The organism is Streptomyces sp. NRRL WC-3742, assembly GCF_000720635.1.
Classification (GTDB): Bacteria; Actinomycetota; Actinomycetes; order Streptomycetales; family Streptomycetaceae; genus Kitasatospora.
The window spans coordinates 1-50,400 of the sequence record NZ_JOCF01000092.1 but is presented as its reverse complement, the minus strand read 5'-3'; the positions used below and the strand labels follow the sequence as shown (position 1 = coordinate 50,400).

Below are 50,400 nucleotides of genomic sequence, written 5' to 3'. Positions count from 1 at the left end.
CGAAACAGCCTTCTCCCCAGCTCAGAGCACACCTTCACACGGGCTCTGTTCGATTCCAGGGCCAGGAAGACGATTCGCATGCCATCGGAAACAGGTACTGAGGCGGGCCGTCACCCGGACCGGTCGAAAGCCGCCAACTCCCGGACCGGGCGCCGTGTCACTGCCGAGAATCACCCGCACCAACTCACGAAGGGACCCCGATGCACCACCTCGTCACCCTGTCCGGCCTGGCCGCCGTCGTCCTGGCCCTGTGGGCCGTCCAGCTGACCATGCTGGCCCTCCACGTCCGCTACGCCATCCACAACGGCGTCAGCGACCCCACCACCGAGAACGCCGAGTTCGCCCTGCTGGTCGCCTGCGTCATCGCCACGCTGCTCAACGCCGCCTGCGCAGGAGGCGCCATCGGCGCGAGCCTCAACGCCACCCAATGGGGATGGGCCCACGCGATCCTCGCCATCGGCACCACGGCGTCCTACCTGCTCCTGACCTACGCCACCGACTGGGACGCGCGGACCTGGTGGGACAAGCGGAAGACACACGAGACCGACAGCACCGCTGAAGCCGTCGAAACCGCGGCCTGACAGCCCACCACAGGACCCCTGCTCCACCCGGAGCAGGGGCTCTTCCCCCGCCCCGTACGACCGGCCTCGCCCCGGCCCGCACCGCCCGCCCGGCACCCAGCCCGGCGGGCGGTGCGCGTCCGGGGACAGGGACTGGCCGACCGGCCGACAGCACCCCACCGAAGGGACAGAGATGGGCTACGCCTACTACACCGTCACCCGCGCCGACGGCATCGAGATCGAAGCCGGCTACGGCGTCGAAGCCACCTGCGAACAGGGCGGCTGCACCACCAGGATCGACCGGGGCCAGGCCCACCTGTGCGGGTCGACGCCCGGCACCCCCCGAGGACGGCTGCGGCCGCTACTTCTGTGAGGCGCACCTCTACATGGAGGCAGACCCGGCCGCCTCCGCCGACGAATCGGACCCCTGGCGGTGCCTCGCCTGCTGCGAACAGAGGGCCTCCTCCTGACCCGCCGTCCGGCCTCGCCCCTGGTACGTGCCGCCCGCCAGGCATCCAGCCCGGCGGGTGGTACGCCCCGGGGACGGGACCGGCCGACCGGCCGAACCCGCCCCGCAGGAAGGACCGCCCGTGACCACCACCTTCGACCCCGGCTCCCTCATCGTCCTCGTCGGCGGGAGCGGCGCCGGGAAGACGACGCTCGCCACCCGCTGCTGGCCCGCTACCTGGTGCCTGTGCCTGGACGACTACCGCGCGATGGCCACCGACGACGCCTCCGACCAGAGCGCCACCCCCGTCGCCGCCGAGATCCAGAACCTGCTGCTGGACGCCCGCCTCGCCCGCGGCCTCACCACCGTCATCGACTCCACCGCGCTCCTGCCCCACGTCCGCGCCGGCCTGCTCGCCCGCAGCCGCTACTGGCAGCGCCCCTGCGAAGCGGTCCTCTTCGACACATCCCTCGAGGCCCGTCGGCGGCAGAACACCGGCCGTGCGCGCGTGGTCCCCGACCAGGTCCTCATCAGCCAGGAACACCTGATCCCCAGCGCGAGGCAACTGCTCGACGAGGGCTTCGCCCGCGTCACCTACGCCGACGGCCTCGGCCGCAAGGCCATCCTCGCGCCGGCCCGCATCGGCAACTGAGCCGACCAGGAGCCAGCGCATGCGCGCACTCGACCTCGACCCCGCCGGAGAACACCACGGCGGCCTGCCGACCTGGCCCTGGCGCTACGCCGACACCGGCGTGCTCACCCGCCGCCAGCTCCGCGCCGCCGGCCTGCGCCCCGGCGGCCAGGAACCCGCCGCGCAGGTCGTGTGCCGAAACGGCGGGCGGATCGCCTACCTCTACCGGATCGACCAGGCCCTGCCCGTCCGGCCGATGACCCCGGGCCGGGCCGTCGCCCTCGACCGGGCGATGGCCGCCCGCCAGACCTGCCCGGTCTGCTCCACCCGCTACGACTACTGCCTTCCGCTCAAAACCCTCGGCTCCTGCCCACCCTGCGCGGAACTCTCCGACGACGAACGCGACCAGCTCGCCGCCCTCGCCCGGACCTGACCGGGCCACCACGGCGCCCACCGGCCCGTCCCCGCCAGACCCACCGGCCTAGACGGGCCGCTGCACGCAGCGGTGGCCGTCCGGCCGGCACCACCCAACCCGATTGGAAGGACCCTGTGAACTTCTTTCGCCACTCCCCCGCCATCCCGCAGCAGCCCGAACCGACCCGTTGGACCCCCGAGGGGCTGCTCGTCCCGGTCCGCTACGCCAACCTCGTCGGCGCCCACGTGCTCCTGTACGCCCGCGCCCTGTCCGACGGGCAGGCATCCAGCGACCACGGCGTCCACTGCCTCGGCTGCACCCGCTCCTGGGCCATGACCGACAGCACCTACCCGCGCCACCTCGACTTCCAGCAGGGAAACGAGCGGGCCGCCGAACACGCCTCCGCATGCCGCGCGCTGCCGGGCCCGATCCCCGCCCGCCCCGACGACGCGACCGCCGTCGGCATGCTCACCAACCGCATCGCCCGCAGCCGGACCGGCTTCGAGTTCAGCCTGCACATCGCCGAATTCGCCGCGGACCGCGTACTCCTCCAGCGCACCGACACCTGGATCTACCAGCAGTTCACCGGCATCGCCGACCGCAACCCCGACCTGCTGGCCGTCACCACCGACACCACCTCCACCGGCACCACCCACACCTACCACCAGGTCAGGCCGCGCCAGCCCGCCACGACCTGACCCGACCCGACCCCCGGTCCGGCCACCCACCCGTACACCTCACCCGAAAGGCACCCGTGGACATCACCGACACCCGCACCTACGCCGCCCGCGAAGCCCTCACGAAGCTGCTCACCGGCCACGCCCCCGAACTGCACGACGGCCTGCTGCGCAGGGACGACGCCTACACCGTCCTCCTCGGGCTCCTCTCCCACATCGAGACCTCCGGCCGCCGCCGCACCAGCGTCGGCGAGCTGTACACCTGGTCGCGCGTCACCCCGGGCGGCCAGGTCCTCGGCGGCCACGACCACCTGATGACGCTCCTGGAGAGGGCCGCCGACCACGGCCTGGTCCGCCTCGACCGCGGTGAGGTCCACATCGGCGACGCGCCGACCGGCGGCGGCCCCGGGCACGTCTGGATGCGCCAGCTCACCCAGGGCGGCGCCCAGGTCGAGCTGATCGGCGCCGAGCCGTGGCCGCTCGGCACCTACGTTCACGACGAGACCAGGGCGTGGTGGCACTGCACCGGCTGCCGCGAGGGACTCGCCGAGAGCACCGCCATGTACGTCCACGCCGTCCGTCAGCAGGTCACCGACCACGCCGCCGAGTGCCCGTACCTGCCCCCGCTGCCGGACGCGAGCTGACCCGCCGTGACCTTCCCACCCTCCTACCCGCGCCGCGGCCTGCTCGCCGCCCTGCGCGACCTGCTCACTCGGCGGTCCGGCCGACCGGAGCCGACCACCCCGACGGCCCCGGATCCGGACGACTGGGGTGACGACCCCACCGGCGCATGGTCCCCCGAACCGCCCACCGACCGGAGCGGCCCGTGACCCACGACCCGGCCCCCGCGATCGACCGCGAGTTTCAGGGCCACGCCCTGGACGCGCAACAGCTCGCCGACGCCGCCCGGTACTACGCCGACGCCCTGAACCGAGGCGCGCGTACCGAGGACGCCGACCGCCTGGCCTCCCTCGCCACCAGGCTGGCCCGGCAGGCCCACCGCATCGACGGCATGCGCGAAATCGCCCGCTGCACACCCACCCACGACACCGCCACGGAGAACTGGAGGACCACATGACCACCGCCCAGCCCGTCCGCACACTCCCGACCCCCGCCCCGGCGCCGTCCCACTCGGCCATCGCCGCCCTGCTGGCCTCGGGTCGGACCTCAGGCGAGGTCCGGCTGACCGGCACCATCACCCTGGTCCGCCGACACACCACCCGGGCCGGTGCCGGCTGGGCCATCGTGACGCTCGCCGACGCCACCGGGGCGCAGCTCGACGTCCATGTCCACCCCCGCGTCTGGGCGGCGCTGGACCAGACCGTCGTGGAGGCCGGGCGGCCGGTGGCCGTCACCGGCCGGATCAACGCCGTCGCCTGCCAGGTGGAGGTCTACTGCACCGGCCTCGCACCGGACCCCACCGCACACGCCGTCGCGACGGCCACCGTCCCGCACGAGATCCGCTACGCCGAGGGCCGCCGAATCGTCCAGGCCGAACTCCTGAAGAACGCCCCCGGCCTCTACATGTACGAGCTGCCGGCCGACGTCGACCGCGGTGGCCCGTGCCGCTGGCGTCTCGGCCACCACTCCGGCAATCTCCTCGCCGCGTTCCGTACCCCCGCCGCCGCCCACCAGGCCGCCGCCGCCATCGGAACCTGGACCGACTGGACCCTCCACGCCGGCACCCTCCGCGAGCGCCACCTCGGCAACAACCGCGACCAGGCCGCCCTCGACCACCTCCACCACGCCATCACGACCGCCGGCGGACACCTGGAGAACTGCGCCGCGTACGGCCCGTACGGCTGCTGACAACCACCCCGTCCGGCCGCGCCGCTCCCGGCGCGGCCGGACCACCCCTGCCCTGAACAGGCCACGACCCCAGCGAGGAGACCTAACCCGCGTGACCGTCATTGCCCTCAACCCCGACTCCCCCGCCTCCCACGCCGTCGGCGTCGACTACGACCAGACCCTCGCTGACCACCCCGAGTGGCGCGGCGGCCAGGTCTACGGACAGCCCCTGCCTGGCGCCATCGCCGCACTGCGCACCCTGCTGGACAAGCGCGCGGTCTTCGTCTTTACGGCCCGCCACCCGCGCACGCACCACGACGTCGCCCGCTGGCTGGAGCACCACGTCGGCTGCCGCACCAGCGTCGACACCGACCCGGACCGGGCGTACTGGCTGGAGCGCCACCACCTGCTCGTGACGAACAAGAAGCTGGGTGCCGCACTCTACGTCGACGACCGCAGCCTCACCTTCACCGGCGACTGGGATACTGCCCTCGCCGAGGCGCTGCGCCGCATCGGCGAACCGCCCGACCCGTCGGCCCTCGGCACCGCCGCTCCCGCCCTGACGATCCGCCAGCCCTGGCTGGCCGCGATCCTCGCCGGAGACAAGCGCGTCGAGAACCGGTCCTGGCCGACGAAGCACCGCGGCCTGGTCGTGCTCCACGCCGCCCGCGCCCTCGCCCGCGACGGCCAGGCCGACCCGCTCGTCCGCGCCGCCCTCGCCCGCCCCGGCGCCCCGGCACTGACGACCGGCGCCATCGTCGCCACCGCCAGCATCACCGACTGCCACCGCGACACCGGCTGCTGCCGACCCTGGGGCCTGCCCGGCCTGTGGCACTGGACCATCGAGGAGGTCCATGCCCTCGCCGACCCGATTCCCGCCGCCGGCCGCCTCGGTCTCTGGCGACTCGACCCCGGCCAGCATGCCCTGCTCCACCGCCACCGGGCCACCGCCCGGACCGCCCTCGCCGACCTCTGACCCGCCAACGAGCGGTCCCTGCTGTCCGGGCTCCACCTCGGACAGCAGGGAGCGCTTTCTATGTTTCAAGGGCAGCTAACTCCGTGGCAGTTTTACGGCCGTAAAACCGCCACGCTTCGCATGCCTCGCCGGGACCCCTCTGATCATCTGAGAGGATGCTTTCTATCCATCCGAAGTACCGGGTTCCCGGGAAGTAGTCGGAGAGCAGTACATGCCCTACATCACCGTGCTCTTGAACCGTAAGGGCGGGGTCGGCAAGTCCCTCTTGTCCGTCAACCTCGCGGCGGTCTACGCCGAATTCCTCGGCTGCGATGCCGTCGAAGCCGAGACCGCAGGTGGCGGTCCGTCCGTCGCGGTCGTCTCAATAGATCCGCAGGGCACCAGCATCGAACACACCGAGAAGGTCAGGAAGGCCGGCAGGCCCGTCCCCTTCCGAGTGGTTGACGCGAGCCAGAGCGTCGACAAGCTGCGCCGTCTGCGGAGTGCCAAGGCCGACATCATCATCGTCGACACTCCCGGCTTCATGCCGTTGAAGGCCGAAGACGACGAAGACGAGTCCATCGACCCTCTTGGTGACGGAACCACGGGGGACGCGCTGCGAGCCGTTCTCGACGTCGCCGACGACGTGATCGTCCCCCTCGAAGCAGAAGGCTCCGCCTTCACCCCGACCAGGGTCACCGTCGAGCGGGTCCTCATCCCCCGCCAGATTCCCTACGGCGTCGTCGTCAACAACTGGGACCCGCGAGACGGGACCGCAGACCGCGACCGCACCATCAGCCTCGTCCAACGCAGAGGCTGGGAGCTCTACAACGCCACCGTGCGTCACTACAAGCCGCACACCCGCGGTATCACCAACGGACGGTTCTGTACCCAGTACGAGTCCAACCACATCGCCACCAAGGCCAAGCAGGACTTCGTGTCCCTGGCCTTGGAGCACCAGCTCCGCCGCCAGAAGTACGCGGGGGGCCGATAGATGTCCGCGCACGACGAGTTCGATGACTTCTTCGGCGATGACAATGACGCCCCAGTCACCGACACCCGAGCCGATGGCCGCCTGCTCCGCGTTCCCCTCAGCCGACTCGCTCCCAATGAGGTCAATCCACGTATCGACTTTGGCACAGAAGCCGAGCTGGTCGACCTTGGTAAGAGCCTGCGACGCCGGCAGATCCAGGCATGCCCTGCCGTCAGTCGCGGTGCTTACCTGAAACTGTGGCCCGACCACGCGAAGGAGATCGGCGACGTCGACTACGTTCTCGTCGCTGGCGAGCGGCGGTACTGGGGCGCCACGGCCACCGGCAACCCCACCCTGAACTGCGTGGTTGACGACGGCCTGGCTCAGGACCGCAGGACGTTCATGGAGGTCGTGGTCTCCGAGAACGTCGACCGGCAAAGCTTCAACCCCGTCGAAGAGGCATACGCCGTACAAGCCCTCGTCGCGGAGTTCGGCTCGAACCGCGCCGTCGCCCAGCACTTTGAGCGGGTCGATGGGTGGGTCACCCAGCGCATCCTCCTCACCTACCTGACGCCGGACGTGCAGGACCTGGTACGGAAGAAGACCATGCCGCTCGAGGCGGCCCGGTTGCTGGGCAAGCTGGCCCGGGACAACGAGTGGGACTCCACGAAGCAACTGGCGTGGTGGCAGGACGAGCAGAAGCAGAGGGTCGCCGCATCTGCTGAACGGTCGGCTGCCAAGAAGGCTGCCCGGAAGGCCGCCAAGAAGGTCGATGCTCCCGCGGCGCCGACAGGCGAGCCAGGTTCCGGTCCTGAGCAGCCCACGGCAGACCCGTTTTACGGCCGTAAAACAGACCGGGCCAACTCGGCGCTGACAGAACCCACTCCGGCGGAGTCCGGCCCCCCCGCCAACGCAGAGGTGGAGGGCATGCCCGTTGTTCCCGGACAGGCCGGCCCGCCTGAAACGACGGGAGAACAGCAGCCCAAGCCGTTTCCTCACAGCGACGGTGTTGCCGCGGCGCGCTACCTGATCGACACAATGCCGACCGACGAATTCGACAAGATGCCGCCGATTTGTGCATATCGCGCTGCGAGGTGCCCCTGCCGCGGCCGGGCCCGTGTCCCAGTGTGACAGGTTGTCGGCATGAGTGACGATCTTGACCGTCTCGTCCGACGCTCGTTGGCTCTGCCTGCCACACACCAGGGCGTCCCTGGCGCCGGGGCGACCGCCGAGCGGCTGCTTCCGGTTCGGCGACTCCTTGCTCCGCTGCCCGCAGCTGAGCCTGTCGCTCCCGCCGCGATCCCTGAAACCGGAACCCGTCGCCGCCTCGGTTCCGGAGGTTTCTCCTACGCCACCGGTGTTGTCGTCGGCGAGTAATCCTGCAGGTCCGCCCCGGTGTCAGCCGGCGCCCCCATTTCCCCTCGGGGTGAAACCTCGCACTGGCGTGCGGATAGCATCCCGGCATGAGTTTCTCCCCGGGGATAAACGTTCCGGTCGAGCCGATGCTGTTCGGTGTGCCGACCTGCACCGTGTGCGGCGCGGAGCTCGGACAGGGCGGCAGCGGCAGGGGCGGGCGCCCGCGGAAGTACTGCTCGAAGGCGTGCTCCTCCCGGGCAGACCGCCAGCGGGACAAGGAACGGCAGGTACAGACGCTCGCCGCCTCCGCTCAATCCCCCCGGGGCGAAACCCCGCTTCCCGCCGGGCTGGCGACCAGCCCCGAAGCGGTCGAGCTACTGGCCCTCAGCGAAAACCTGCGCCGCCAGGACACCGCGTTCCTGCTCCGGCTCGACCGCGCCGCCCGCCAAGGCGACCCTGCTCTGGCCAGCCAGGCCCTGGCCGATATCCTCCACGCCGCCCGCGCCCTGACCGCCCGCCACCGTGAGCTCGCGGAGCAGTTGCTGGCCACACACCCCACTCGGCGGCCCGAGCCTGACCAAACCCTCCCGATACCCGGAGTTTCACCCCGAGGCGAAACGCGGCCCCGCGAGGTGGTCGTCCCGAACGCTGCCGGGGGAGATCGCGAAGCCCCGCCCGCAGGTTTGGCGGGAGCGGCCGATCCCGAGCCGCTCGCCCCCGCGCCCCGGGGAGAAGCCCCGGTACCCGAGGCTCCGACCGCGACGACCTCCACGACGGGCCCAGAACACGTCGAAGCCCCCCGGGGAGAAACCCCGTCGGCCGTCACAGACGCCGCCCCGGAGCCCGTTGCACCCCGAGGGGAAACCTCATCGGCCGCGCAGCCCGGCCGCGGCGGGCTGCGAGAGCTGGTGGACCGCCGCCTGGCGCAACAGGCATCCTCGCTCCCGGCCGCAGCGGCACCCGCGCTGCCGGCCGTGGTCGCCGTTCCGGCGGACCCGATGCTGCGCCGGCTGCCGGACACGGATGTCACCACGGCACTGGACAACCGGATCTTCGGCGACTTCTGGGCGCTTGCCGGATGGACCGTCAACCCGGACGTGCTCCTCGTGGGTCGCGGTGTACGAGCAGTGCTTCCTCGGCGACCCGGTCACCCAGGAGGCGATGCTGCACGACACCGCAGAACAGGCCGCCCGCACCATCCAGCTCGCCTACCTGCACAACATCTGACGGCCTGCCCCACGGCTCCGCCGAACCCCAGCACGGCCTACGAATCCCCCGGATGAGCCGGCCTCTGGCAGGGCATAGTTCAACTCGGACCCACCCAGGGCGAGGGGAGAGCAGCGCGGTGTCGTGGAGGGATGCGGTTCCGGCGGCCCTGAGGATGCTGCTGCAGCGGGATGAGCATGTGGACCCGCATCTGGAGCTGTTGCGTCTTGGAGCGGAGCACCCGGACGTCGCGGCGGAGGACATCACCGTCACCCTGGTTCTGGACGGCGCGCTCGTGACGGGGACCGTGATCTCCACCGAGGCATGGGAGCGGCTTCACCTCGCCCGGCTCGGCGAGCAGGACTACGACCTGCGCCGGGTCGCGAAGGAAGCGCTCGCCCACCTGGACGACGCCGTCGAACAGGGCCGGCGTCGGCGCGGGCCGGACCGCCGTTTCCTGCACCTGCGGGACGTCACCGTCAGGTCCGGACAGAGTGCCTACGCCCTGCCGACCTGGCGCGGCCCGGTTGCGGCGGTCGGCGGGTGGACGCTCGGCGGGCCGGGCAGGGGCTGACCGGCGGCCTTCGCGCCCGGGGCCTGCCGGGGTCCGGCCCCGGGTACCGGACGGTGTCCCGGAGAGGGGACACTGGTATCGGTCCCGCCCGTACGAGACTCCCGGAGGACATGGTGAGCGCAGCGCCCCTGCACGGCCACCACGACGGCCACCAGCCCATTCCACGAACCCAGGACGCCGTCGCCGCGGCGCTGCCGCCCGCGCAGCGGATGGAGTTCTACCGGGAGATGGGCGAGGCCGACATCGAGACGATCGGCGGGGTGCTGAAGCGGTGGTGGCTGCGTGCCGAGCTGTACCGCGATCCGGAGGGTGACCGCATCCACGCCGCCGTCCAGACCGGCACCGCCCCGGGCACCTCGGCCTCTGCGGTCCTGCGCCGTCTCGGGGCCCTGTGAGCGACGACTTCGCCGAGTACCCGGACGACGAGGACGACCCGATCACGCTCTCCCCGGCCGTCGAGGAGTTCCTCGCCGACCCGGCCACACCGGCCGACGTGTTCTCCGCCTTCGTGGCCTTCCTCGTTGACCTGCGCGAGAACCCGCTACCCCACCTGAGCATGCCGGTCCCCGGTCGGCCGGGCATGTACTCCGCGCCGCTGCGCAGGGACCTGGGCCTGGTGGAGTACGCGGTGGCCGAGGACACGGACCCGCCGCAGGTCTACGTCTCCCGCGTCCTGCGGGTGGACTGATCACGTGATCTGCCCGCCGGGCAGGCGGCGATCCTGGAGGAGCTGCGCCGCCTCGGGGGAGGGCAGAAGCAGCGGGCGTTTCGTACGGAGGCCGGCCCCGGATGGGGCCGGCCTCTCGGGTTTCAGCGCCTGGCGTTCAGGCGGTCTTGGCGCGTGGTGACCAGGGTGCGCCAGCGGGCGCGCACCTCGTTCTCGTCGTCGAGCCACCGTGTGGTCGAGGGGTGCGGGAGTGGGAGGCCGGCCATGTAGTGGGCGATGTCCGCATAGTAGGAGAAGTCGCCGCTGGCGGTGGCCTCGCGCAGCCGGTCGAGGGTGGCGGCCAGGTCGTCCTGGTCGTCGCGGACGGTGTGGTGGAAGGCGAGGGCGGTCTCGAGTAGCGGGATGAGCCAGGGCAGGCCGGCGACGTCGATCTGGGCGCGCAGGACGGTGGCGCGGTCGGTGATGTCGCGGTCGTCGGTGCCGGCGTCGCGGACGAGGCTGGCGACCTGGAGGTGCAGGACGGTGGCGCGCTGGTCGAGCGGCTCGAGGTACTGGCGGGCGAGGTCGATCTCCTCCCCGGCCCGGTCGGGGTCGGTGAAGGCGGTGACGAGCGCGAGGCGGGTCTGGGCGATGGCGCGCTCGCCGGGGGCGTCGTGCTGCTCGGCTTCGGCGCGGCCGTCGCGCAGGGCCTGGGCGGCAGCGGTGAAGGTGCCCTGCGGCCACAGGATGTCTCCGCGCACGCGGTGGCGGCGGCTCTTCCAGGTCAGGGTGGAGGAGGCGGCGAGTGCGGCGGGGAAGTCGCCGTGGATGCGGGCCAGGTTGGCGATGCCGCGCTGGGCCTGCCCGGCGAGGCGGCCGCCGCCGCCGGCGACGCGGCGCATCCCTTCGAGGGACGCGGCGGTGCGGCCGAGGTCCTTGTCGGCCTTGGCTCGGTAGTAGAGGGCGAGCTCGGTGAGTTCCTCGGTGAGCAGGCCGCCGTCGAGGACGGCGGTCAGGCGGCGGGCGGTGCGGTCGCGGTGTTCGTGCTGGCGTCGGCTGATCGCGGTCAGGAGTTCGGCCAGGGCGTCGGCGGGTGTGTCTGGGGCCGGCCGGTCATCGGGTGCGGGGGCGGGCGGGGCGATGGGTTCCCACACGGAGTCGTCGTCCCCACTGCGTATTCCGCGGTGGTCAATCCGGTTCGCCAGGGGTGAGACGGCGCCGGCCGAGGTCGTTGGCAAGGTCGACCGCGCGGCGGGTGAGTGCCTGGCCCAGTTCCTGGGCGGTCGTCGGCTCGATGACGATCTCGCCTTCGAGGATCTCCTCGATTTCGGCCTGTCACGGTACCTGTGCAGGTGCCGGCCGCCGCGGCGGCGGGGATCGTGATCACCGCGGCGGGATTCCGGCTTGTGGAGCTGTTCCCGCTGCCAGTGGAGGTGAAGGCCGGTCCCGGGCTGTCGAGGGCCTGTTCGGCCGAGGCGTCGCGCTCGCCCGGAGAGGCCGTCAGGGTGCCGTTGCGCGACCAGCGCCGGCTTGCCCCGGTTGGGGAGGCCCGGCCGGCGTGCGGCATGGGATGGCGTCAGTCGGAGGACATCTCGAAGTCGCGGCAGGCTCTTGGTGAGTCCGGCCCCGTCACCGAACGCGTGGGCGGGGCCGGCTCGCCGCCGGGTGGGTCGACAACCGCTAGAGCAGCCAGCCGAGGAAGGCCACGATGTTACCGAGCAGAGTGAGGAGCATGAGTCTCGTTCCTTTCAATTCCGTCGGAGCATGGTTACCGGCCATATGAGTTCAGCGCCGGGGTGCGGCTACGGTCTGCAGCCCTCGCACGCACTCCGTAGCTACCCGCGCCAAACGTGAGGTCACCCGAAAGATGGATGATTCACCCTATTGGGCCAACCTGATGTGACCCGCCTCGCCATGGGCGCTGCTCAGTTCGGCCCGCCCGATCCGTTGCCCACGGGCAGCAACGTGGGCGGGGGAGGAAGGAGGGCGCAGCGATCGTGGGGTCCCGCGTGGGCAGCGGATCGGCGGCAGGTTGATGTGAGAGCGTGCTCGGTGGACCTGGCATGTGAACCATGGTCGCTGCCGGACCGACATCGGGAACGGTTCAGCCGGGACAGTGCTCGATCCGAAGCAACGGCCGGACGCCGCCCGCATCCAGTGGCGTGCCGACCCGGAACAGTGCGGCGCCCCTCCTGGCAGAGAAGGGGAGTGCCAGCGCGCGTCAATCACTCGCGGTCGGGCTGCCGGTCGGGGTGGGGACGCCGGCGATGCCCGGATCGGTCGCGGCCGCTTCCTGCCGATCATCGCCATGCGCGCGGCGATGACCCTGAAAGAGAATCTTCGGGTTCCCGCACGGACGGGCGGAGAATGCATGCGCCGTGTGTTCATGTGCTACCGAGATGCCCGGTGCGAGGGTTTCTGCCTACGGTCCTCTTGGGGCTCCTGTCGGGCGACGAGCAGCTGGCGCACCATCTGCTGCAAGGACACCACAGCCGTCACCGGCGGAAGGCCCGCGACGACGGCCTCGGGCATCGTGCAGGGTGTGTTGATGATGCACAGGAGGCTGGCGATGCCCGCGAATACCAGGATGACCGTCCAGGAGTTCGCCATCCTGCGCCCTCCCAGCGCGGCACGCAGAACAGAGAGGGAGGCGACCATCCACGGCCCGTAGACGACGACCGGCCAGTACTGGGACAGACCCCTCGGCAGCTGCGACAGGGCCACGTCCCGCAGCGGATGGTAGGAGATCATCCAACCAAGGATGCAGACCGTCGTGACGATCGTCAGCGTCAGGAATCCGATGACGGATCCGAGGATGTCGGGCCGGCGGCGCGCCGGGCGGGCGCGGTGCTCCCGGCGGTCGGCGATCAACTGGGGATGGAACCCCATGGCTGGCAGGCCGGCCTCCTCCTCGACCGCTTCCGCGTTCAAAGAATGCGGAAGCATCCCCGGATCGACCCAGCCGTTGACGACCGGATAGGACAGGTCGGCGGACAACTGCCCGGCGGACGGCCAGAGAGAGCGGTTGTGTATGACCCCGTCGTCGGGGTTGAATCCAGGTGTGCAGTAGGGGCTGAAATCGATGTCCGTCGACTCGTACAAAGCAGTCCTCCTGTTTGCGTCATCGTGGATCGCGGCCGACGCCCTCAATCAGCCCGTTTATTCCTCTGATCGTTGCAGCCGCGTCGAGAACTCGAACTCGAGCCGGAGCAGGATGCGGAAGAGTTCGGCCAGCTGGCGTGAGCAATGCGCCAGCACCACGCGTTCGCCGTTCTTCACGAGATAACCGATTTCCAGGTCGCCCGCAGGATTCGTCCGGTCCGGAACGAATAGCCAGTTGTCACCGGCACTGCAGATCCGGTCCCGATCTAGCGGCAATGGAGGAGGCGGCTTGACTGCTGTTGGACTCATGCCCCGACAACGATGGGCTAATCGCCGGGAAATGTACGGCATCCGGGTGTCCTGAAATATGCTCAGGCTGCCGACGCTCGGAGCTTTTACCCAGGCCGCCGAGCTCCTTGTCGAGTGTGCGGCGTTCTTGCGGCTGGCCTCGGATGGGGACGGTCGAAGCGAGCGCGCCCCCTGTCCGCTCGTTCGGCTTCCCCTCTCCCACAGCGGGACGGCCCCGAACGGTGCCGGATGCTTTGCAATTCTCCCCAGCGGGGCGCGCCCGCGCGCGGAGCCGCTCGGTAGCCGGCCTTCGGTCATCCGATTAACAGACGCTCGGGTTGCGTGCGTGAAATGGCCGGTTGCACGTTTCCCGTTTCGGGTGACTGGTGGCAGGACCGCTGCATGCCGCATCATGGCCGTTGACATCCTGCCGTCGCCATCACGCGGAACGCTCCGGGCGGACGATCAAACCCCACTGCCCAGCGTTCGAGCTGTCCGTTCTTGCTGACTCGAACGAACTACTGCCTATGGCCGGATGAGCCCCTGCGATGAATCGCACACGAGAGGTATTCACACTCTGTGATGGGAGGAGTACTCTTGGTCGAGACTTGGTTCAGTCGTGGATCAGCCGTCCGGACTCACCGGAGTCCGGACGGCTGCGGGGGTGCAGTCGGTGCGACATCGCTGTTCCAGATCACCCCTTGGGCGCCTGGACTCGAAACCGCGTGAGGCAGAAGCGGCCACTCGTGATCGCTTCTCCTCGTTCGACCCTCTTCAATCGCCGTGCCCCCTGCGGGGAGGTTTTGACGTGACCTAGCAGCATGAAGACGGCTTGGTCCGCACCACCGGACCTTCACCGTCTGCGCACAACCACATGCCTCGGTGTCTGAACGCCCTGTATCCGTCGTCGCCGACCACATGCCTGAGTCGACGGCGGAATTTCACCGCTGCCTCGGCCCGTCCGCACACTCGGGATCAGGCGAGAACCTGTGTCCTGACGGGCTGTTGCCTTCTCACACGTCCGTAAGTAGGCACTGCCATTTTGCATCACCGAATCAGAATCTACCAGCCGCTCCCCGCCCATGTCGTGATCCGCCGTTCCGTCCTTCCCTGGGGAGGGCGCAGGCATCTGAATGAGCGAAACCTCAAAGGACCTCCCCAAACGGGCTCTCGAGCGCGAGTGACCGCCGCTCGATTGGAGCCGGCCAGGGAAAGGGTTGCCTCGGCGACTTCGGGACGGCCGGCGTATCGCCCGTCGACCGATCCGGGCGTCGACGGGCGGCCGGGCGGGCGTCGGGCTTTCGGCGGTGCGCCATGAGCCCGCCGCACTCGGGCACCGCGTGCACGGAGCAGGCCCAGGGCCCCGGGCCTGCTCGCGGGGAGGCCCGTGCCACCGGGCGGGCCGCCCTGCCCGCCACCCGGTTCCCGGCGGTGTGGCTCAGTGACAGGGACTTGACCGGCGACCTGATCCGGGTCGTGACGCTGGTGCAGGACTACGGCTGGAAGTCGGGATTCTGCTTCGCCGCCGACGAGACCATCGGGCGGCAGCTCGGGCTGTCACGGGGCGGTGTCAACCGTCTGCTCGCCAGAGCGAAGGCCAAGGGCCTGGTTCGAGCGACTCCGAATCCTGCCACCGGAACTATGAACCGACGCGTCCGTCCGCCCGCCGACGACGAGCTGACCGTGTGCGTCGGCTCGTACGCCCGGGCGCGTCTGGCCGGTACCCGGTTCAAGGTCTATGCCCTGCTCTCCCTGCGGCAGCACTTCCCCGAACCGACTCCCGTCGCGCGGATCGCGCGCGAGTGCGGGATGAAGGAGGCAACGGCCCGTATAGCGGTGGGTGAACTCCTGGCCCAGGGGTGGGTGAGCCGAGGAGCCGGCGAGAGGAGGGCGTACAGATACGTCGTCCATCCCGTGCCCGTCCGCGTACCGAACGGGCAGCCGGAGTCCCTCCCGAGCGGGCCCGTCCCCGCGCCACGGTCCGCGGACGGGCCCGCGGGCGACGGTGTTGGGGTCCGCGACACCGGACCGGGTTCCCGTCACGGCGACTCGCTCGGCCTGTACCGGGAGGCCGCCGGTTCGGTGACAGCCGATCCCCCCGATCCGGTGACACTGGCCACCCCCGATTCGGTGGCAGAAACACGATCCTCCCAACATGACCTGCTGAACACGCCTGCGGTCGTGGGCGGTTGTCCGTCCCGCGAATCGGAAACCGTGCGCACCCGCGCGCGAGGCCGCGCGGCGGGAACCGATGGGGACGCAGCAGGCCCGGCAGGGCGCGACAGACGGCAGACCGTCCGGAAGACGATCCGGTCGGTGACCGACGAGCAGAAGCGATGGGGCTGGCAAGCCGCGTCGTCGGCCCTGAGCCGCCTGCCGAGGCAGCTGGCGGACCGGCTGACCGAGCGACAGCTCGACCTCCTCGCTCAGCACATCGTCGCAACATTCGCCGACTACGGCACATCCCCCGATGTCCACGGTGCGGTGGTCCTCGAAGCCCTTGAGTCGGCGTGGGAGTTCGCGCGCCGCAGGGAGCCGGTCGGCGCCGTGCCATGGTCCTCGGTGGTCTCCCCGCTGCCCTGGCTGATCAAGGTCGTCGACCGGGCGAGCGAGACGGTCACCGGGAGCAGGCCGGTCCGGAGCCCCGAGTGCGCGCTCTGCCGCGGGCCCCTGGTCGTCCGCGACGCCGACGATCCGGAAACCTGCCGTTCCTGCGGTCCCGCCGCCGCCGCTGCCGCCTGCCGTCTGCTTCGGGAACAGTGGGAGCCGTCCGGCCACGCGCCGCACGCGCCACCCCCGACAGACCCGCTCACAATGCGGGTCGCGCCCGGTGCGAGCGAACCCGCCGACCGGTCGGCGGCAGGAGGTGACGAGTCGGAAGGAACAATCCTTCGCCGGCGGCTTGCTGCTCGCCGGCTCGAGCGGGAGCGGATCTGTGCCCGGAGTGGCGAGGCTCTGCCGACGGCCCGCCCCGCCGACACCGCTCGGCACCGGCGGGGCGCCACCGAGGCATCCCGTCAGGAGGCCGCCGATCGGGCAAGCGCCGGCCAGGTACCCGGACACGGGACCGGGCCCCGTGACGCGCCCCCGGAAGCCGTAGCGGCGTCCGATCCCGCTCCGCGGCGGGACGGCCGACCCAATGCGGGGGAAGACCGGCACGCCCGCCGCAGCGCGGCCGGGGCCTGCGAGACGCCACGGCGGAACCTCCCGCCGGGTCCACCTCTCCGATGGTCCGCCGGTTACCCGCCGGCGCCAGAGGCCGACGCGGGTGCGGGGACAGCCCGCCGGGATCGATCCTCACCCCGGGTCCGGCTCCTGCCATTCCGATCGAGCCTGGGGTCAGTGTGCCGTGATCACCGCCGTCGGGTCCCGGCCGGTTCCCGCGCGCGGTATTCCGCGATCAACGGGAAGTCGCCCCCGGATATGATGTCCAATTTCCCGAGCGAACGGACCGGTATATGAAAATTTCCTACGGAAGGGCTTTCGGTCCGGTCGTACAAGCGGCTTTCATCTCCGGCCCGCTCGGCCGTACGGGTGAATCGACCGGTCGGGGGATTGCGGCTATTTCGGTCCGATGAGTAACTGGGCACATCCGAACCGGGTGGGTCACCCATCCTCTCCGGGGGTAAGCAGCTGCGGCGTCTGCCGGCGCTTCCGGCTTGCGCCTAATCGCTGAAATGGCGCGTTGCCGTACCCCGGTCGAGGAAATTGGATCCGCGGGCCGGTGCGACTCTCATCGCACCGGCCCGCGTCGGCTTGCAGGGCCATCTCCGCAAGAGCCGGCAGAAGCACTCCTTCCAGGCATGCACGGGCCTTTGGGATCACACCGTCGATCAGAGGCCCTACGCCGAGATCGTTCTCGGGGATGCGCCTGCGGCGCAGCCCTTCGCGGTGACGGTGCTGTTGGTGGCCGCCCCTCGTCGACAGTGCCTCCGACGCCGGTGCGGCGTCCGACTAGCCGGCGCACGGCCGGGACGGGCTTCGCCTCGTGACGTCGCCCATACGTCGGCGCGCCGGTCCTCCGGCCGAGGTCGGCCGGTCCGGCAACGCATCCCCACCAGGACGTTTTCCCCGGCCGCGACGCGCACAGGCGGAACGGCTGATTTCGGCCAGGTCGGTGCGGAATTCCGTGAGCAAGTCGCCAGCCGCCCTTGTGTGCGACCGAGGGAAGTTTGTCCCAAAAGGCTCCACTGATTGCCGGGCCAATGGCCCCGGATGTCTGCCATTCGCCGTCAAATCCGGACTCGAGTGGACGAAGCAAGCCGTTTCATTCCGCCGGATCATCGACGGCGTAAACTATTCCTACCTTCACACTAGGCGCTGCATTGCATAAATGCGCCCCCTTTTCTTGCGGCGGATAGCTCCCGCGAATAATCTATTTCTGATTTACTTCCACCAGCCCGGCGCCCGCTCGACCGGCTGCGCGCCGAAGGGAATGATCCCCAGGCGCCGGGCGTGGACCGGGACGCGAAAGCCACGAGCAGTCGCACCGGCAGCCGTATTCGGCCCGTGAGCCGAGAAGCGGTCCCGCCGTTCACCGAGGAGGAGATTCCACTGACCACCGCAGAGATCGATGGACGGCCGACAGGAGCTCTCGCCGAAGATGTCCTGTGCCACTTGGTCAGGGGCCGTCCGCTGTTCTTTAGGCTGCCTTCCCTGGTCCGCGCGGTACCGATCTCCCGGCGGCTGGCAGGGCTGTGGCTGGACGCCGAGGGCGTTCGGGCTGGCCATACCCGGGACGCCGTCCTGCTGGTGATCTCCGAACTGGTCACCAATGCCCTCGATCACTCCAACAGCGCGCACATCACCGCCTGGTTGCGCCGGACCGCGGACCGGATCCTGTTGGAGGTCCGTGATCAGGGAAAGACCTCCGCGGTGCCGCAGCTGCACCGAGCCACGCCGGACGAGGACCACGGCAGGGGTCTGGCGCTCGTCGCGGACTACTCGCAGGACTGGGGGGTGCGGCTCGGTACGGACGGCAGCTGCTCGGTGTGGGCCGCCGTCCCGCTGTCCGGTCGGAGCGCCACGGCGTGCTGACCGTTGTGGGACGGTCACGATCCAGCCGTGCGGCGCATCGAGCGTCAGCCCCGGTCTTCCACCGCTCACATCGTGAGGAGAACCCATGTCCAGCTCAGGCATCGAGAGCCGTGAGATCGTCAACAGCGTCATCAACTCGGTGGCCCGGCTCGACCGCGACGGCCTGCGTCGCCTCGATTCCGAAGGGCTCAGCGCGCAGTTCAACGCGCGTCTGGAGCTCGAGGACTACTTCCACGCGCTCTGGGACCACTTGAAGGAGTGCGGTGAGCGCCCGGCCATCCGCACGGAATACCAACCGCTCGCCGCTGTCCTCGACCTGCTCGCGGGCTTGAGTGAGAACGTCATGTTCGCGGACGGCGTCACGCAGCAGGGCCTGTTCCGCCAGCCCCAGCAGTAACAGGCCCATCCGGAGGCAGGTGCCCGGGGTGTCGGAGGATGCCGACGTCCGTGACCGGTCGACCGGCCGGGGCAAGGGCGCGAGGGCGGGCTTCCGGGATCGGAACGCCGGGGCCCTGGCGGCAGCGCGGTTCAAGGGTGCGAAGCCCGGGAGACGAGCAGGACGCCGATGCCTCGGCGTTCCGAGCACCAGGTCACGCCCGCAGTGGCGCGGCTCCACGACCGCGCACTTGGTGGACGGGCCGGTCCCGTTTCACCGGGGACTCCTCACGCCCGCCCGGTGCTGTGAGGCCGTGCGGCGAGGTGGGAACCGCACCCACCTCGCCGGTCGCCGGCGGGCCTTCGCGGACCATGCGGGCAACGGCGGTCTCCGAAGGGCGGGCCGAATTCGGCGGCCGCCTCGAAGGCCAAGGCATTGTCGACCGGCGCCGTCGCCGTCGTGCCGCGCCTGTGAAGCGGACGGCTCCACGACGCGGCCCGACTGCCGGGGCCCACACCTGAGCAGGTCGACAACGGGCACCCGTACGCCGCGAGACCTCACACCTCGGAGTACCCGACGATCTCCAGGGCCTCCGTCAACTCGGCCGCCACGGCGTCCTCGCTGTCCAGTGCAGCAGCGGAGTCGCCGACCGAGTTGGACACCGCCGCGCGGACGCTGTCGGTCGCCGCAGCGATGATGTCCGCGCGGACTTGGGCGTGCTGGCAGGAGCAGTCGTGCCTCGCTCCGGCCAGGATGACGAGGGTGTGGAGGTTGTAGGCGCCGGCGCCGACGGTGTCACCGGCGATGTCGGCGTCGATGGCCGCCGCGTTGCTGTCGAGCGCGGCCGCGAGATCGGCGGCACACGCCGACTCCTGGGGCACGGGGGCTTCCGCGGCCTGGGCCGCGGGGGCGATGGCGATGGCAGCGCCGGTTGCGATGGCGATGGCGACGGCGACGACGCCGGCGGCGAGACGAGAACGGGTCATCCGAATCCCCTCCGAAAAGAAGCGTTTCATGCCGGCGGGGCGCCGGCATGGACGGAACGTAATGCACCGCCGAACGTGGATGACAGGGCGCGTGGACGGGCAGAGTGGTGCGAAGAATTGATGTTCCGGCAATCGAAGGCGAATTCAGTAGTCTTCATACAAAAGTTGCGCTACTCCATCCGGGTCACTATCGGGAAGACCGGCATCTGGGGCCCGGAGGGGCAGAATGGGGAATTCGGTTAGCAATTCCCGGCGTTTTACTTGCCGCCGGTCTGTGAAATTACCCGGCTCCGGCCAGCCGCGCGCAGGACGGGGCCCCGACCGTACGCGTCCTCGGGCGCGGCCTGCCGGACCTCCGGTGCAGGGTCCGGCAGGCCGAAGGCCGTCGTACGCGCTATCTCGTCCGGTCCGGGTGCCTCGCCGAGCCGGTGTGGCTTCGCCGGTACGGCGTCGGGTCGTGCTGCCGATGCGCGGCGAGGTGGATCACGGCTTCGGAACAGACGTGCTCCTCGTCCTCGGTGGGCTCCTTCCGGATCCGGTCGAGAACGCCCGTCCACCGCCAGGACCGGCCGGAGCGCGCCGACGAACCGTCGGCCTGTCGACCGGGCTCTAATCCGTCCTCCTGGCGGGTGTCCTGTCGGAGCGCGTCGGCCGCCGCGAGCGCTTCGGCGGACGGCGGACTGTACATCCTGCTGTTGCAGGCCGGCCTCGGTACCGGGAGTGGACGCTCGAGACCGATCCCGTGCCGGTGGCCGATGACCGACAGGCTGGCACCGTCGGGCGCCAGTGAATGCTGGGCGATCACCCGTCCACGAGGGGTCGCGATCGCCAGGAGGGGGTCACCGAGCCTTCGGCGCACCTCCACGGCGTGGCCGTGCAGATGCCGCGGAACCGCGTAGAGATTGCCCCGGTACGACACCATGCTGTTGGCCGACACCGTGCGGGTCACGCTGATCCTCGCGGGGTACGGGTCGTGGGGGAGGTCGAGCAGGACCGGCGCGGGCGGCACGGTGCTTCCGTCGTGGCCCCGTGCCGAGGCATGGCGGGTGCGCATGAGCCTGGCCAGCCTGTCGAGGCTCGCCTGCGCCTCCAGCGGGCCGGTGTCCGCACCACCGGCCCGCCACCACAGGGCGAGCGCTTGCCCGATCGCCTCGTCGTCGGCGTCCTGCCGCGCCGGACCGAGGTCCGCGACGACGCCGTAGTGCTTCGCGACCCTGCCCAGCGCCGTGGTCAGCTTTCCGCCTCCCGGGCAGTGGATCGGCTGCGTCCGGTCGAAGCGCCAGCGCCAGCCGGTCCCGCCGAACTGGCGCAGGATCTGGTCGACGGAGCCGACCAGGTGGCCGAAATCGATCTGCTCCGCGAGCGCCGCGCTCCAGCGCTGGGAGCGGGTCAGGCGTCCCACCAGGACGCAGGCGTGGGTGCTACCCCAGTCCGCAGGGGGGTCGCAGAAGACGAACCAGCGGAAGTGCACTTCCTCCGCGTCGTCCTGCCGAGCGGGGCGGGTGCGGGGCGGACGCTGGCACAGCGGGCACCTGGGACGCAGCTGATGGGTTCGCAGGGCGCGGGTGAAGGTCGAGTAGCCGCCGCTGTAGCCGAGATCGACGAGTTCGGCGAACAGTGCCGACGCCTCGAAGTGGGCATCGTCCTGCAGCCGCTGGCGGCAGTAGGGGATGAATCGCTCAAACTCGCCCCGGCCGGAGCTGCGGACCCCGACCGTACGCTTCCCGCTCAGATAGGAGCTCACCGTCTTGCGGTCGCGGCCGAGGAGACGGGCGATTGCGGCGACGGACAATCCTCGGGATCGCAGGGCACAGATGTTGATGTATTCCTCTCCGGTCAGCAATTTTGCTCCTGTAAGGATCCGATACGGATTACGGCTCCCTTGTGGGACCCATTGGAAGCCAGGAAATATACACGAAACCCAGAGGCGGGAGCAGAAAGGATTTTTCAAGACATCGACGATTTCTGTGCAATTTGAGTGAGCGAATCGCGATGTAATCAATTGGCAAATGCCTCACGCATGTCATGTCAAGTGGTACGCGGAGGTCGGTCAGAGAGTGGCCGGATCTCGACTGTCGGACGCTTGACAATTTTCGCAAGCACGCAATGAGGGTCGACTGGAATAGACCTCTGCGGGCGCGACGGCGCTCGCGGTCTCCCCGGAATTCCGGGCCGCGCACGCATCCGGCCGCCCGTCGCGCCACTGCCCGACGTGCCGTGGCGCGCACGGCAGCGATCCCGGACGGTCGCACAGCCGGCACCGCCGCTCGGAGAAACGGTCGGAGAAACGGTCAGTGGCATATGCGGATGTGCGCGTGCACCCGCGCGCCCCCCGTCCGCTACCGTGCCCGGACGTCGACCGGGCCGGGCATCAACGGCAGTTGACACGTCGTGGGCCTGCGCGCCACCGGAAGCGCACGCGGCCGCCAGGGGACCCACCCACGGACGGTCCCGCCGGTGCGGCCGGGAAGGTCCGCGCGCCCAGTGCGGCCGGGCGTTCGCGCAGGGGCGGGCCGAGCTCCTCACCGCAACGTGCCGCCAATCGGGTGATGCGACGTCAAGTGCCTTGCCTGCTTGTCACCTCAATGGGTTACTGGAAGCTCCAATCCGGTGGGTCGCCCATCCTCTCCGGGGGAGCGGGGCGTCGGCCTGCCGTACGGCCGGTCACTACCGTGGCGCCATGGGCTCTCCTGGCAGGGACGTGAACGATCCGCCCGCCACCGCGACCGGCGACATCCATCCAGGACAGTCTCGTCCTCACGCCCGGAAAGCGGCCCGGCCACACCCGTGGACCGGCCCGCCGGCGCCCGGTTCACCGCCTCGGCCGTCCGTTTCGTCCCCGCCGGGGCTGGTCCGACCCGCACCGTGCGTAACCCGCGTTTCCTCCTGGGCCCGCCGTCGCGGCATTCACCCACCTCGTCCAAGGAGGCAGTCGTGCCTATCTCCCCCAACCAGGGATCGACCGGCGGCGGAACCATCGTCACCATCACCGGCGTCAACCTCGCCGGGGCCACGGCCGTACACTTCGGCTCCAAGCTGGCCACCATCACCGCCAACACCGCCACCTCGGTCACCGTCATCGCGCCGTCGGGCAGCGGGACGGCCCAGGTGACCGTGACCACCCCGGGCGGCACCAGCAACCCGCTCAGCTTCTACTACGTCGGCGCGCCGTTCAAGGCCGCGCTCAGCGACACCTCCGGGCCGCTGGCCGGCGGCAACACCGTCACCATCTCCGGCACGGGGTTGTCGACCGCCACCGCCGTGAACTTCGGGGCCAACACCGCGACGCCGACCGTCGTCAGCGACGGCCTCATCACCGTCACCGTGCCCGCAGGCACGGCCGCCGGATCGGTCGGGGTGAGCGTGACCACTGCGGGCGGAACCAACAACGGCTTCACCTACACCTACGTGAACGCGCCCACCGTGGCCACTGTCGTTCCCGGCGTGGGCCCGACCTCCGGCGGCACCCCGGTGACCATCACCGGCACCTCCCTGAGCAGCACCCAGTCGGTCACCTTCGGCGGCACGCCGGCCCCGTTCGTCGTCGTCAGCGACACCGCCGTCACCGCCGTCACGCCGCCCGGCACCGCCGGGGCCGTCGACGTCACTGTCACCACCGCGGGGGGCAGCGCGACCGCCGCGGGCGCGTTCACGTACCTCGCCGGCCCGGGGATCTGAGCCGGAAGTCAGGCCACTGGCCACCGGACCGCACGGCCGACGAGGCCGTCTGCCCGGGCGGGACCGTCATCGGCCACGCCCGGGCAGTCTCGTTCCGCCGGACCCGCCGCCCGGTTCCCCGCCAGCCCCGGGGGAATGGAGTCGGCCGCCCGATCGCGCAAGGGCCGGCGGCCGTGGGCGCCGCAATCGGGCGCAGGCCGAGTACCGAGTCCACCGCCGCCGCGCGCAGGACGGAGCCGCCCGCGTCGAGGCCGCGTCGGGCACCTTACCCGGCACGCTGAAGCGCCGTGGAGGTGAAGAGCGCCGCCGTACGCCTAGCCACGATCGCATTTGACCTGCAACGATGCGTTACGCATATTCTTCTGGCACGTCGGCGGGCGGCCTCCAACTCCGGAGCCGACTGCCCGACCCAGAAGGGGTTCTGCCTGCCGGGGGACATCGGGCGCGAGTCGCGTGACCAGGGGATTCCGGCCCCGTTCCGAGGGGTTGATCGCGATTCGGTGAGTGGCGTCCGCGTGCAGCGGCCACTAGTTGATCCTTTCGGGATGGCTGTGGTCGCGAAGACAAGATCCCGGCAGCGACCATGCGCTGGAACACCTGCGTATGCGTCATCTCAGCGTCCCCCGGCTGCGCCGCCTGCAGTCCCAGGGACGGCTCCCGGCTGTCCTCCTGGTCGACTACCTGCAGTTGATGACCCCCGAGACCGGCCGGGCCACCAGTCGCACGACCGAAGTGGACGAACTCGCCCGCGGCCTCAAGATACTCGCGAAGGCATTCAACATCCCGGTGGTCGTGGCCGCTCAACTCAACCGGTGCGTCGAGCAGCGCGCGGACAAGAAACCCGCCATGGCCGACCTGCGGGAATCCGGTGGCATCGAGGCCAATGCCAACGCAGTCATCCTGCTCCACCGGGAGGACGCTTACGCGAAGATTCTCCGCGCGCCGGCGAGGCGGACCTGATCGTGGCCAAGAACCGCATGGGCGGCACATTCACGGCGACGGTCGCGGTCCAGGAAACTACTCGCGTTTCGTCGACATCACCCGCAACGTCACATGGCATCCCCGGGGTCGCCAGCGGGATTTCGCAGGTCAGCGACTCGGATGGTGTCGGGCGGGTCGGGGATGACACGGCTGTGAGGCCGGTCGACCCGGCCCGCTGCGACAACCTTCAAGCGTCCTCGCGCAGGTCCCGCCCGGACCGATCCCGAACGCAACCTCGGGTCGGGAAGTCGCGATCCCATCGGGTGGGGAATCAGCGTGAAAATTCCCCGAAGGGGGGTCCGTTTTCGCTGATCGGTGTCGGGTCGCGCGCTACGGAATCGGCCGCTCCCGGATTTCGGGAGACGGCCGGGCGCTGCGCCAAGCGGGTGAAAGCAGGTCGGAAGACTTGTCACCGATTTCACGGCTCTGGATTACTTTTCCGTATCCAACCGGCGGGCCGCCCATCCCTCCCGGGGGAAGCGCGCAGTCGGCGCCCGCTGTTGCTTCAGGCGGCGGGGGGACGCACGGCTCGCGATGGGCACCCCCGTGGAGGACGTGGATCCATCTGCCGGCACCGTCTCAGCGGTGTCGGCGGATGCGGCGGCTTACATACGCCAGGAGGCGTCATGCAAGCGATCCAAAGGCTCCGAGGCGTGCTGGCCCGTGCGGCGGACAGGTGGTCTGCCAGCTCCCCTCCCCCGGACCGCAGACGGACGACTTCAGCACTGTGGTGCTGGGGTCATCTGCTGGGGTGGTACGTGCCGACGGTGCTGGTGGGCCGTCAACCTGAGAGCGCGACCGCGGCCGCCGACGGCCACGCCTTCGAACGGAACTCCTCTGTGATGCGCTCGGCCGAGTCCGTCCGCGGCAAGCACCGGCGGCGCCGGGGGCGGATCGGCCGAGGACGGCGTCTTCGCCGTCCCGGGGAGGCTTCCGACGACGGCGACCGGGCGGACGGCGGCGAGCTCCTCCACTGGGACGAGCCGGTCTGTTCCGCCTGACCCGCACAGCGACGCACCCCTGACGAGCCCCGGTCGATGTTCCCCCCGTCGACCGGGGCTCCCCGCCTCGGCGCCCGTCGTCGCGCATCCCCGGGCGAACAACCGACTATCTGAAGCCACTTGCGCACGCACGACATTCGTCAACTCGGAGACTGCACAACCCTATGGGGGTATGTCATGGTTTATCACAACATACCGGTGATCAGTTCGGTCAGTCCGGCGTCCAGCGGGTTCGTGGGGGTGACGGCGGTGCGGTTCGGTGCCGTCAACGCCTCGTCGTTCACGGTGGTGTCGGCGACGCAGATCACCGCGACCGTGCCGGCCGGGGGGCCGGGGCCGTCCGGCGTCACCGTCACCACGGCCGGCGGAACCAGCCTCCCCGTGCCCTACTTCTACCTGAGCAACCCCCAGCTCGCCGCTGTGGTCCCCGGCGAAGGCCCCGCGGCGGCACCAGCAACGGTGTCGCGTTCACCTACGTTCCCGTTCCCCAGCTGGTGAGCGTGATTCCCACGGCGGGACCGACCTCGGGCGGGAACACGGTGACGCTGACGGGCAGCGGGCTGGGCGCTGCCACCGCGGTCGCCTTCGGGTCCGCGCCGGCCGCCTTCACCGCCGTGTCGGACAGCAGCCTGGTCGCCACGGCGCCTGCGGGCTCGGGCACGGTGCAGGTGACCGTGACCACCCCCGGCGGCACCAGCAACGGCCTCGCCTACACCTACACCGCCGCACCGGCGATCTAGTGTCCTGCGCCTGAAATTCGATGTATATGTGTAGCCCTGCCTCGTGGTGCGAATGGGACGGCCGATGGACGAGCTGACCTTGACGGACGAGGAACGCGAGACGCTGGTCCGCTAGTCGCGGCAGGCCAAGTCCTCGCAGGTGCTGGCGCAACGATGCCGGATCGTCCTCGGCTGTGCGGACGGGAAGTCCAATCAGGTCGTGGCCGCCGAGCTGGGAATCTGGCCGCAGACGGTCGGCAAGTGGCGGCGACGGTTCCTGGAGGGCTGGCTGGAGGGTCTGGCAGACGAGCAACGCCCCGGCGCCCCACGGAAGATCAGCGACGACCAGGTCGAGGACCTGGTCGTCGCCACCTTGGAGCGCACGCCCCGGGACGCCACCCACTGGTCGCGTGCATCGATGGCCGCCGAGAGCAGGCTCTCGAAGTCCACGGTCGGTCGGGTCTGGAAGGCGTTCGGTCTCAAGCCGCATCTGGTGGACACCTTCAAGCCCAGCAAGGACCCGCGGTTCATCGACAAGGTCCGCGACGTGGTCGGGCTGTACCTGGACCCGCCGGAGCGGGCCCTGGTCCTCTTACGTGGACGAGAAGAGCCAGATCCAGGCGCTGGACCGCTCGGCCCCGGTCCTGCCGATGATGCCGGGCATGCCGAAACGCCGCACCCGCGACTACCTGCTCAACGGCGTCACCACGCTGTTCGCCGCACTCGACGTGGCGACCGGCGAAATCATCCCTGACGAACAGTGAGCTCCGACAGCGCCTGCTGTCGGAGCTCACTGTTCTCATCCCGCCGGATCGTGTCGCACGCGGACCGGCGGTTCGGCCGCCGTCCTACAGGTAGGTGTAGGAGGCGCCGCTGCTGGTGCCGGCGGGCGTGGTCACCGTGACGGGGACGGTTCCGCTTCCGGCCGGCGAGACGGCCAGGATGGCCCCGTCGCCCAGCACGGTGAAGTTCGAGGCCGGGGTGGCGCCGAACAGGACCGACGTCGCGCCGGACAGGCCGTGGCCCACGATGAGGACGGGCAGACCGCCCGTGGCCAGGCCGAACGGCGGCACGAGCGCGAGGATGGTCGGCGGGGTCGGCGGCTGGTAGGTGTAGCTGAGGTTGTTGCTGGTGCCGGAGGGCGTGACCACCGTAACCGGGACGGTCCCGGTCCCGGGCGGGGCGACGGCCGTGATGGCGCCGTCGAACTGGACGGTGTAGCTGAGCGCGGGGGTGCCGCCGAACAGGACCGCCGTGGCCCCGGTCAGTCCGGTGCCGACGAGGAGCACGGGGCTACCCCCGGTCGCCGGACCCTGCGAGGGGACGAGTGCGAGGAGAATCGGGGACATAGGATTCCTCATTTCCGTCTTTCGAACGCCTGACAAGGCCGTTGCAGCCGAGTCGGGGAGGCGTTTTCCTCACGGTAGGTTCGGGTTCCATCGGGTGGCAATAGGGAATTCGATAAGGGTTGGAGCATGAGGCTGGATCGGGGGCGCACAACTTTTTCGACGCCTCGCCAAGCGGAGTCTGAAGCGACCGAAGGCTTGCCACTGGGTATTTTATGTGAGCACTGGCAAGGGCCTTCTCGGACGCCCGTCGAAGAGTTGTCGAGAATCCGGGATGGAACCACGGCGGGAGCGCCGTCAAACTGGGGAGATCGTATTCATAAGTCGGCAAATCTAGCCCTCTGACCTGCTGCTATGCCCATAGCACGGCGAACCTCGGGGAGCGTGTCGCAGTTTTCATATTTATTCTTTCCAGTGATTCGAGATCGGGGCTTTGTTCGAGTGACATCACGACTTCCGGGGCGTCCGCGTGATCTGGTGCTGCGGTGCGAGTGCGCCCCTGGATCACTTCATGCGCTGTTGGTGTTCCTGGGTTGAACGGCTTTCCATGGGGGTACTCCGGATGTACGCCGTCAACCGGCTTGCTGATCGTCTCGAAGAATTCTTCTGCGTTTCCGAATGGGAAGGCGAGTGTCGTGCCAAACGGTCTGCTCGTCTTCCTCAAGGACGGCCCTGGCGACATTCCTGAGATTCGGGAAGTGAAATCCGGAGGCGCCGAGAGCCGGTTGAGGATCCCCCGCGGGAACGGCTATGAGCACTTCGAGATCACGCAGGACTTCAAGGACGTCGGGGGCGTACTGATGCCCGTTTACCAGTGGTCGTACCGGACCGCAATCGCCGAGTAGGTGCGCCCGCCACCCGCCTGCCCGGCATCCGACACCGGCGCCTGACCCCGGGAGCCGCACACCGACGCGGCACCACCCCACCCCACTTTCCGAGGTGAGCAATGACCAGCGACCGTCCCGTACGAGTACGGACAGAGCGTCAGCCCCGCACCCGTGGGGGCGCGTCGTGAGCGGGTCCTCCAGCTCGCGCCCGCGAGGCGGCAGCGGCGCTCGGGACACCGTGGTCACCGGCATGGGGTTCTGCCTGCCGGGCGAGAAGCAGCCACTGTTCACCGCGGGCGAGGTCTGGGACGTGGCCTCCAACGGCCGCTCGTGCCTCAAGCACCACGGTGTCTACTACGGCTCCGTCGATCTGCCGGACGCGGCGTTCGCGGAGCGCCTGCCCGGACTGCCGGGCATCTTCTCCCAGCACTACACCAACGCGCACCGCTACGGGCTGGTATCCCTCGTGGAAGCCTGCTCGGACGCCCAACTGAGCATCCGGGACGGCGACCTCACCGACGCCGCCGTCCTGGTCGGGCGTGGGGGCATCGACGCCAACGTCTCCAGCTACCTCGAGGTCCTGCACGCCGACGCGGGCGCCATCGCGCCGCACCAGGCGATGGAGCTGTTCGTCAGGGCGCAGCAGGGACTCACCCCTTCCGACGTGGCGCTGGTCCAAGGGGCGCTGATGCGCACGAGCGGTCCCTGCTTCACCGTGTCGTGCGGCTGCGCGTCCTCCGCCGTCCAGATCGGCAACGCCCGCCGCATGATCGCGGACGGCGACACCGATCTCGCCGTCGTCACCGGCGTGGACGTGTTCAGCGTGGACGTGATCCAGAATGTCCAGCGTCTGCTGCACGGCGCCCAGCGCGCCTACGACACCATCCGCGTCGACGGCATGCCCGAACTCCTCCCGGCCTTCGACCGGGTCATGAGGCCCTACGACCGGCGGGCCGACTGCGTGAACCACGGGGAGGGGTCGGTGACCCTGGTGCTGGAGAGCCGCGACCACGCCCGGCAGCGCGGGGCGTTCACCTACGGCCAGGTCCTGTCGCACGGCATGACCCGCGACGGCCTTTCCAACCCGCTCGCAAGCGACGAGAACGGCGCCTCGCTGGTCGCCGCCATCCGCAAGTGCCTCGGCGACCGGTGGGACATCGGTCAGATCCCCTACATCCACGGCGGAAGCGACGGCGACGTCGTCGTGACCGCTTTCGAGGCGAACGCCGCCCGACAGCTCTACGGCAACGCCGTCGAAGACCTCCTGATGACCTCCCAGGAAGCCTGCTTCGGCCACAACGGCGCCCCGGCAGGAGCCCTGGGCGTCGCCCTGACCCTCCTGATGCTGGGGCAGGGGGAGGTGTGCCCCACCGCGAACTGCGAGGAGCCGGCCGACAACATCTGCTTCGACCCCGTCCCCGGGCTGCGCACCCGGCACCTGGAGTTCGACTACGCGCTCACCTGCAACTACCAGATCGGTGGCGTCAAGAGCGCGATCCTGCTGGGCAGATCGGACGTCGACTGACCCCGGCATCCGCCGACCGCACCGCCGGACGGCGAGCACTCCCCACCCCGTCTGCGCAAGCGCGTAGGAGAGCATGTGATGGGCCACACAGAGAACCTGAGAGCCGCTGACGCGCACATCGCTGTCGTCGGCATGGGATGCCGGCTTCCCCGCGACATCGACTCGCCCGCCGCGCTGTGGCGGCTGCTCGAAGCCGGCCGGGACGCGGTCGGCCAACCGCCGATCGGCCGCGCGGGGCACGTGGCTGCGGCCCCGGCCCACGCCGCCGGGCCGATGCCGCCGTGGGGCGGATACCTCGGCGACGTCGCCGGCTTCGACGCCGACTTCTTCGGGGTCTCAGGCAAGGAGGCCGACGTCCTGGACCCCCAGCACCGGCTGCTCCTGGAAGTGACGTGGGAGGCACTCGAACATGCCGGACTCCCCCCGGAGCAGCTGGCAGGGACCTCCACGGGACTGTTCTCGGGCCTGAGCTACACCGACTACATGGAGTCCCTCGCCGGCCAGCCCCGGGAACTCGAGGGCGCGGTCCTGACTAACGGGCACTGCGTCGCCCCGGGGCGCATCTCCTACCTGCTGGGCCTGCAGGGCCCCTGCGTGGCGCTGGACACCGCGTGCTCGTCCTCGCTCGTGGCGGTCCACCTGGCCTGCCAGGCCCTGCGCGACGGCGAGTGCGATCTCGCGCTGGCCGGCGGCGTCACCCTCATACTCGGCGCCAGGACGACGATGTCCTTCGCCCGTATGGGGATGCTCTCGCCCACCGGCCGGTGCCGGACCTTCGACGCGGCCGCGGACGGCTTCGTCCGCGGCGAAGGCTGCGGCGTCGTCGTCCTCAAGCGCCTCGAGGACGCGCTACGGGACGACGACCGCGTCCTGGCCCTGGTCCGCGGCTCGGCCGTCAACCAGGACGGCCGTTCCGACGTCCTGGCCTCGCCCTCCGCCGAGGCCCAGCAGGCCCTCTACCGCCAGGCCCTCGCCCGAGCCGGAACCGACCCGCGCGACGTGGGCCTGGTGGAGACGCACGGCACCGGCACACCCGTCGGCGACCCCGTCGAGTTCTCCAGCCTGGCCGCGGTCTACGGCACCGGACAGGGGCGCTGCGCGCTGGGTTCGGTGAAGACGAACGTGGGCCACCTGGAACCGGCGGCCGGCGTCATTGGCCTGATCAAGGCGGTGCTCTGCCTCCGGCGCGGGCTAGTCCCGCCCAACCTGCACTTCACCCGGTGGAACCCGGCCATCAGCGCCGAGGGCACCCGCCTGTTCGTCCCCACCGGCCTGTCCGCCTGGCCCACCCGGACGGCATCGCGACTGGCCGCGGTGTCCTCCTTCGGCTTCTCCGGGACCAACGCCCACGTGGTCCTAGAACAGGCCCCGGTCCGCCGCCGCGCCGTCGTCCTCCCCGGCACTCCGACCGCCGGCACCGCCGCACACGCGGCCGCCGTCCCCGCCGGCGCCCCGCCGGCGCGATCGCAGGCCGCCCCACCCCACGTCTTCCTCCTCGCCGCCGGCTCCCCGGACGCACTGCCCGCCGCCGCCTCGCGCCTGGCCCACTGGCTGGAGGCCGAGGGAGCCGCCACTCCCTTGCGCGACATCGCCCACACCCTCGCCCTGCGCCGCTCCCCCGGGCGCGGCCGGCTCGGCGTGGTGGCCGACTCCCACCGCGACCTGGCGCACGCCCTGCACTCCTTCGAAGCCGGCCGGGCCCACCCCGGCGTCGTACTCGGCCACGTGGGCGCGGGCGTCACCCGCCGTCCCGTCTGGGTGTTCTCCGGCCAGGGCTCGCAGTGGCAGGGCATGGGGCACGGCCTGCTCCAGCACGAGCCGGCCTTCGCCGAAACCCTGGCCGAAGCCGATGCGCTGATCGGCGCCGAGACCGGGTTCTCCGTCCTACGGGCCGTCCGCGACCGCGAACACGTCAGCGGCTGCGGCCGCGTGCAGCCCGCACTGTTCGCCCTGCAGATCGCCCTGGCCGCCGCCTGGCGCGACCACGGGGTCGAACCGGCTGCCGTCATCGGCCATTCCATGGGCGAGGTCGCGGCCGCCGTCACCGCCGGAGCGCTCACCCTGGCCGACGGCGTCCGCGTCATCTGCCGGCGGTCCGCCCTCCTCACCCGCATCGCCGGAGCCGGCGCCATGGCGAGCGTCGGCCTCGACAGCGCGACCGTCGAGAACGACCTCGCCGCCATCGGCGACGGCACGGTGTCGGTGGCCGTCGTCGCCGCCCCCGACTCGACCGTCGTCGCCGGCACCGCGGCCGCCGTCCGGCACCTGACCACCGCCTGGCAGGCCCGCGGACTCGTGGCACGTCTGATCGACGTCGACGTCGCCTCGCACTGCCCTCAGGTCGACCCGCTGCTCGCGGACCTCGCCGCCGAGCTCACCGAGCTCACCCCCAGCCGGCCGACCGTCCCCTTCTACACCACCGTCCTGGACGACCCCCGCGACACCCCGGTCTTCGACGCCGCCTACTGGTGCGCCAACCTACGCCGACCCGTACGCTTCGGCGCCGCCGTGGCCGCGGCCGCCGCCGACCGCCACCAGGTGTACCTCGAGATCTCGCCGCACGCCGTCGTCACCCGTCCCCTCGCCCAGAGCCTGACCGGCCTGCTCCACGAGCCCGTGATCCTGCCGACACTGCGCAAGGGGGAAGACGACCCCACCACCTTCCGCACCCAGCTCGCCGCCCTGCACTGCGCGGGAGTCGGCGTCGACTGGTCCCGCCTCTACGCAGGCGGCCGCCTGGCCGACGTACCCGCGCTGACCTTCGACCGCCGACCCCACTGGACCGACACCACCCCGCCCGCAGCGGCCTCCCCGCACACCGAGAGCACCCCCGCCGCCCTGCCGGGAGCACACACAGAGGTGCCCGGCGACCAGCCCCGCCACACCTGGCACGCCGACACCGGCACCGACGTCCTGCCCTGGATGGCCGACCACCGCATCCACGGCCGGCCGGTCCTGCCCGGCGCCGCCTACTGCGCCCTGGCCCTGACCGCGGCCGGCGAGGTGTTCCGCAGCGCCACGCACGATGTCGAAGTGACCGACATCTGCTTCCGCGAGCTGCTGCACCTCGACGCCCGCACGCCCGTCGGCACGACCGTCACCCTGACCGGCGCCGACCGCGCCGACTGCGAAGTGTTCGGCCGCGACAAGGACGGGACCTGGGTACGGCAGGCCACCGCGGTCCTGCGCCGCATCGACGCCTCCCTCCGGATACCGGTACTCCCCGCGGCCGCACTGGCCGCCGACCACCCCGTCGTCCTGGATCCACACGCCCTCTACGCGAGCCTGCGCGCACGGGGCCTGGAGCACGGACCCGCCTTCAGCGGCATCACCGAGCTGCGCGCCTGCGCCCAAGGCGACAGCTTCTGGGCCCGCGTGACGCTGCCGGACCCGGCACGCACCGCCCGCCACGGTCTGCGTATCCACCCGGTCCTCCTGGACCTGTGCGCCCAGCTCGTCGTCGCCGGCCTGATCGACGAACCGGGCCACGGCCTGGTACTGCCCGTCGGGATGCGCGCCGTGCGGATCCTTGCAGCCCCCGAGGACGCCTGCTACGCACACGCCCGGCTCACCCGCACCGCCGCGGACAGCATCGTCGGGGACGTGCGACTGCTGGACGAGGCGGGAAACCCCCTCGTCGAGATCGACGCGCTGCGCTTCGTACGCCGCGGCGCGGGGGCCGACGAAACCGTCGACCGGTGGTTCATCGAGACCCGCTGGCAGCCGGTGCCGCGCCGGGAGGGCCTCGAACCGCCCGCCCCGGGCCCCTGGCTCGTCATCGGAGAGGCGGACGGATCCGCCCGGGCACTGGCGGACGCCCTCAAGCTCGCCGGAGCCCGCACCGACGTCCTCGACGTCCCCGTCGACAGCGCCGCCCTCCAGCCGCTCAAGCAGAGCATCGCCCGGCACTGGGACTCCGCACCCGCACCGTGCGCCGTGGTCCTCCTGTCCGCGCCGGCCGCGCCCGAGGACGACGCGGCCGCGATCGCACTGCGCCGCACCCGCCGCCTGCTCGCCGCCGCACAGAGCGCGATCGCGCGCGGCACGCCCGCACGCCTGTTCGCCGTCACCCGGTCCGCCCACGCTCCGGAGCCGGGGCAGCCCGCCGACCCCGCCCAGAGCGCCCTGCGCGGACTCGTGCGCGTTCTGACGCACGAACACCCGGAGCTGCGGGCGACCCTCATCGACGCCGACCGCGCCGACACCGGCCTGCACCGGCTCGCGGCCGAACTCCTCGCCGACCCCCCTGAGGACGAGATCGCCCTGCGCGGTGACACCCGGCACATCGCCCGGCTGTCCTACACCCCCCTGTCGGAGACCGAACGCGCCACTGCCGTCACCCGCACCGTGCGCTACGGCGCCGACCGCTTCCAGCTCCACGCGGGGCGGCTCGGCGACCTAGACGCCCTGCGCCTGACCACCTCACCACGGCGTGCCCCCGGCCCCCGTGAGGTCGAACTGCGCCTCCACGCCGCGGGCGTGAACTTCCGCGACGTGCTCACCGCCATGGGCATGCTGGCGACCGACGACGAGGCGGGCTACCGCATCGGCTTCGAAGCCACCGGCGTGGTCACCGCAGTCGGACCGGGCGTCAGACACGTGTGCGTCGGCGACAGCGTCCTCGCCGCCGACGTACGAGGCGGACTCTTCACGACCTTCGCCACCCTGCCCGCCGCCGCTGTCGCCCCCGCCCCGGCGGGCCTGTCCGCGGAGACGGCCGCCGGGGTGCCCGTCGCCTACCTCACCGCCTGGTACGCACTGCGCCGCCTCGCCAGGCTCGCCGGCGGCGAGCGCGTCCTGATCCACAGCGCCACAGGCGGGACCGGACTGGCCGCGATCGCGGTCGCGCGGCGCCTGGGCGCCGACGTGCTCGCCACCGCCGGCAGCGAGGACAAGCGCCAGTACCTGCGCGCGATGGGTATCCGGCACGTCATGGACTCCCGCTCGCTGGACTTCGCTGAGCAGACCCGCGACGCCACAGCCGGAGAGGGTGTCGACGTGGTCCTCAACTCCCTCCCCGGGCCCGCCATCAGGGCCGGACTGGAAACACTGCGCCCCTTCGGCAGGTTCGTCGAGCTGGGTGTGCGCGACATCCTCGCCGACACCCCGCTGGGTCTCGCACCGCTACGGCACAACATCACCATGAGCGCGGTCGACCTCGTCGAGCTCCAGGACACCCGCCCGGACACCTTCGCCGAGCTGCTGGGCGAGGTCCTGGCCGAACTCCGCCAGGGCACCCTCGCCCCGCTGCCGTGCCGGACCTATCCGCTCGCGCAGGCATCCGACGCCTTCCGCCTCATGGCCGGCGCCGGGCACATCGGCAAACTGGTCCTGACGGTGCCCGACGAAGGCCACGCCACCGCCGTACTGCGCGACCCGCCCTCGCCGGTACGGGCGGACGGCGCCTACGTCGTAACCGGCGGCCTGCGCGGCGTCGGCCTCGCCACGGCCCTCTGGCTGGCGGGCCGAGGCGCCGCCCACCTCGTCCTCAACGGACGCACGTCCCCCTCGGCCGAGACCGAACGGGTCCTTGCCGGACTGCGCGAACAGGGGACCCACGTCAGCGTCGTGCTCGGAGACATCGCGCAGCCCGGCATCGCCGAGCAGCTGGTGGCCGAGGCCACCGCGGGCGGCGGGACACTGCGCGGCGTGATCCACGCCGCGATGGTCCTCGACGACGCCGCAGTGTCCAACATCACCGACGACCAGCTCGAACGCGTCTGGCATCCCAAGGTCACCGGCGCCTGGCGCCTCCACGAGGCCACCACCGGATTGCCGCTCGACTGGTTCGTCCTGTACTCCTCCATGGCCTCCCTGTTCGGCAACCCGGGCCAGGGCGCCTACTCGGCCGCCAACGCGTGGCTCGACGCGTTCGCCACCTGGCGCACCGCCCTGAACCTGCCCGCGTTGGCCGTGAACTGGGGGCCCTGGGGCGAAACCGGGGTCGCCACCGGCTTTGCGGCCCGCGGCTACCAGACCATTCCCACCGCAGAAGGACTCGAGGCCCTGGCGGCGCTCCTGACCCACGGCCGTGTACGCACCGGCGTGATTCCGGGCCCGCCGGACACCTGGATCCCCCCGGCCGGGCGGGCGTCCTCGCTGTTCGCCCTCCTCACGCCCGAGGCGCCCGGCACCCCCGTACAGGCGTCCGGGCAGGATGCGGCGCGCGACATCCGGGGCGAGCTGCGGACCGCGGAACCCGGCCTCGCCCGCCGCACGGTCCTCGAGGACTACCTGGCCGGACACATCCGCACCGTGCTCCGGCTGGGGGCCAGCACCCTGGACCCGCAGACCCCGCTGAACGCGCTCGGGTTCGACTCCCTGCTCCGCATCGAACTGCGCACCCGCTTGGAGGCATCCCTCGGCGTCAGGCTCGCCGGCGACTTCGTCGCGGGCCACCCCACACTGGCAGCTCTCGCCGACGGCCTCGCGCAGCACATCGGCATCAGCCTGACCGCCGACGCTCCACCGGATCCCCCCGGCCAGACCACGCCCCGGGCGGCGGACCTCATCGCTCCCCGCTCGCCGCGGTCGGCCCGGCCGCCGACCGCCGCCACCGAACCGCCGAGGAAGAACCCATGAGCTCACTCCGGGCCGCCAGCGCCAAGCCACTGCCGGACCGCGAAGCACGGGATCCCGGCCTTGCCGGGGGAGGGAGTCAGGGGACCGCCATGACCTCCGCAGACTCGCCACGCTCGGACCCGCACGACACGCAGGGACGGCGCGTCACCATGTTCGTCCTGCCGGAGGCCCACTGCGTGGGACCCGTGCGCCATGCTGTGAACGCCATTCTCAGCCACTGGGATGTAGCACACCTCACCGACGACGCCGAACTCCTGGCCTCTGAGCTCCTGACGAACGCAATCCGGTACACCGATAGCGAGCACCGGATCAGGGTGACCATCGCGCTCGACCAGCGGTGGCTGTCGATCGGGGTCCGGGACCGCTCCGCGATTGCTCCCCGGGCGCACCGGGCAACCGCCTCCCAAGAAGGCGGGCGCGGGCTGCTCCTGGTGGAGAGCATCGCCGGCTCATGGGGGTACCGTTTCCACCTCGACGGAACCAAGACGGTTTCCTGCCGACTGCCGCTGTGAGGCTGTGCGCCGTCCCGGACCCCGCCGGCCGTGCCCGCCGCACAAACGGTTCGGCACCGGTCCTCACGGCGCGCGCGATTCGAGCGTCCTTCAATATGCAATTCCCGCGCCGCTCGGCAGAATTCCCCAAGAAGTGTACGAGATGATATTGCGGAGCCGGGGTGGAATTCCCGGTCGGGACAGCGGTAAACCCGCTCCCTGAAATTGCCCACGGAATATCCGGAAAGAAACGTTTCCGCTCCTTGAGCGGTTCGGTCGCATGCTGTATTTTTTCGACTATGCTTGGCGGCCGCCGCTAATTCAAGGCGCTTTGCGACGGCGAAATTCCGATAGCTGGGGGTCTGGATGCTGAGTGCAGAGGAATACCGAGAGATTTGCGCCATGCGCCACCAGGGCTGGTCCATCTCGGCGATCGCCCGGTGCATGGGCCGTGACCGCAAGACGGTCAGGGCCTACCTCAACGGGGAGCGGACCATAGGGGTCCGGGCGGAGACCCGTGACGAGTTCCTGCAGTTCGTCCCGTACTGCCAGCAGCGCCTCGACGACGATCCGCACCTGCAGGCGAGAATGCTCCACAGCGAGATCGTCGAGCTGGGCTACAACCGCGCCTACTCGACCTTCACCCGCGCCCTGCGCAGGCATCTGATGTGGCCGCGTCGCGGACCGCGCCACCGCAGGAGGGCCAGCCCCGGCCGAGGCCCCCTGGAAGACGTGCAGTTCGACTGGGTACAGCTCCCGGCCCCACCGGTCGAATGGGACTACGGGCAAGAGATGTACCTGCTCATGGGCTCGCTCACGCGATCCGGCCACTGGCGGGCCGCCCTGGCCGGCACCAGCGACCTCCCGCACTGCGTGGAAGCCCTGGACCAGGTGCTGCGCCGCCTCGGCGGCACCGGCGAGCGCTGGTTATTCGACCGGACTGCGCCGGTCTGCTCGACGGCCGGCAAGGTGACCGCCGTCTTCCACGAGATCGCGATCCACTACGGCGCCTCCATCGCGATCCGCCCCAGGACGGGAGCGCCCAACCCCGTCGTCCGCGCCCGCCGCTCCGTCGTCCTCCACTGGTGGGACACCGCAGCCGGCGAACCCGACGTTCAAGCGGCCCAGGACAGCCTCGACCGCCTGACCGAGCGCTCGGGCAGCCGGAACCGGCAGTCGGGCTGCCACACCCGAGCCCTGCTGCCCCTGCCCTCGAAACCATTCCCGGCGCGCATCTGCGTCCAGCGCAGGGTCGACCCCCGCGGACTCGTGCCGTTCGAGGGCAACTTCTACCTACTCCCGGCAGGTCTCGTCGGCAACGAGGTGAGGATCCGCCGACGGCTGGACGAACCCCACCTATCGATCACCACCACCCGCGGGGCGGTCATCGCCTGCTTCCGGAGGGCGCCGAGGGGGGCGGGCCGGACGGTCTCCGAGCACAACGGCCCGATCGCCCTGGAACGGCCCGGCCGGACGTCCGGCGCCGGGGCGCGAGCCCGCAGGACACCGTGTCCTTCGACTCTGCACCCGAGGACTGCTCCATGAGCATCGGACCGAGCACCAGCGCGCTGCTCGAGACCACCGGCCGCACCCGCAGACAGGACGTCACAGCGTCCTACGTGGCCCTGGCCCAGGCATGCGCGGCCACCGGCGACGACGCCCGGCACGCCGAGCTGGTCAGCGACCACCCTCACGACGTCTGGTCGCTGCCCGCTTCGCGCGCGATCGCCCTGGTACACACGGGTCAGGACGAGGCATGGGCGCTGGTGCGGGGCGCGGAGCTGCTGGAACAGCACCGGGTGGCCGTCGTCGCCCCGTACTACGGCGGCGTGCGCACGGCTGCCGGCCGGGCCGTCACCTTCTGGCACGACCCTGGGGAACGGCGCCGGGACGAGTCGCTGAGCGCCCGGGTGACCGCCGCGGTGCACCGGATCCATCCCGGGTCCGCACTGTGGCTGGAGGAGCACGACCCGTTCGCCGGCCTGCTGGACGGCCTGGACGACGCCCCGCTGAGCGGGTCCGCCCGCCGGTTCCTGTTCGAGTGCACCGCCTGGCTGCGCGCGGAGTGGGCAGGCATCGACTGGCCGACCCCGCCCACCGTCATCCTCGGCGCCCGACGACTTGCTCGCTGCCACGACGGCGGGACGCACCCGCAGCTGGCGCTGCGCAGACCGCTGTGGCGCGGCCACCGGGAGTGGGACCTGGTCGCCGCGCGCTGGAGCAACGAGCTGCTGCGCGGCCGCCGCGACGACTTGCAGGCATACCACCGCACCTACACCGCGCACGGCCGGACCGACGCCGCGATGCCCTGCGACCGCATCGGCGCGTGGTCGGGCTACCAGGTCGTGCGGGACCTCGTCGTGCTCACCGTCGTGATGGACACCGTGCGCCGTGCCCGCCTCGACTCCCGGACCCACGACCTGGCGGTCCACCAAGTGGCGTGCCTGCGCGGCGCCCGGCCGGCCCCGTGGGACTGGGGGCAGCGGTGACGGCGGCGGTCGGGTAGGAGAACCCGGTTTCAGCCCCACGGCTCCGTACGCAGCGCCGGGTAGCGCATCGAGGCCGAGGACGGCGGCGGGCGGCTGCTCGTGGTGGCGGACCCAGAACGGTGCCGCACAGACCAGGTGCCTTGGCGTTCATCGAGCCTGGGGCTCAGCCTCACGCCGCAGGAGCTCAAGCAACTCGGATGCGACCTGGACCGCCTGTCGGTGATCCAGCGCGTCGAGGAGCAGCCGTGCGGTCGCGTGGGGGTCAGACGGCAGCAGGCGGACCGTGACCACCGGCGTCCCGTCTGTGCCGGCGTCTCGCTGGTCTGGCACAGCAGCGGCGTAAACGGCGTTTACATCCGTGGGGCGTCCTTGCTCGTTGCCGACTGCCGGCTCAACGTGCGTCGGCGTGTAAACGGCGTTTACGTCGAGCGCAGGATCGACGGCAGGGGCGGCCTGTGCTGGAGCAGTATCCGCCTCACGTGCCGCCGGGCGAGCTCGCCCGGTTTTCCCCGCCACCCTCACCGCCTGCTTGTCGGCGGCCGCCTTCTTCGCGGCCTCGGCACGTTCGACCTGAGCCTCTGCGGTGAGTTTCCCGGCCCGCGCCTCCGCGCCAATCCTGCGTGCGTCCTCGATGGCCAGTTCACCAGCCCCTGCCTGCTCCTGAAGCTCAGGGGCCAGATGCAGCAGGGCCAGTCGCTGGCCTACCCATGCGCGGGACTTGCCGAGCTTCCGGGCCACTGCGGCCTGGTTTCCGTCGTACATCGTCTCGAGGAGTTGCTGGATCGCCTGGGCTTCCTCGAACGGCGAGACGTCCTCACGGTGAGCGTTGGCGATCAAGGCGGCTTCGACCATGTCGGCGGCGCTGGAGACCAGGTCGTCGTTCAGGTCCACGCGGAGTGTCTGGAGACCTCTCCTCTGCGCTGCCAGCAGCCGCCGGTTCCCATCGAGAGCGACGAAGTCGGCATCGCCGATCGCTTCCGCCTGCTCGGAGTGCGCGTCAAGGAACGCCGCCCGGCTGACCACGGTGATGGGGACGATCTGCTGCCTGCTCAGGCTCCCCGCGAGTTCGTCGATCGACTCGTCGTCAAGGCTCTTGCGCGGGTTGAGCGGGTTGAAGACGATCGAGGACACCGGAGCGGACGAGGCACGTCGAACCCGTCCCGTGGCGTCCAGGGCCTCACTGCGCGCCACTACTTCATCCTCACGCACGGCCCCCTGGGCGATGGCCCCGAACGAGCCTCCGCCGCCCTTCAGCTTCTTGGCGATGCTCATGCGAGCCTCCGTCGGATCTCACGCATGCGCTGCGCCTGGGTGGATGTGGGCGCGTACATGAGCAGCGGCTGCTTGACGTGGACTGCTTCCCGTTGCTCCTTGAGGTCGGGAACGACGGAGACGACGGGCGGGGTGCCGAGGGACTGCCACTCGTTGAGGGAGTGGGTGGCGACGTAGCCCTTGCGCTTGTCGAACTTGTTGACGACGAGGCCGAGTCGGTCGATGTCGACCTCGTAGTCGAGACTGACGGTGCGGATCTGGCTGTCGAGCATGGCGTAGGCGTCGGCGGAGGAGTCCTCGGCTTCCACAGGGATGAGGACTCCGGAGGCGCCTACCGGTTCGTTCTTGCGGCGGTGGCCGTAGTAGAGGCCGGCGTCCATCGCGAGGCCCAAGTTCGGGGGAGCGTCGATCACGATGACGTCGAAATGTTCCTCGAGTGGGGCGAGGGCACGTTGGAGGCTGGCCTCACGGGGGCCGCGGATTGATCCGAGCTGGGAGTCGAGCAGGAAGGCGTCGAAGCTGGAAGGCAGCAGGCTGAGGCGTCCTTCGAAGTGGTCGGGCTCGATCGCCACGACCTGGTCGAGGAGGTTACTGGCGACGCGGTCGCGGTCGACCATGTGGGTCACCAGACTCTCCTCGCCTGGCGGCGTCTGCTTGACGCCGAGCTGCGAGGTGAGGTGGCCTTGCGGGACCAGGCCACTGCCCACCCGCATCCCGGCCAACCCGCTCGGCAACCTCATCCGCGAGCAGCTCAAGCACCGCACCCCGGAACAGCTCGCCGAGCGCATCCGGCGGCGCTGGGTCACCCGCGGCTACCTGGCGAAGCTTTCCGGCTTGGACCCGCTGGAGACGGCCAAGACCGGCGTCGGCCTGGCGGTCGAGCTCGTCAAGCCCTCCCCGGATTGCCCGGACCTGTCCTGTGAGGACGGGGTGATCATCGGCTCGGGCTGCCGTGCAGGGCCTGCGAGATGCGCAAGGCTGACCGGCGTACCGGCAGCGGTGCAGGCGTCCCGCAGCAACATCCGGCGGCGCCGAAGGCGAAGTGGTGGTGCGTCACGGATGGCTGCGGGTTCACCGCGTACGGCGCGGGGCCGGCTGACGGCCTGTGCCACGACTGCCGTACCGAGATGGAGGCCGATCCGATCGACCCAGCCGAACTCGCGGAAGCGGCCCGCGCCTTCGCGGCGGCGGGCTTCCACCCCGACGTCGCGCACTGACCTGCCCACTCCCGAGATTGGACTCCGCCATGGAATCGGTTGCCCCGATCACCCACATCAACGCGAAGACCGGCCGACCCGGCTACGCCTTGTCCGTGTCGCACGACCCCATCACCGACCGTCGACTGTCGCTCGCCGACCTGGGCCTGTACGTGCGGTGCCTCTGGTTGTCCGACGTGTGCGGCGACCTGGGCGACGTGGACTGGTTCATCCGGGAGCTCGACATGCCCGAGGACGAGACCCGCGCCGGACTCCGGCGCCTGGCCGACGCCGGGTACATCGACGTCGTGGCACCGGAGTTCGCCGAAGCAAGGAAGGCGTTCCTGCGGGCCGAGGCGGTTCGCGAGGCCGCAGGGGAGGTCTGGGACCAGCTCAACGAGGACGAGTTCGTGGCCGTCGCCCGGTTCATCGACCTGGCCAAGGAACGCTCCGACCGCGCCTCACAGGTCTCTGCGGCGATCGCTCTGGCTGAATTCGAAGGCATCCGGACTCCCGAAGCCTGACCTACAGCTCCGGGGCTCACGTCGGACCCGGCCGTCTCAGCCCGCCTGGAGGCCCTCGGGCGCCCTTCTGGTCGACGATCATTCGGCGGCCGGGCAACCTGGCCCGGCCGCCGGTGAAGCAGGCCGGAGGCCGCGGCCAGGGTCGATGCCCTCCTCGGGTTGGCGTCGGGGCCTGCGGACGGTCCGGCCCTGCGGCGCCAGCGGCGGTACCCGTCGGGAGGTGAACGTACCTTCGTCCCCTCGACCCCACAGCGGTTCGTTCACCCTGAACGAACCGTCGGTGACGCAGGACGCCGATGGTCCGTTCACCCCTGAACGAACCCCGGGCCTGCTCGCCGGTCGCCGAGACGCCGGGCGGTGTCCTGTCTCGGTGAAAGTGGCGGAGTCTCGGCGAACGTGGCGAGTTCGGCCTTGTTCGTCTCGGTGAAGTTGGCGAAGGTGGCGGCCGTGCTGCCGTAGGCGGCGGGTGGGCTGCGGACCATGACTCACCGGTGCAGTAACGGATGGCCCACTGCGTCCGTCTTCGCTACGCTCCGCGGATGCGACACGCTGAGTTCTGCGATCCTCGCCTGGTCTTGGTGTACGACGCTGAGTGCCCGTGGTCGCGCGAGGACGATTTCTTCCTCTCCGTCGTCAATGAGGCCCCCAGTTCCCGGGTGTTGGATCTGGGCTGCGGGACGGGTCGGCTCGCGCTTGGCATGGTCGCTGTTGGCCATGCCGTGACGGGGGTCGATCCGGCGCGGGCGTCGTTGGAGGCGGCTCGTGCCAAGTCGAACGCCGAGCGGGTGACCTGGATCGAGGGCACTTCGTCGATCCTTCCTGCTGGATCGTTCGATATGGCGGTCATGACCAGCCACGTCGCACAGTTCTTCGTGGGGGACGAGGAGTGGGCGGGAACCCTTTCCGACCTCAGGCGCTCTCTTGTGTCTGGCGGCCGGCTGGTCTTCGACAGTCGTGATCCCCAGGCGCGCAGGTGGGAGCGGTGGAACCCGGTCGACTCCCGACGTCGGATCGTGTTGCCCGACGGTCGTACCGTTTCGGCGTGGACTGAAGTGACCGCGGTCCAGGGCGGCGCTGTCAGCTTCACCCATCACTACACATTCCCGGACGGCGAACGCCTCGTGAGCACTGCGACCCTCCGTTTCCGGTCCGAGGAGCTGATCCGGTCTTCGCTGCGGGGAGCGGGCTTCGCCGTGGAGGCTATCTACGGGGGATGGAACCGCGAGCCCGTCGGAACGGGAGATGGGGAGTTCCTCGTCATCGCACGCCGGTGCTGATCTGTGGCATCGGAAGATCAATTGCGAGGACAGCAATTGCGCCACTCGTCTCGGTGAAGTTATCGAAAGTGGCGGGCAGGCGGAGTCGCGCTTGATCACTGTGGTGGTATGACGGCTGTTCTGCGAGGTGTTGCCGGCGGTGCGCCAGCGTCGATCCGGGGTTTTGAGGTCGCGTATGTCGATGGTGACGGGTGCGGGCATCGGGTGGCTCTGGTCTGATGCGGCTGGGGTGAAGTTCGAGGATGGGCAGCCGGTTCGGCCGTTTCCGTCCTGGCGGGGCAGCGGAACTACCCAGGGTTGGCTTCGTTCACGTGAAGTGGTTCTGGCTCAACTTCCGTGGTGTGCGCACAGTGAGTGACGATGCGGCGGTGCGGTCGGCGTCGAGAAGTTGCCCGGAATTCGTCAGCGGCCAGGCCGTGGTGGATGATCTGGTGCCCCGGCTGGAGGGGCTGCTGTTTCCGTCGGTCGCGGGTGTCGCGGTGCTGTCGGTCGACGTGGACGTCGAGTCGGTGAACGTGAGGGTCAAGTCTTCGGCGGCGGGGCACAGCTGCCCAGGGTGCGGGGGATGGTCGACCCGGGTGCACAGCTCCTACCTGCGGTTTCCTGTCGACGGACCGGTCGGGGGAAGGCGGGTCCGGCTGAGCCTGCGGGTGCGGCGCTTCGTGTGCGGCGACCCGTTGTGCGGACGGCGGACCTTCGTCGAGCAGATCGAGGGGCTGACGCGGCGCCACGGCCGGTGGACCGAGCAGTTGCGGGCGACGCTCGCTTCGGTCGGTCTGGCGCTGGCGGGGCGGGCCGGTGCTCGGCTGGCCGGGGTGTTCGGGGTGTTGGTGAGCCGGAGCACGGTGTTGCGGTTGGTGGAGGAGCTTCCCGATCCGCAGCCGCGGGTCCCGCGGGTGGTGGGCGTCGACGAGTACGCGACGCGCAAGGGCCGCGCGTACGGGACGGTGCTGGTCGATGCCGAGACCCGCCGGCCGGTCGACCTGCTGCCCGACCGGGAGTCGTCGAGCCTGGCGGCCTGGCTGGCCGAGCGGCCGGGCGTCGAGGTCGTCTGCCGCGACCGCGCGCCGTTCTTCGCCGAGGGCGCCACCGCCGGTGCACCGCAGGCGGTCCAGGTCGCGGATCGCTGGCACCTGTGGCACAACCTCAGCGAAGCGGCCGAGCGTGCCGTCGCCCGCCACCGGCAGTGCCTGCGTGCCGCAACTCCGGTGCCCAGTCGAGCCGTTACCGTCGAGCCCACGGGCCAAGCGGAGAACGTGGACCAGCCTTGGCCGACGGGCTTCCGGTTCGCCGACCGCACCCGGGCCCGGCACGCCGAGGTGCACGCGCTGCTGTCCGCGGGGCATAGCAAGCGCGCCGTCCAGCGGCAGCTCGGCATGACCTGGCGCACGGTCAAGGCCCTGGCCGACGCCGCGAACCCGGAGGAGCTTTTCCGGGGCCAGTGGCAGGACCGCCCGTCCGTCCTGGACGAGTACAAGCCCTACCTCGACGACCGCTGGAACGAGGGCTGCACCAACGCCTGGAAGCTCTGGGAGGAGATCGTCCCTCTCGGCTACCAGGGCAGCTACCAGCGCGTCGGCGCCTACCTGCGGCGGAAGCGGACCTCGCCCCGGCCGGTGACCGCGCAACCGCCGTCGCCTCGCACCGTCGCTGGCTGGATTCTCCGGCGGCCCACAGCGCTGTCGGAGGCCGAGCAACTCCAGCTCAAGACCGTCCTGGCCCACTGCCCCGAGCTCGACGCCCTGACCCGGCACGTCCGCTCCTTCGCCGAAATGCTCACCGAGCGCCAGGGCCAGCGACTCCCGGAATGGCTCGACGCGGTTCGCCAAGACGACCTTCCCAGCCTCCACACCCTCGCCGCCGGCATCGACCGCGACCGCGCCGCCGTCATCGCAGGACTCACCCTCCCCTGGAACTCCGGCGTCGTCGAAGGACACGTCAACCGGATCAAGATGCGCAAGCGCCAGATGTTCGGCCGGGCCGGCTTCGCGCTCCTGCGCAAGCGTGTCTTGCTCTACTCGTGAAGGACAGGTCAGACCGCGTCATCAAGGAGCCCGAAGCCATCTGGAAACCCTTCCAGGAACACCCGCCGGGCGGGGTCGGAGTCCGCTTCGGCCATAGTCCCCAGCAGATCGATCAATTCGCTCCGCTGGCCGCTCGACAGCTTGCTGACCACATGGGCCACACCCTCCAAGACCTTGACGGCCTCGTCCGGATCCACCTGCTCGTCTTCACTGCCCTCGACGAACCACAGGACGTCCACCAGGGCCTCGGCCAGGGCTTGGGCCAGAGACGAGTACACGGGTATCAAGGTGGGCCCCCAGAAGGTCACGGCAGCAGAGTCCGGCCATCCCACCACACACCGCTGACATCACACTCAGTTAGCCCTCCACGGAAGTTGAGCCAGAACCACAACTCGCGTCTAAAGCCACTCCCCTGATGTCCGCTTTCGCGGCCACGCTGTCGGCCCCGGCTGGGATGCTGGCCGGTATGGACGACGAGGCGCTGCTACGAGGCCGGGTCTACGGAGCCGACCACGACGACCCCGACCCCGGCCCACGTCCCGGGCACGAGTACCGCGAGTTGGTCGCAGGCCCGCTCGACGGACTGCTCCTGGACGTCACCGGCTGGGCGCCGGAGCAGCTGGCCGACGGCGCCGCGCTGATCACTGAGATCGGCCGGTACGGCGCAGGCGGCCGCGCCCACTACGAACCCCGCCCCGCGGATCCCTCCCGCTGGGACTGGTCCGGCGACACCCCCTGACACCACCGGGACTAACCCCGGCAGCAGTGCGGCGCCCGCCCGCCCAGACTGGAAGGAGACCGGTCCGCGTCCGAACCCCCGAGCGGGCGGCGGACCGGTTTCACGGCATTGAGGCGGGCAGTCATCACCGACCGGGTGATCGGTTTGTACGGGTGTTGAGGTGAGTGTGGATCTGCCTGTACAGGTTCAGGACCTCGGCTGGCATTTCGGGGTGGGCGGCTGCGAACGCGGCGCCGATGCGGGGCTTGCTGGAGCGGTGCTCGGCCTGGACCTTCTCCAGCAACAGCTTGTCCAGCCGCTCAAGGTATGCCTCAATCTCACCGGCCTTCGTTCCGTCGTTGCCGAAGGTGTCGGCCAAGGTGAAGATGCCAGCGCGGTTCCAGTAGTCCCGCCAGGTGGTGAACCCGTTCTCCAGGGCCGGACGATCAGATGGGGCTAGGCCGAGCTTCATGAGCTGCTTGCCGAGTTTGGCTGTGGGGGCGAAGGCCGGGCCGTCGGCGACGACCGCCCAAGGGATCCCGAAGGCTTCCAGGTAGTTGATGTATCCGCCGAAGCTGGCCTCGCCGCCCACGTCGACCATGGCGATGTTCGCGCTTCCCGGGTCGCCAAGGCCAGCCGGGTCCTGGTTCCACCACTGGCTCAGGGCGCCGAGTTCGGTGGCCCCTTCGCACAGGATGACGGCCGAGGCGAACAGCAGGGCCCGCACGTCGGCGAGGAGCAGGCGCTGCATCCATGCGCCGAGCTGCTCCCGGTGCTTGTCTGTCAGGGAGCTGACGTGGGTTCCGTCGGTTCGCTGGGTGAGGCGTACGACGCGGTCCAGGTCCGCGATGTCGGAGCAGGGGATCAGGTCGGGGCTGTGCGTGATGACGATCCCCTGCACGTCGACGAGGTGGCGGGACAGGCGTCGCTGCACCGTGGGGTGCAGGTTGACGGCCGGTTCGTCGAGTACGACGACGCGTCCCGGCTCGCCTGCCAGCAGGGTGGCGAGTAGGAGGGCTTCCTGGACGCCCGCGCCAGCGAACTGGGCGACCTGGTTGCCTTCGGCCGGGCCGACGAGGATGTCGATCGTGAGCCCCGCGTTGGGTGAGGGAACGCTGCGCAGGTGCAGGTCGAGTCGCGTGATGTCGTGGAAGACCTTCCGGACCTGTGCGAAGCGCTGCTGTTCCTCGATACTGCCGTTCTTGAGCCGGTGCAGCTCGGCGGCCACCGCGCTGCCGTCGCGCAGGTCGACGGGGCTGCCCACTTCGGCAAGCGGGAAGTGCCGCGCGAGGGGGAGCCGGCGGTTGTCGGTGAAGACCATGCCCTGGCGCAGCACCTTGGCGAGGACGAAGCGGAAGTCGTATCGGGTGTTTCTGCCGTGCTCGCGGCCCAGGGCGTCGGCGAGCGCCGCCAGGGCGTACGGTTCGGTGCCGGTGTCGTTCGTGAGGGGCGGTACATCGACGACCAGGGCTCTTGCGGCGTCGAGGTTGTTCAGGATGCGCCCGAAGTCGATCGCCGTCGGCTCGGCCTTTCCAGAGTGCGGTGACTTGTCCGTCCGTAGGAAGGAGCGAAGCACTGTTTCCTCGGATGTCTGCTTACCGATGGGCAGCCGCACGTTTCTCAGCAGCGGCGAGGCGGTCCGAAATGAGGCCACCGCGCCTTCAAACCAGGGCGGAAGCTGCCCTTGAACAAGCTGGCCGGCACGAGGGCCGCAGAGAATGAGCTGCATCTGCTGCTCGCCGTGGTTGAAGTTCCAGGCCGCCCACCAGCGGGACCGGTGACGTGCTGCGTACGCGACCTGCAGAGTGCCTCGGAATAGCGATTGAACGGAGTCCGCCGCGACGCCGAGCTCGGTGAACAGGGCGAACACGGCCTTGCTTGACGCCGCCGCCGCAGAGCCCCCTTCGTCGCGGATGTTGGCGGCGTTGGCGACCACTGCGGCCTCCATGAACAGCCGCACCAGCTCCTGCTCCTGGGGCCGGTCCAGTTCGATGTCGAGGCTGACGGTGTAGGCATCGGAGCCGAGCCGGCCCGCCTGGCCGTAGACCTCCAACGGGTCGGAGTCGTCGCCGGGGCCGCCGAGTCCCCGTTCGAGGACGAGGAGGGGGAGCGCGATAGCAGCGCTGAGGTTCGACTTCCCGGCGCCGTTGGGCCCGGTCACGACCGTCGTTCCGGGCTTCAGGGAGAGGCCGAGGGAAGCGAAGGAGAGGAAGTCCTGGGCCGCTATCGAGTGAATCTTCATCAGGTGTGCCGTTCGTCCGCGCCTGGTCAGTGTGAAGGAGCTTGGCAGACCACTGGATTCCCCGGCACCGGGATTTCGCCGACCCGATCGCTTGAGGGTGAGTCCCGGCAGTCAGCCCTACCGTCATGCTTATGCGACTTACTAAAAAGGCGTGGACGGTGCCGCTAGGTAGGCGTAGGGTCTCCCTAGCGTTTCAAGTTAGATGAATAGGCGTGGAGGTTGTGGGTGTGTTCGTGACGACCGGTCAGGCCGGGACGGTACTGGGGTGTTCGATCCCGACGGTGAAGAAGCTGATGGCCACCGGCGTGGTCCCCGGTGTGCGCGAGCAGGGCCGGCAGGTGTTCCCGCTGGCGGCGCTCCAGCAGTTGCAGGCCCGGCCCGTCGCCGAACTGACTGTGCTCGGCATGGCCGAGGTGGCGGTGCTGCGCTCGGACGCCCCGACCCGGGTCGAGGAGCCGGACCGCGACTGGATCGGCTTCGGCGCCGCATTGAACGAGGCGCAGTTGCTGGCCGCGTTGTCCGGCTGGTGGCGGTGCGACCCGGCCCGGGTTGCGGCTGGCGGAGTGCTGCCGGTGACGGTGGCCGGGTTCGTCGTCGCGGTGCTGACCGGCCTGGCCGAGTGGGAGTCGGATGGCACCGCCGGCACCGCGGGCCGGTTCCGTTTCCCGAAGGCGCGCCTCGCCGGCTACCTGAGGGACCTCACCGCCCCCGCGAACGCCGCCGCCCCGGCCGACCCCGAGGACGCCCGCCTGGCGGGCCAGCTGCTCGGCACCCGCCTGCCGTCCGTCTCCGGCGGTCCGATCGCCTACGTCCCCACCCGCCCGACCACCGCCGACCAGCCCGCCACCGCCACCGAGGGGGAGTGACGCTCTGATGGACCGGAAGTCGTACACCGCCGAGCTCGCCGGTCTGCGCGAGCTGCGTATCGAGATCACGGCCGCCGAGAAGCAGGTCGCGGCCGCGCAGAAGGAGCTGGACAAGCTCACCGCCCAGCGTGCGCGCAGGGTGGCCGGGCTCGCGGGGTACGAGGGCGCCCAGGCGCCGGCCATCGCGAAGGCATCCGGCCTGTCGGTCGGTGACGTCGTGCGGATCGCCCCGCTGCTGGACCCGACCCCGGCTGCCGTCCGGGCCGCCAAGACCGACGACCAGGCCGCGCCCGCACCCGTCGAGGCGCCGAAGGCCGAGCCGGCCGCCGAGCCCGCCGTCGCGGTCGCCCCGGCGCTGACCCGCCCGGCTCCCGTACTCGAGCAGCAGGCCCCGGCCGTCGAGGCGCCTACCGAGGTCGAGGACCAGGCCGCCGTCGCCGAGCAGGCCACCCCCGCCGCTGCGCCGGTCGTCCCGGCGGTTCCGGTCGCTCCGGTCGCTGCCGCGCTGCGTCCGGCGGTCGAGGCCGGTCCGCGTGAGCTGCCCGCCCTCCCCGAGGGCCCGGCGGGTGCCCGGTTCGAGGCCGTCACGACGGGCCTGGTGTCCAAGCGCCCGAACTTCGTTCA

Annotated in this window: 47 protein-coding genes and 2 pseudogenes; 37 read left to right on the top strand and 12 right to left on the bottom strand. The window is 70.5% G+C overall.

The window, feature by feature from the left end:
* The first annotated feature begins 200 nt into the window (after positions 1-200).
* From IH61_RS0135775 to IH61_RS0135695, 15 genes are all read left to right on the top strand, one after another.
* The gene (locus IH61_RS0135775; protein ID WP_031077751.1) at positions 201-581 is read left to right on the top strand and encodes a hypothetical protein; all 381 of its coding nucleotides are present in this window, start codon (positions 201-203) and stop codon (positions 579-581) included.
* 172 nt (positions 582-753) lie between these two features.
* The gene (locus tag IH61_RS0135770) at positions 754-933 is read left to right on the top strand and encodes a hypothetical protein (RefSeq protein ID WP_031077750.1); all 180 of its coding nucleotides are present in this window, start codon (positions 754-756) and stop codon (positions 931-933) included.
* A 217-nt stretch (positions 934-1,150) separates the two neighbouring features.
* Positions 1,151-1,660 (top strand): AAA family ATPase, encoded by a 510-nt coding sequence (locus IH61_RS0135765; RefSeq protein ID WP_051838602.1) that lies wholly within the window; start codon positions 1,151-1,153, stop codon positions 1,658-1,660.
* A gap of 19 nt (positions 1,661-1,679) precedes the next feature.
* Positions 1,680-2,072, top strand: coding sequence for an RRQRL motif-containing zinc-binding protein (locus tag IH61_RS0135760; RefSeq protein WP_031077747.1), 393 nt, complete (start codon positions 1,680-1,682; stop codon positions 2,070-2,072).
* Positions 2,073-2,188: 116 nt separating this feature from the next.
* The gene (locus tag IH61_RS0135755; RefSeq protein ID WP_051838601.1) at positions 2,189-2,752 is read left to right on the top strand and encodes a hypothetical protein; all 564 of its coding nucleotides are present in this window, start codon (positions 2,189-2,191) and stop codon (positions 2,750-2,752) included.
* 56 nt (positions 2,753-2,808) lie between these two features.
* Complete coding sequence (locus IH61_RS0135750) at positions 2,809-3,375, top strand: hypothetical protein (protein ID WP_031077742.1); 567 nt, start codon at positions 2,809-2,811, stop codon at positions 3,373-3,375.
* 6 nt (positions 3,376-3,381) lie between these two features.
* Positions 3,382-3,561: a hypothetical protein gene (locus tag IH61_RS0135745; RefSeq protein WP_031077740.1), complete on the top strand. Its 180-nt coding sequence runs from the start codon at positions 3,382-3,384 to the stop codon at positions 3,559-3,561.
* Positions 3,558-3,809 carry a hypothetical protein gene (locus IH61_RS0135740; RefSeq protein ID WP_031077739.1) on the top strand — a complete coding sequence of 84 codons (252 nt, stop codon included), beginning with the start codon at positions 3,558-3,560 and terminating at the stop codon, positions 3,807-3,809. Before IH61_RS0135745 ends, IH61_RS0135740 begins: the two co-directional genes overlap by 4 nt.
* Entirely contained in the window at positions 3,806-4,540 is a 735-nt protein-coding gene (locus IH61_RS47465) for a hypothetical protein (RefSeq protein WP_031077737.1), read from the top strand. The genes IH61_RS0135740 and IH61_RS47465 overlap by 4 nt, the downstream gene beginning before the upstream one ends.
* A gap of 91 nt (positions 4,541-4,631) precedes the next feature.
* The gene (locus IH61_RS43520; RefSeq protein ID WP_051838600.1) at positions 4,632-5,495 is read left to right on the top strand and encodes an ASCH domain-containing protein; all 864 of its coding nucleotides are present in this window, start codon (positions 4,632-4,634) and stop codon (positions 5,493-5,495) included.
* A gap of 211 nt (positions 5,496-5,706) precedes the next feature.
* Positions 5,707-6,468, top strand: coding sequence for a ParA family protein (locus IH61_RS0135725; RefSeq protein ID WP_031077733.1), 762 nt, complete (start codon positions 5,707-5,709; stop codon positions 6,466-6,468).
* Positions 6,469-7,578: a ParB/RepB/Spo0J family partition protein gene (locus IH61_RS0135720; RefSeq protein WP_031077732.1), complete on the top strand. Its 1,110-nt coding sequence runs from the start codon at positions 6,469-6,471 to the stop codon at positions 7,576-7,578.
* Between the two features lie 1,630 nt (positions 7,579-9,208).
* Positions 9,209-9,583 (top strand): hypothetical protein, encoded by a 375-nt coding sequence (locus IH61_RS0135705; protein WP_158845665.1) that lies wholly within the window; start codon positions 9,209-9,211, stop codon positions 9,581-9,583.
* Between the two features lie 110 nt (positions 9,584-9,693).
* Positions 9,694-9,978: a hypothetical protein gene (locus IH61_RS0135700; RefSeq protein ID WP_031077727.1), complete on the top strand. Its 285-nt coding sequence runs from the start codon at positions 9,694-9,696 to the stop codon at positions 9,976-9,978.
* Positions 9,975-10,271 carry a hypothetical protein gene (locus IH61_RS0135695; protein ID WP_031077724.1) on the top strand — a complete coding sequence of 99 codons (297 nt, stop codon included), beginning with the start codon at positions 9,975-9,977 and terminating at the stop codon, positions 10,269-10,271. Before IH61_RS0135700 ends, IH61_RS0135695 begins: the two co-directional genes overlap by 4 nt.
* A 122-nt stretch (positions 10,272-10,393) precedes the next feature.
* Here IH61_RS0135695 and IH61_RS0135690 read toward each other — a convergent pair whose 3' ends face one another.
* The 3 genes from IH61_RS0135690 to IH61_RS47460 form a co-directional block, all read right to left on the bottom strand.
* On the bottom strand, positions 10,394-11,383 hold the full coding sequence (locus IH61_RS0135690; protein ID WP_031077722.1) for a hypothetical protein: 990 nt from the start codon (positions 11,381-11,383) through the stop codon (positions 10,394-10,396).
* 1,237 nt (positions 11,384-12,620) lie between these two features.
* Positions 12,621-13,331, bottom strand: a complete 711-nt coding sequence (locus IH61_RS42000; protein WP_037973792.1) for a DUF2637 domain-containing protein — start codon at positions 13,329-13,331, stop codon at positions 12,621-12,623.
* Positions 13,332-13,388: 57 nt separating this feature from the next.
* Positions 13,389-13,640 carry a hypothetical protein gene (locus IH61_RS47460; protein WP_158845662.1) on the bottom strand — a complete coding sequence of 84 codons (252 nt, stop codon included), beginning with the start codon at positions 13,638-13,640 and terminating at the stop codon, positions 13,389-13,391.
* 4,434 nt (positions 13,641-18,074) lie between these two features.
* Here IH61_RS47460 and IH61_RS45270 point away from each other — a divergent pair.
* Both IH61_RS45270 and IH61_RS0135670 read left to right on the top strand, forming a co-directional pair.
* A complete protein-coding gene (locus tag IH61_RS45270; protein WP_158845659.1) occupies positions 18,075-18,656 on the top strand; it encodes an ATP-binding protein in 582 nt (193 codons plus the stop codon).
* An 85-nt stretch (positions 18,657-18,741) separates the two neighbouring features.
* The gene (locus tag IH61_RS0135670) at positions 18,742-19,053 is read left to right on the top strand and encodes a hypothetical protein (RefSeq protein ID WP_031077717.1); all 312 of its coding nucleotides are present in this window, start codon (positions 18,742-18,744) and stop codon (positions 19,051-19,053) included.
* Positions 19,054-19,589: 536 nt separating this feature from the next.
* Here the strand turns inward: IH61_RS0135670 and IH61_RS0135665 are convergent.
* Positions 19,590-20,018, bottom strand: coding sequence for a hypothetical protein (locus tag IH61_RS0135665; protein ID WP_031077716.1), 429 nt, complete (start codon positions 20,016-20,018; stop codon positions 19,590-19,592).
* 394 nt (positions 20,019-20,412) lie between these two features.
* Positions 20,413-21,861: a Mu transposase domain-containing protein gene (locus IH61_RS0135660; protein WP_158845656.1), complete on the bottom strand. Its 1,449-nt coding sequence runs from the start codon at positions 21,859-21,861 to the stop codon at positions 20,413-20,415.
* Positions 21,862-22,952: 1,091 nt separating this feature from the next.
* Between IH61_RS0135660 and IH61_RS0135655 the strand changes: the two genes are divergently transcribed.
* From IH61_RS0135655 to IH61_RS0135645, 3 genes are all read left to right on the top strand, one after another.
* A complete protein-coding gene (locus tag IH61_RS0135655; RefSeq protein ID WP_031077711.1) occupies positions 22,953-23,696 on the top strand; it encodes an IPT/TIG domain-containing protein in 744 nt (247 codons plus the stop codon).
* A 603-nt stretch (positions 23,697-24,299) separates the two neighbouring features.
* A complete protein-coding gene (locus tag IH61_RS0135650) occupies positions 24,300-24,656 on the top strand; it encodes a DnaB-like helicase C-terminal domain-containing protein (RefSeq protein ID WP_031077709.1) in 357 nt (118 codons plus the stop codon).
* A gap of 779 nt (positions 24,657-25,435) precedes the next feature.
* On the top strand, positions 25,436-25,678 hold the full coding sequence (locus IH61_RS0135645; RefSeq protein WP_158845651.1) for a hypothetical protein: 243 nt from the start codon (positions 25,436-25,438) through the stop codon (positions 25,676-25,678).
* 185 nt (positions 25,679-25,863) lie between these two features.
* Here the strand turns inward: IH61_RS0135645 and IH61_RS49250 are convergent, their stop codons facing one another.
* On the bottom strand, positions 25,864-26,037 hold the full coding sequence (locus tag IH61_RS49250) for a hypothetical protein (protein ID WP_234327481.1): 174 nt from the start codon (positions 26,035-26,037) through the stop codon (positions 25,864-25,866).
* Between IH61_RS49250 and IH61_RS50095 the strand changes: the two genes are divergently transcribed.
* From IH61_RS50095 to IH61_RS50085, 4 genes and pseudogenes are all read left to right on the top strand, one after another.
* Positions 25,964-26,176 (top strand): hypothetical protein, encoded by a 213-nt coding sequence (locus tag IH61_RS50095; RefSeq protein WP_324607641.1) that lies wholly within the window; start codon positions 25,964-25,966, stop codon positions 26,174-26,176. The genes IH61_RS49250 and IH61_RS50095 overlap by 74 nt on opposite strands.
* Positions 26,173-26,418, top strand: a complete 246-nt coding sequence (locus IH61_RS49245; protein ID WP_234327480.1) for an IPT/TIG domain-containing protein — start codon at positions 26,173-26,175, stop codon at positions 26,416-26,418. Before IH61_RS50095 ends, IH61_RS49245 begins: the two co-directional genes overlap by 4 nt.
* Positions 26,419-26,557: 139 nt before the next feature.
* A pseudogene (locus IH61_RS50090) lies at positions 26,558-26,929 on the top strand (helix-turn-helix domain-containing protein); the annotation flags it as partial.
* Between the two features lie 64 nt (positions 26,930-26,993).
* Complete coding sequence (locus IH61_RS50085) at positions 26,994-27,161, top strand: hypothetical protein (protein ID WP_324607642.1); 168 nt, start codon at positions 26,994-26,996, stop codon at positions 27,159-27,161.
* An 84-nt stretch (positions 27,162-27,245) separates the two neighbouring features.
* Here the strand turns inward: IH61_RS50085 and IH61_RS0135630 are convergent, their stop codons facing one another.
* Positions 27,246-27,746 carry an IPT/TIG domain-containing protein gene (locus IH61_RS0135630; protein WP_051838596.1) on the bottom strand — a complete coding sequence of 167 codons (501 nt, stop codon included), beginning with the start codon at positions 27,744-27,746 and terminating at the stop codon, positions 27,246-27,248.
* A gap of 578 nt (positions 27,747-28,324) precedes the next feature.
* Here IH61_RS0135630 and IH61_RS0135625 point away from each other — a divergent pair.
* The 6 genes from IH61_RS0135625 (at position 28,325) to IH61_RS0135600 (ending at position 39,657) form a co-directional block, all read left to right on the top strand.
* Positions 28,325-28,588 carry a DUF5988 family protein gene (locus tag IH61_RS0135625; RefSeq protein WP_158845647.1) on the top strand — a complete coding sequence of 88 codons (264 nt, stop codon included), beginning with the start codon at positions 28,325-28,327 and terminating at the stop codon, positions 28,586-28,588.
* Between the two features lie 166 nt (positions 28,589-28,754).
* Entirely contained in the window at positions 28,755-30,095 is a 1,341-nt protein-coding gene (locus IH61_RS0135620; protein WP_031077700.1) for a beta-ketoacyl synthase N-terminal-like domain-containing protein, read from the top strand.
* Positions 30,096-30,173: 78 nt separating this feature from the next.
* The gene (locus tag IH61_RS0135615) at positions 30,174-36,677 is read left to right on the top strand and encodes a type I polyketide synthase (protein ID WP_063763335.1); all 6,504 of its coding nucleotides are present in this window, start codon (positions 30,174-30,176) and stop codon (positions 36,675-36,677) included.
* 89 nt (positions 36,678-36,766) lie between these two features.
* On the top strand, positions 36,767-37,189 hold the full coding sequence (locus tag IH61_RS43510; RefSeq protein WP_158845643.1) for an ATP-binding protein: 423 nt from the start codon (positions 36,767-36,769) through the stop codon (positions 37,187-37,189).
* A 381-nt stretch (positions 37,190-37,570) separates the two neighbouring features.
* On the top strand, positions 37,571-38,713 hold the full coding sequence (locus IH61_RS0135605) for a Mu transposase domain-containing protein (protein ID WP_051838595.1): 1,143 nt from the start codon (positions 37,571-37,573) through the stop codon (positions 38,711-38,713).
* Positions 38,710-39,657 (top strand): hypothetical protein, encoded by a 948-nt coding sequence (locus IH61_RS0135600; RefSeq protein ID WP_031077693.1) that lies wholly within the window; start codon positions 38,710-38,712, stop codon positions 39,655-39,657. Before IH61_RS0135605 ends, IH61_RS0135600 begins: the two co-directional genes overlap by 4 nt.
* 147 nt (positions 39,658-39,804) lie before the next feature.
* Here IH61_RS0135600 and IH61_RS41980 read toward each other — a convergent pair whose 3' ends face one another.
* Positions 39,805-40,929, bottom strand: coding sequence for a ParB/RepB/Spo0J family partition protein (locus IH61_RS41980; protein ID WP_051838594.1), 1,125 nt, complete (start codon positions 40,927-40,929; stop codon positions 39,805-39,807).
* Positions 40,926-41,642 carry a ParA family protein gene (locus tag IH61_RS0135590; protein ID WP_051838593.1) on the bottom strand — a complete coding sequence of 239 codons (717 nt, stop codon included), beginning with the start codon at positions 41,640-41,642 and terminating at the stop codon, positions 40,926-40,928. The genes IH61_RS41980 and IH61_RS0135590 overlap by 4 nt, the downstream gene beginning before the upstream one ends.
* Before the next feature lie 255 nt (positions 41,643-41,897).
* Between IH61_RS0135590 and IH61_RS47455 the strand changes: the two genes are divergently transcribed.
* On the top strand, positions 41,898-42,146 hold the full coding sequence (locus IH61_RS47455; RefSeq protein WP_158845640.1) for a hypothetical protein: 249 nt from the start codon (positions 41,898-41,900) through the stop codon (positions 42,144-42,146).
* 29 nt (positions 42,147-42,175) lie between these two features.
* Positions 42,176-42,649 (top strand): hypothetical protein, encoded by a 474-nt coding sequence (locus IH61_RS0135580; protein ID WP_031077688.1) that lies wholly within the window; start codon positions 42,176-42,178, stop codon positions 42,647-42,649.
* 305 nt (positions 42,650-42,954) lie between these two features.
* Here IH61_RS0135580 and IH61_RS47450 read toward each other — a convergent pair whose 3' ends face one another.
* Complete coding sequence (locus tag IH61_RS47450; protein WP_158845636.1) at positions 42,955-43,131, bottom strand: hypothetical protein; 177 nt, start codon at positions 43,129-43,131, stop codon at positions 42,955-42,957.
* A gap of 57 nt (positions 43,132-43,188) precedes the next feature.
* Between IH61_RS47450 and IH61_RS0135575 the strand changes: the two genes are divergently transcribed.
* The gene (locus IH61_RS0135575) at positions 43,189-43,926 is read left to right on the top strand and encodes a class I SAM-dependent methyltransferase (RefSeq protein WP_031077686.1); all 738 of its coding nucleotides are present in this window, start codon (positions 43,189-43,191) and stop codon (positions 43,924-43,926) included.
* Positions 43,927-44,342: 416 nt separating this feature from the next.
* Entirely contained in the window at positions 44,343-45,950 is a 1,608-nt protein-coding gene (locus IH61_RS0135570) for an ISL3 family transposase (protein WP_420714051.1), read from the top strand.
* Between the two features lie 8 nt (positions 45,951-45,958).
* On the opposite strand, the gene IH61_RS0135565 is transcribed toward IH61_RS0135570, so the two are convergent.
* A complete protein-coding gene (locus IH61_RS0135565) occupies positions 45,959-46,228 on the bottom strand; it encodes a hypothetical protein (protein WP_324607640.1) in 270 nt (89 codons plus the stop codon).
* Between the two features lie 188 nt (positions 46,229-46,416).
* Between IH61_RS0135565 and IH61_RS0135560 the strand changes: the two genes are divergently transcribed.
* The gene (locus tag IH61_RS0135560) at positions 46,417-46,689 is read left to right on the top strand and encodes a hypothetical protein (protein WP_031077680.1); all 273 of its coding nucleotides are present in this window, start codon (positions 46,417-46,419) and stop codon (positions 46,687-46,689) included.
* Between the two features lie 124 nt (positions 46,690-46,813).
* Here IH61_RS0135560 and IH61_RS0135555 read toward each other — a convergent pair whose 3' ends face one another.
* Positions 46,814-48,910 (bottom strand): AAA family ATPase, encoded by a 2,097-nt coding sequence (locus IH61_RS0135555; RefSeq protein WP_031077678.1) that lies wholly within the window; start codon positions 48,908-48,910, stop codon positions 46,814-46,816.
* A gap of 281 nt (positions 48,911-49,191) precedes the next feature.
* On the opposite strand from IH61_RS0135555, the gene IH61_RS0135550 reads away from it, so the two are divergent.
* Entirely contained in the window at positions 49,192-49,776 is a 585-nt protein-coding gene (locus IH61_RS0135550; RefSeq protein WP_158845633.1) for a DNA-binding protein, read from the top strand.
* A gap of 7 nt (positions 49,777-49,783) precedes the next feature.
* Positions 49,784-50,400 (top strand): annotated as a pseudogene (locus tag IH61_RS43505) (Mucin-19); the annotation flags it as partial.

Excerpts from the sequence above, each read along its gene's own strand:
- IH61_RS0135560 (WP_031077680.1), top strand. The coding sequence starts at position 46,417 with ATGGACGACGAGGCGCTGCTACGAGGCCGGGTCTACGGAGCCGACCAC.
- IH61_RS0135555 (WP_031077678.1), bottom strand. The coding sequence starts at position 48,910 with ATGAAGATTCACTCGATAGCGGCCCAGGACTTCCTCTCCTTCGCTTCC.
- IH61_RS0135600 (WP_031077693.1), top strand. The coding sequence starts at position 38,710 with ATGAGCATCGGACCGAGCACCAGCGCGCTGCTCGAGACCACCGGCCGC.
- IH61_RS0135605 (WP_051838595.1), top strand. The coding sequence starts at position 37,571 with ATGCGCCACCAGGGCTGGTCCATCTCGGCGATCGCCCGGTGCATGGGC.
- IH61_RS0135615 (WP_063763335.1), top strand. The coding sequence starts at position 30,174 with ATGGGCCACACAGAGAACCTGAGAGCCGCTGACGCGCACATCGCTGTC.
- IH61_RS47465 (WP_031077737.1), top strand. The coding sequence starts at position 3,806 with ATGACCACCGCCCAGCCCGTCCGCACACTCCCGACCCCCGCCCCGGCG.
- IH61_RS0135725 (WP_031077733.1), top strand. The coding sequence starts at position 5,707 with ATGCCCTACATCACCGTGCTCTTGAACCGTAAGGGCGGGGTCGGCAAG.
- IH61_RS47455 (WP_158845640.1), top strand. The coding sequence starts at position 41,898 with ATGCGCAAGGCTGACCGGCGTACCGGCAGCGGTGCAGGCGTCCCGCAG.
- IH61_RS0135770 (WP_031077750.1), top strand. The coding sequence starts at position 754 with ATGGGCTACGCCTACTACACCGTCACCCGCGCCGACGGCATCGAGATC.
- IH61_RS0135665 (WP_031077716.1), bottom strand. The coding sequence starts at position 20,018 with ATGACCCGTTCTCGTCTCGCCGCCGGCGTCGTCGCCGTCGCCATCGCC.
- IH61_RS47450 (WP_158845636.1), bottom strand. The coding sequence starts at position 43,131 with ATGGTCCGCAGCCCACCCGCCGCCTACGGCAGCACGGCCGCCACCTTC.
- IH61_RS47460 (WP_158845662.1), bottom strand. The coding sequence starts at position 13,640 with ATGAGTCCAACAGCAGTCAAGCCGCCTCCTCCATTGCCGCTAGATCGG.
- IH61_RS0135590 (WP_051838593.1), bottom strand. The coding sequence starts at position 41,642 with ATGCGGGTGGGCAGTGGCCTGGTCCCGCAAGGCCACCTCACCTCGCAG.
- IH61_RS0135775 (WP_031077751.1), top strand. The coding sequence starts at position 201 with ATGCACCACCTCGTCACCCTGTCCGGCCTGGCCGCCGTCGTCCTGGCC.
- IH61_RS0135760 (WP_031077747.1), top strand. The coding sequence starts at position 1,680 with ATGCGCGCACTCGACCTCGACCCCGCCGGAGAACACCACGGCGGCCTG.
- IH61_RS0135700 (WP_031077727.1), top strand. The coding sequence starts at position 9,694 with ATGGTGAGCGCAGCGCCCCTGCACGGCCACCACGACGGCCACCAGCCC.
- IH61_RS41980 (WP_051838594.1), bottom strand. The coding sequence starts at position 40,929 with ATGAGCATCGCCAAGAAGCTGAAGGGCGGCGGAGGCTCGTTCGGGGCC.
- IH61_RS0135630 (WP_051838596.1), bottom strand. The coding sequence starts at position 27,746 with ATGTCCCCGATTCTCCTCGCACTCGTCCCCTCGCAGGGTCCGGCGACC.
- IH61_RS0135575 (WP_031077686.1), top strand. The coding sequence starts at position 43,189 with ATGCGACACGCTGAGTTCTGCGATCCTCGCCTGGTCTTGGTGTACGAC.
- IH61_RS43510 (WP_158845643.1), top strand. The coding sequence starts at position 36,767 with ATGACCTCCGCAGACTCGCCACGCTCGGACCCGCACGACACGCAGGGA.
- IH61_RS0135720 (WP_031077732.1), top strand. The coding sequence starts at position 6,469 with ATGTCCGCGCACGACGAGTTCGATGACTTCTTCGGCGATGACAATGAC.
- IH61_RS0135580 (WP_031077688.1), top strand. The coding sequence starts at position 42,176 with ATGGAATCGGTTGCCCCGATCACCCACATCAACGCGAAGACCGGCCGA.
- IH61_RS0135670 (WP_031077717.1), top strand. The coding sequence starts at position 18,742 with ATGTCCAGCTCAGGCATCGAGAGCCGTGAGATCGTCAACAGCGTCATC.
- IH61_RS0135650 (WP_031077709.1), top strand. The coding sequence starts at position 24,300 with ATGCGTCATCTCAGCGTCCCCCGGCTGCGCCGCCTGCAGTCCCAGGGA.